Genomic DNA, 45,944 nt, shown 5'->3' on the forward strand with positions numbered 1-45,944 from the left:
AAACTTGGGTTCCGACCTGGAAGGGCGATGAATTCACTGATGACCTCTTTCTGCAAGCGGACTACCGAGTGGGTGAGTTCTTGAGGGAGGGCGCTCGCTCTCGACGCGAAATCGACTCCGAAGTCTTCAGCGTGCAAAGTGACTGGCTCGCTGGTCATGTCATTAGCGTTCTGGGCTGGAGAACGGATGAGATGACCGACACAACCCGGGTTCGCAGGGAGGACTACAACCTGATCAATCCGCAGACGAACAACTATCATTTCCAAGACGGCGTGATGGATGAGGGGTCATTGATCCTCAGTCAGAATCCTGACGATATTTCGACGCAATCTGGGGATACCTTCACTGCGAGCATTGTGGCTCACGTTCCTAAAGAGTGGCTCAAGCTACCTTACAGTTCGCAGCTGAGTCTCCACTACAACGAGTCGGAAAACTTCTCCGCTTCCGGTGTTCGCCGAAACGTTTTAGGGGAAATTATACCATCTCCTACCGGTACGACTGAAGAGTATGGATTTTCGGTTAGCGCCTTGGAGGATAGGCTGTCTGTAAAGTTCAACTGGTTCGAGACATCTAACAAGTATTCAGATGGACCGAGTACCGACACCCCCGGTTGGATCCAGCATAGTATGGACCGCTGGAGAGATGCTGAAACGCAGGGAATGAGTTTCGCGGATGCGATGGCGATGAATACTCAACTCACGGGAATCGACGTGAGCGACCAGTTCAGCGGATACCAGGACGTCTACGACGAAGCTCTAAGCATGCTTCCTTTGAAAATAAGAAACCGTTTCCAGGGTTGGAACGAGAATGGAGCAGGCAAGTATGGCGTTTGGACGCCCAATCCTGGGCAAAGTTCGTCGCAAGACTTCGTGTCGAAGGGCTTCGAGGTCGATGTTGCTGGGCAGCTGACGGACAACTGGACAATGGCCTTCAACTTGGCGAAGCAAGAAACGGTGATTTCGAATGTGGCCCCGGTTGGGGCGGCAGCGATCTTGTCGATTGCTGACAACTTGGCGGCGTCTCCGCTGGGGTCGATGATCGACTCGCCGAATTTGGCGGAAGACATGACTTGGACCGAACGTTGGACCTCCAATCGCGTGAACTCGATTCTCGCAGCCTTGGCGAGCGAAGGTAAAGTTTCGCCAGAGCAGCGTAAGTGGCGTGCGAACCTTGTGACCAACTACAGCTTCAGCGATGGTTTCCTCAAGGACTTCCAGGTTGGCGGCGCTCTCAGATGGCAGGACCGCATTGCCACGGGGTACAGGATCGCAGTCGAGGATGGTCGCGTTACGCCACTTCTCGATCAGCCATTTTACGGGGACGACGAGTTGAATGGCGATGTATGGGTGAAGTATGGCAAGCCAATCTTCAAAGACCGGATTGACTGGCATGTGCAGATTAACGTTCGCAACTTCTACAGGAGCAATTCGGACTTCATTCCGATGATCACGAACCCGGATGGGCGTGATGTGGTGTTCCGCAACCCGAACCCAACGGAAATGTTCCTGACGAACACCTTTCGCTTTTAGTAGTTGTAAACTGATTACGTCGACAGTGTAGGGCTGCTTCCTTTGCCTGTAAACTGTTTGGGTCCCGTCCCTCTCCGTGAGAGGGATGGGATTATTTTTTTTTAGCGGTAATAGCTCGAGGGAGGCTGTTAGTGGAGGAGATTGTTTAAGGGGGACTGTTTCTGTGCTCATGTTCTCATTGGTTGCGTGGACGGCAGCCAGTCGCGTCAGGCTCGCGAGCGAAGGCTTCCTGACAGTCAACTAGGGGGTCTATCGCTTTCCTGATGGGCGCTCAGTGTACTTTGCGAACGAATGCCACTGGAGGAGGGCTTTCGTCGATTCAAGATGGAAGACTCCTCGGGAAACCGCTTCGACCAACTGCCCCTTATTCGCCAAATTTAACATCCATGAAAACTCATTTCATCCTACTTTTGATTGGTGCTATTGTAGCCTGCTGCGCTTCCGCCCACGCGGTGCAAGATAACGATTCACTAGATCCTACCGCCTTGCGCTGCGAGTACCTCGAGGAGCCGGTGGGGGTAGACTCTCGATTGCCGCGATTCTCTTGGAGAGTCGAATCTCACCGTCGCGGAGCGTCTCAGAGCGCTTGGCAGGTTCGGGTTGCTCGCTCGAGCGAAGCATTGCGTAGCGGAAAGGCTGAGCTTTGGGATAGCGGCCGCACCGCGGGAAACGATACCAACCAAATCGAATACCAGGGAATGGCGCTGAAGTCTGGCATGGAGTGTTTTTGGCAGGTTCGGGTTTGGGATGAAAAGGGCAATGTTTCAAAGTGGAGCGAGCCTGCCCGTTGGGCGATGGGGTTGTTGAACGAACAGGATTGGAAAGCTCAGTGGATTTCCTGCGAAGATGATGCCTCCTATCACAAGGACCGATCGAAACTGCACCTGCCAGCTCCCCGCCACTATCGGAAAGACTTTACCACTAAGAGAGAGGTTAAGCGGGCAGTCGTTTATGCTTCGGCTCTTGGTGTATACGATTTGTATCTGAATGGCGAACGCGTGGGTGACGCGTATTTGCAGCCGGGCTGGTCGGACTACAAGAAGCGAGCCTACTACCGCACGCACGAGGTGACCGAATGGGTGCGATCCAAGGGGAAAAATGCCATTGGAGCCGTTGTGGCTGATGGATGGTATTCTGGATACGTGGGCTACGGGCTTCTAGTCGGATACGGTCCCGACAAGGTGGGGCGCTATTTCTATGGGAAAACTCCAGCGTTTCTAGCGCAATTGGAAATCGAATACACAGATGGTTCGCGAGAGCTCGTCGTGACAGACGAGTCTTGGCGAGTCACGGATGGGGGGCCGACACGAGAATCGGACATCATTATGGGCGAAGCCTATGATGCGCGCATGGAGTTGGGAGAGTGGGCGTTGCCGGGCTACAAGGCCAAGGATTGGGAGCGTGCGGTCTTGGCGTCGAGAAATCCGCGCATCGACACGGTGTATACGGATCGAGCAGGACGTAAGCCAGTGAATCTTGGTTTCGAAACCCCCCCGGTGATGCAGTCTTACATGGCACCGCCAATCGTGGCGACTGAGGAGCTCCCTGCTAGATCCGTTTCCGAGCCGGAGAAGGGCGTTTTTGTATTCGATCTCGGACAGAACTTTGCGGGAATCGTGCGCCTGAAGGTGAAGGGGGAGCGCGGAACCAGAATCCGTTTGCGCTTCGGCGAAATGCTCAAGGAGAACGGGATGGTCATGACTGAGAATTTGAGGCGTGCCCGAGTCACGGATTTCTACACGCTAAAGGGAGATCCCGAAGGTGAAGTGTGGTCTCCTCGCTTCACGTATCACGGATTCCAATACGTTGAGCTCACAGGACTGGACGTCAAACCTGAGCTCGATGCGATCACAGGCATTGTCTTGCACAACGATACTCCATTGACCGGCGAATTTGAGTGCAGCGATCCCGTGCTGACCCAGTTCGGGAAAAATGCCCAATGGACCCAGCGGGCTAATTTCTTGGAGGTTCCGACCGATTGTCCGCAGCGCGACGAGCGGCTGGGCTGGATGGGCGACGCTCAGGCCTATATTCGGACCGCGAGCTACAATGCGGATGTGGCGTCCTTTTTTACCAAATGGATCGACGATGTGGAGGAGTCGCAGTTGAGCTTCGGAGCGTATCCAGACTACGCTCCGTACCCGATGGCCCACGGTGGAAGCGGTAAGTCCTTTGGCTCGGGATGGACGGACGCGGGGATCATCTGCCCGTGGACGATATGGAAAGTCTATGGCGATACGCGCATGCTGGAGGAACATTGGGACTCCATGACGCGATTCATGGAGTGGCGCTACGCCTCCACTGCGGTGAACGGTCTCGGAACCAGCCTTGGAAATCCTTGGGGAGATTGGCTTAATGTAGGCGAGAAGACGCCAATCGAGTTCATCGACACCTGCTACCATGCGATGGTGCTGGATATGATGGAGGAGATGTCGCTGGCCCTTGGTCGCCGTTTGGAGGCCGAGACCTATCGTGAGCGCGGCGAGAAGGTGGCGAAGGCGTTTGAAGCTGCTTACCTTAACGAGGATGGAACGTTGAAAGTGGATACGCAAACTGCTTACGTGCTGGGCGTGTCGGTAGGCCTGATTCCGGAGGGCCTTCGTTCCGAGGCGGCAATGCACCTTGCGGGGAAAATCGAAAAGAACGGTTTCCGAATGGCGACCGGATTCTTAGGAACCCGCTCCCTGCTGCCTGCATTGAGCGAGCATGGGCAGCATGAGTTGGCGACTCGTCTCTTTCAAAGCCGGGAGTATCCGAGTTGGGGATACGAGGTGGTAAACGGAGCTACTTCCGTTTGGGAGCGCTGGGACAGCTACACCAAGGAATTTGGCTTTAACGGAGCCAATGGGAAACAAAACGCCGGGATGAACAGTTTCAGCCACTATGCCTTTGGCGCGGTGATGGAATGGGCCTATCGGACGTTGGCGGGCATCGATACCATCGGACCTGGCTACCGTCATATCTTGATCCATCCCCGTATTCCCGGCTCGGAGAGCAACCCCGACAACGAGGTTGTCGACTGGGTCAAGGCTCGCTATGATTCAATCAATGGGCCGATTCGAAGCGATTGGAAGGTGGAAGACGGCATGCTCAGGATGAACGTAGAAATTCCGGCGAATACGAAAGCCACGATCGTCCTTCCTTCGAAGGACGTGTCCCAAATAAAGGAAGGGGGGGCTCTGGTTCGCTTAGGTGAGCACTTTCACTCTATCGATTCCGAAGGCGACGTAACGCGCTTGCTCGTGGGAGCCGGAACGTACGTGTTCGAATTGCCTTTTACGCGCTAGTGAAAGTTCGTAACGACAGGGATTTCGGGTTTCTGTGATTCGCATCGATGAAGCTACTTTGTACATACTTGCTGATTTTCAGTGTTTGTTCCGTTGCCAAGGCGGATGAGGGTCTTGTCTATCCTCTGAAGGGCGGCACGCCGCCTTACACAGAGTTTCTCGACAAGGGATTTCCTTTCAAGGAGCTAACAATCGCTATTGGGGGACGGGGCGAGCCGGATCGTGAGATAGTGCCGCGCGCCCTTATCGTCCCCTTGGCGGAGGACGTCTACGTCGCTTACGATACGGAACTGATGCGGGTGGCGGCTATTTGGAAAGGGGCATTCAGCGAGCCTCTTGGCGTGTCTTTCGCTTCTTATGCCCTTCCGCTAAATAAAATAGAGGGAGGCTTCCGCAGGCTTCCGAGTCCAGCCGGGAAGATTGTCTCTCGCAGCGGAGTTTACCCAGGGTGGCAACGCTCTGGCGATGTCAGGTTGTTCGACTTCAGAGAGGCTTACATAGACGAGCGTGAACCTGGCCGGGGGCCGATGGATCCGGAGCTTGCGTCGTGGAAGGGGGTTCGGGTCACGGACGATGGCGCTTTGCTGAGCTACCTTTTGTTTGGGGCGAACGCGTTTGAGCGTTTTCAGGTCTTGGATTTGGATGGCGATATTGTCGTTGAAAGACGGATACGTGTAGAGAATTTGGACTCGAAGGCGACTTTGCTGCTTCCCGGTCCAGGGGACGATGTCCGAAGTATCGATATCGGCCCAACTTCGGAGACTAGCTGCGAATGGGTGGTACGTTATTCATTGGATGGCGATGTTTCTATTGAGGAGGTGAAAACCGATAAAGGGTTCAGCACCGCTAAGGCGCAGCTTTGGCCGGAGAAGGCTGTGACAAGCTTTTCTTTCGGAAAGGAAAATCGAGGGTACGTATTCGACCTCTTGGACTTGCCGTATCCGAATCCCTGGAAACGTCGTATTCGCCCGGTGGATATAAAGTTTAGGAAGGATGGCAGCGCGGTTTTGCTCACTTTTGACGGCGACCTTTATCGACTGACGGGATTTGAATCAGCGGATTCCAGAATCGTATGGCAGAGAATTGGGGCCGGCTTTAACGAACCTCAGACGCTTGCTCTAAGAGGAGACGATATTTTCGTGTATTCAAGAGGTGGGATCAGTAGGCTGTGGGACTTGGACGGAGACCATGAGATCGATCGTTACGAGATGTTCTGCAATCGCTTCGTGCAGAGTCCGGATACGAGAGACTTTCCGAGTAGCATTGTAGCGATGCGGGACGGTTCATTTTTAATTTCGAAGTGCGGACAGCAAGTTGCGTCAAGAAACCCGCACAGCGGCCGGGTTCTTAAGATCTCAGCGGATGGAGAGAAGGTCTCGGTCTATGCAAGCGGCTTAAGGAACGCGTTTCTTGCTTACGATCCGTCTCGGGATTTGGTGACGGCCAGCGATCAGCAGGGCGAATGGATTCCCTCTACGCCATTGTTGGAAATCGAGGAAGGCTTGTTCTACGGGTATGAGAAGTCACCGGCAGCAACGGAGATGCCGGTCTCGCCTCCGTTGCTTTGGTTTCCGCATCGCGTGGCTCCCTCGGGAGTTGGGCAGGTGCACGGCTTCGACGAACGCTCTATCTCGTTCCGAAATAGTGTCCTGTACCTGGAGTACCATCGGCCGTCGATCCACAGAGTAAGTTTTGCGGAAGGAAACCTACGTAAAGCAAGCGCCTCGCAGTTGCCTCTGAGTTTAGAGATCCCCTTGCTCAATGGTTCGGTGAACCCGACTGATGGCATGGCATACGTGGCAGGTTTCCAGATCTGGGATTCCTCTGCTCCGCGTTTGGAGGGGATTGGCAGGATCCGGGAAGTCGAGGGGGGAATTCGCTCTCTCGAATCGATGGAGCCGGTAGCGAATGGCGTCGTTCTCAGCTATCGCACCCCGGTGGAACCGAAGGTTGCCTTGGATCCGAATCGCTACCAGGTGAGCGCTTGGGATTACCGTCGCACGGCCCAGTATGGTTCCGCCCAATACAACCAGAAGGGAGAACCGGGAATCGACAGCTTGTATGTCCATTCCGTGCATTTGTCTCAGGATCGGTGCCGGGTGTATCTCGCGATTGAGGCGATGCGTCCGGCGATGCAGGTGGAGGTTATGGTCGAATCCGACGGGAAGTGGCTGCCTACCTACTTGACTGTTGATGGCAGTAACAACACGCCCCTTGAAGCCTTGGGCTTTGGGATGCTCGATCCAGAGCGTTTGTTCAAGCTGGAACCAGCGCCGCGAGCGGAGGCGGGCAAGCGAGCGGTCGTTTCCGCAGCGCGGGGCCAGGAGATCTATTCGAATTTCGGCTGTATTGGTTGTCACTCCACCGATGGTTCGACGGAAGGACGGAGCGGACCTAGCTTTTTGGATTTGTACAACAGTCGTCGACATTTGACCGATGGAAGCGTTGTGAAGGCGACAAGATCTTATTTGAAAGAGTCGATTCTTGCGCCCTCCGAAAAGAAGGCGAAGGGCTACGATGATGGCGATGTCGGCATGCCCTCCTATGCGGGAATACTTAAGGAGGATGAGATCGAATCGATTTTGTTGTTCTTGGAGTCGCTCTAATAGGTCGAATCGTCGACGCTAGGGAGTTACGACGTCCCAGATTTTTTCTAGACTGTCTTCGCCGGCCGGGCCTCGGACGCTTAGGCGCACCACCCATTGCCCGGGCCGCGTGTAGTGGTGGATTGGGGACGGCTCGTTGGAGCTGTTCCCATCGCCAAAATCCCAATGCCAGCTCTGGATCTCTCCGTGGGAGCGATCTTCGAATTTGAAAGATCGGCGGTCCGTACCGATGTTCGTAACGCTCCAATTAGCTTGGATTGCGGGCTGTAGTTCTGGCTCGATTGGCATGAGCTTGAAAAGGCAGAGGGAGGAAGCATCGCGTACCATCTCCGTGTCATGAGCCAGGTTCATGAACGCTTCGAAGGTGTTGCCTTCGTCGTCGTACTCTAGAATGCACCAGGAGAGTCCGATCAAGCCGTTCTCTCGAAAATCGGATTCGGTCGAGTAGGCGGGGCCTCGCAGGTCTGCGTGGTCGAAAGCGGTGATGTAAAATTCAAGCTGATAGCGTCCGCCTTCTCCGTGCTGGAAGGAGTAGGATTGTGCTGCGTTGGCGTGTGGAAAATCCTTAATCCAAGGAGCGTTGCCCCAAACCATTGCCCATTCCTTGCGTAAGGAAGGTGTGAATACGTGATAATTTTGAGCGTGCTCTCCATGGCCCATGAAGTGGAGGTCGCTTTTCTTAAAAGCGTCTTTATGGGGGTGGACAGTGTTGATGAAAGAGCCGCCCGAGAGGTTGCCATCGACGACGACCTCGAAAATGTCGTTTTTCAGGCCTGAGCGGGCGAAGTCCCAATCGTCGTCGCTTGCGTCATAGTAAAAGTAGAGGCGATTGAGTCCCTCGACCCAAGCGACTTTTACCGATAGGTCGAAATCGGCTGGATCGAGGTCTATACCGCGACCGCGTTCCGTATCCATTAGCTGGTCGAGTCCGATCGCGTATCGCTCCGGGACGAGATTCCAGTCTGCGAAGGAACCGTCGATACGTGGGATTTGGTCTTTCGGAAACTGGAAGACCTCGAATTGTTGATCCGGGCGGCTGGCGGCCTGAGTCGAGTGAGCGCAGCCGCAGCCTAGCAAAACGGCGAGGGCAAGGCGGGTGCTCGAGTCGCTCATTTGAATCAGTGGCTGGCGTCTGGCAGTTTTTGTTTCAGCCCTTGCACGACCGGAGCGGAGACGAGCCAAAGGAGCATTCCGATGGTCATACTGGTCTTCACGTTTTCCAGGGACAAGGAGTCTATGGCGAAAAGGATGGAGGGGATTAGGGTTAGGGCTAGGCCCAGGAGGGATACGAGTCGAAAGGCAGTGATCATGAGGGCCGAGGTTAGGCGGTTTTGGTTTGTTTTGAGAAGGCCTGGTAAAGCAGCCCGGTGATGAGCCAGCAAGGAAGCACGAAGTTGACTGCGGTGTAGCCCCGGTAGACGATCAGGTAGAAGGAAGGGGCGACAGGAATGAGCCAGGCGAGCAATACGGCGAGGTTGAACGAGCTTTCGGGTACCAGTGATTGGAAGGTGGTGGCGTCGCGTTTGCGGAAGTACCAGTCGAAAAAGATGACGCCGCCCATGGGGGCTAGGATGGTGCCGTAGAGTCCGACAAATCCGAGCAGTTGCCAGGCGAAAGCTGGAAAAGCGCCCGCTGCAGTAGCGATCAAGCCTGCGGCGAAGGTAGTCCAAAATCTGGATACATTAGGAAATACGGTTTGGACCATCGCTTGAAAGGCGAGTCCGGCCCGGTAGATGGTTGGATTTGCGGTGGTCCATCCGGCCACGATGACGCAGACGATGCCGGCCAATCCGGCTACGTTGCTGGCCATGGGGCCGGGGACAGGGTTTGCGTCCTGGTTGAGTTTTATTTGGGCGGCGAGCATGAAGGCGGCAGCGACCCAAGCCATGTAGTGGCCGACATACATGCCGGCGGTGGTGGCCCAGCCGGACGATGCCTTTCTCGCGAAACGAAAGACGGAAAGGTCAGCCATGCCGACGTGCATTGCCGCATTGCAGAACCAAGCGAAGATGAAAACGCTCCAGAATCCCATGGTAGATTGGTTTTCTCCTTCTTGGGCGAATAGGATCGATTCGCTCCAGATAGAATTGAGCTCCTCCCAGCTTCCCGCTCCGAGCTGTTTGAAGGCTACGATTCCGCACGCTAGAAATACTAGCACCATCCAAGGGGAGGCAATGTTGGCGAACTTTGCGACAGTGTCGTATCCAAGCGAGGCGACGAGCGCGATGACGAGACCAACGGCGATGACGATGATGACGAACAAGGCGCTGTTGGGAAAGAGGTCGCTGGTGGTCGGCATCGGCATGTCGAAGGGAATCCCGACGGCAGTTGCCGACACGGTGATCATGGCCCCGGCGAGGAAGCAAAAGAGGAGTCCGTTCGCCAGGTTGTAGACGAGCACGAGCCATTTCCCGGCGATTTTCTCGAGGTGCTGGTAAAGGGTGAAGCGGGCTTTAATGGCAATGGGAGCGCAGACGTAGCGCCAGCTCAGCACAGCCATGAGATTGCCGAAAAGGAGGCCGAAAAAAATGTTCTGTAGCGATACGCCTGCGAGCAGGAAGAGCGGTCCGATCATGAATTCGGTTCCCGCGGCATGCTCTCCAGCATACATGCCCCAGAACTTGCCGGGGCCTTTAAGCGCGCGTTGGGGGACGGGCTCGCGTTCGTATTCGTCGCTTGCGGGTCTATTTTTTGGGGGTGCGATGGCGGTTGCTTCCATGAGGGGCTGGATTGATATTTATTGTGTGGCGGTTCGCAGGAGCGAAGGCGATTGGACTAAAGACCAAGGAAGGGATCTAACGACAAACTCGCCCTAACGAGACTGTCAGGTAAATCGAGGAAGGGGAGGCTTATCCCTTGATGGAGCCTTTGGTAATCCCGTTTACGTAATACTTCATGCCAAAGGCGAACACGATGATGAGCGGAATTGAGCCGATGATATAGCTAGCGAATTCGGGGCCGTGTTCCTGGGCGTGTTCGGAACTGTATTGAGTTACACGGAGAGTGAAGGTTTGCAAGTTGGGGGCGTCGATGGTGATGAGTGGCCACATATAGTCGTTGTAGATTCCGACGAAGCTCAGGATGCTCACGGTTGCAATCACGGGGAGGCAGAGAGGGAGGGCTATGCTGCGGTAAATTTGCAGCTCGCTCGCTCCATCGATCCGAGCGGAGTCGAAAAGGGATTGGGGCAAGTTCTCGATATAGGTGCGGCAGAGGATTATCCCTAGGACTTGACCTCCTGCTATGTAGTGTACCAGCAGCACCCAGGGTGTATTGAGAAACCCATGACCACCTTGCCCAAGCCAATCGTTTCCGCCCACGAATGGGAATTGCTTGTACCACAGGAACATAGGTATCAGCGTTAAGATTCCGGGTACCATCATAAGGGCGAGTATGAGCAGGTAGATGAGTTCTTTCCCGGGGAACTGAATACGGGCGAAAACGTATCCGCTAAGACTGGACAGGAACGCTAGTAGGATGACGCTAACGCTAGCGGTAATGGCGCTGTTGAAAATCGAGTGCTGAATAAAACCGAGTGCTTGGGCGAAGAAGTCCCAGCGGATTTCCTCGGGCGGCGCCCAAAAGTCGTGGATCACCTCGTCCGAGCTTTTGACGGAAAGCAGGATTGTCATCAGGAAGGGCGCTATGGTTATCATGGCCATAGCGGAAAGGACAATGGCCGTTGCAGGTGAAATCCCCTTTTCCCTTGATGCTTTCATGAGTATCCCTCCGACTTTTTCAGGAATTTCAAGTTCAAGAGGGTGACGCAAAGAATAAAAAGGAACAGGACTGTTCCTATGGCTGCACCGTATCCGAAGTTTCCGTACAGGAAGGCCTCTTTGTACATTGAGTAGGCAGGGACGTGAGTGGAGAGCCCGGGGCCGCCTCCTGTCATCAACAAGATTGCTTGGATTTCTTGGATGGAGCCGATCACGGCTAGGATAATTAAGAGTCGTGTTTCGCTTCTGACCAGGGGAATGTCTATATTTCGGATTCGGGCGAGGGTGCTGTCCGATTCCAAGGCATAGGCATCCTTTATGTCGTCTGAAATATTCATCAAGGAGGCTAGGTAGATGAGTAGTCCGATCGCTCCGACCCATGGGAATCCCATGAAGATGATTGAGGCGAGCGCGAGCGAGTGTTCTCCTAGCCAGCTGCTGGCAAAAGTTTCTGCTCCGATGGCGACGAGCGTTTGGTTAATCAAGCCGCTGGTAGGATTGTAGAGGTTTTTCCAGATGAGCACGATGACGATGGCGGGAACGAGCGTGGGAAAGAGCAAGATCCCGCGGAAAATACGCTGAACCCTCGTGTTGGAAACGCATAGTAGCAGCTGGGCAGCAAAAAAGGGGAACACGGTTGCTTTGATCACGCTCGCGATCAGGAGTATTAGCATGTTCAGCAAGCCAAAAAGGAATTGGTCGTCCTGTAGCACTCGTGAAAAGTTTTTTAGTCCTATGAAGTTGGGATATCGCCAGCTGGACCAATCTGTAAGTGAAAAGTAGATACTGGAGATCGCCGGCCAGTAGTTGAATACGAGAAGGAGCAGGATTGTTGGGGTGAGGAGCATAAAGCCGATTGTGGCCTTGGGGCGATGTTCGGATTTTGCCTTAAGTATGTTGGCAAACGCGAATACGCAGTAGGCGGATAGGAGTATCGCAATCGCTAGCAGTCCATTGTCGAAGGGGTTCCATGCGTCGGTTTTCCGTTCCCTGACGGGTAAGAAGTCGCGAGTGGTGGGGTCGAGGTCGTATTGATAGTTCGCCCGCAGACGCAGTACTGCTTCTTTCATGGAACGATCGTAAGCTTCGAGGAAACGATCAAGGTCGGTGCGTCCTCCCAAGTAGTCCTGGAGGTGAACGACGAAGTCGCCCACGCTTTTTTGTTCGTCGAAGAGTCCGCGAAACTCCAGTTTTACAACGCCGTTTCCGCCGAAGGCTTGGTACTGTTCTTCGAGGCCAGGGAGCATCGTTACTCCTTTGATCGTGAGAGGTCCGCTTAGATTGTATCCGTTTTCTAAAGTCAGATCGTGAAGGAGTTGCCCGGACTCGGGAGTCGCGATGAACATTAGAAAGTCCATTACCCGTCTTTCGTGTTCAGGGTCTGGCTTCTTCGTTACCGAGAGTAGGGTGCCGCCATTGAAGAACCCGCGAATGGGCCCGCTTACCAGAGGGTCGTCTTGAATGGGGGGTAGCCACATGACTCCGGTTTTGAACCGGCGGTCCGGGGCCGAGTTTTTTTGGTACTGGTCGTGGGTGAAAATGAATTGGCTACCCGCTAGCATCATTGCTGCTTCCTGTCTCATGAAGGCGTTCTGAGCGGATGCGATGTCAGATCCGATGTACCCTTTCTGAAAGAATTGGGAGAGCTCTTGCAGTCTCAGGTAAATGCGGCGGAATGCTTCTGATCTAAAATCGATTTTACCGCTTTCTATCCCGTTGATCACTCTCTCGGCGTTGAGGGGAATTTGTCGGTCGAAGAAGGGATTGGCGGGGTCATAGGTAAAATCTGAATGAGCGATGGGATCGAAGTCCCAGTCCCCAGGCTGCGCTGCGAGTAGTGGAATCTTGTCCCGGAGGTAGGCGTCGTTCAAGGCCCTCACCAGCCATCCGATGTTTCCTGCCCAGATGGAGCTGAAATCGCCCGGCATCGAAAAGGGAGTGTATCCTGCTGCCTTGATGGCGCGGCAGGTATCCAGCAGTTCATTCCAGCTTTGCGGTTCGCGTAACTCCAGCTCTTCGAATATGTCCTTGTTGTAGTAGATCCCTACGGAGATGAGGTCCAAAGGGAGCATGTAGAGCTCGCCGCCGTAGTTATCGAATTCATACACGTTCAGCTCGCGAAAGGAATCGATGAACTTTTTCCCGGTGTAGGGATTGGTTTGCTCGAGGTAGGGAGTGAGGGCTACCCATTTTCCGAGGGCGTCGTAGCCCTTGGTCATGTTCCCATTGTAGATGTCCGGCATCAGCTCGAGGCCGGCGGCCTCGCGCGTGCGGACGTACGTTGCGAGCTGGTTGCCGGTGGTGAAGGTTAGTTCGATCTCAACGTTCGGATGGAGCGCTTCGTATCGTCGGGCTATCTCCTCGAACGCGGCTTTGTAGTTTGTACGGTCCGTGGCGAAGCGGATGGTCTCTTTTTTAGCGGGCAGAAGTGAGGCGCTTCGCCCTGCTAGCGTAGCGGGCAGCCAGCAGGCAAGCATCGTGAAGACGAGAACTACTCTTGATAGGGATAGCTGGAGTATGGAAACCATCGGGGTGCATTTTCTCAAGAACAGGGCCGAAGGTGGGGAGCCTCGATTGTATTTTCGAGGACAGTTTTGTCTTTATGCGTCCGCTATCAACTGGAAGGGAATTCGTATTTGGTCAGCAGTTCTTGTTTTGGGGTCCACAGCTCGATGGACTCGAATCGTACGCGGCCATTGCCCGGGGAGAGGTGCAGCGAGAGCTTCGAGAGAGCGGTCTCCACCGGAAGGTCTATCTCGCAATGCTGCCTGAGGCAGGGCGAGCTCAGTTCGATGGGCTGGAGCCTGACGCGCTCTTGCCCGTCGGTGAAGGAGACGGCGATGGAGATTTCTTCCGTAGTCTCGCAGGAGAAGCGCAGTATTCCCGGCTCGAAGAGGGAAGGGGTCACTCTGGTAGTGACGCTAGGATCCTCTCCGTTGTAGTCGACTTGCATACCGCCCTTTTGGGACTGGACTTTGGCGCTTTCACTGCCGATCCAAACTCCGGCGACGTTGCCTTTGTAGTCAGCGTTGGGGTGGGGCAGCAAGCATTGGCTGGCTTGTAGGTTTTGTTCGATTAAAGCGTCCAGCTCTTCCACGATGTCGTTACGTTGGCCGGACAAATCGTTTTGCTCCCCGATGTCCTCCGCGAGATTGTAGAGCTCGTAGCGATGCTTTTGGTCGCTTGTGTCGTGGTAGAATCGATACAGTTTCCAAGAACCTTTCCGGACGGAAGTGTTGGGGAGGTTCATAGTCGCGGGCACGAAGTGGGGGAAATGGGAGAAGAGCGGCCCTCGGTCGTGGGGTTGCGACCGCAAGGCGGGAACGAAGCTAACTCCGTCCAAGTGAGCTTCGGGCGCTGGCGCTTGCCCGAGCATTTCGAGAAATGTGGGATAGAAGTCGGTGGTAGAAACGACGGAATCGTTGACTGTAGGCCTTTCTGCTACGCCAGGCCAATGCACGATTAGCGGGATACGCACCCCGCCTTCGTAGTTGTTGCCTTTGCCCGAGCGCAGCGGGAAATTGCTGGTGGGGTAGGTGCCTTCGACCACGTCGTACATATTGCCTCCGTTGTCCGAGGTGAAGACGACTATGGTGTCCTCTTGCAGTCCGAGCCGTTCCAGGGCGTCCAGCACTTTGCCTACGTTTTGGTCGAGAATGTCGACCATTGCTCCCATGTTGGGGTTTCGTTGGCGTTCTGCGTCGTCCACTCTTTTCTCGTATTTGGCTTTGAGATCCGGCTTGGATTGAAAGGGGGCGTGAACGTCGTAGAGCCAGAGGCAGAGGAAGAACGGGTCGGAGCGCTTGTCCTCGATAAATTTGACTGCTTGGTCTCCGAGCACGTCGGTGATATGGGTCCCTTCTTCGACCTCGGGCAGGGTGTCGCAATCCCAGGGGGCGAAAAAGTTGCCTGGGGTAGGTGGCCCGGAATGGTGGCGCCCGCCGACTACGGTATCGAAGCCGAAATTTTCCGGAATATGGGGAGCGTGCCCAAGGTGCCACTTGCCCATAAGGGCATTGTGGTAGCCGGCCTTTTTGAGGTCTGCTCCGATGGTGCGGTAGTCGAGGCTGAGACGGTTGATGGGGGTGGGAGCGGCAGCGCGCTGGTCGGCCGGGGCGGTCTTGTGCTCTCGTCCTTCCAGAATCTCTGGAATCTCGTGCCCAGTGGGCATCGTGAAGTGCAGGCGTCCTGGATTGCGACCCGTAAGAATGCTGGCTCGGGTCGGAGAGCAGAGCGGACTGGCCGAGTAGGCGTCGGTGAACTTCATGCCCTTGGCGGCGATACGGTTGATGTTGGGCGTCTGGTAGAAAGTGCTGCCGTAAGGTTCGGTGTCCATCCAGCCGAGGTCGTCCGCGAGGATGAAGACCAGGTTTTTGGGGGTAGGGGCTTGCTTCATAGAGTACGAATGCCTCGAGGCACCGCAGAATTATTAATCGTAAGGTTGGCTCAATATTAGGCTCAGCTTCATGTCGGCGGCGACCTAAGGAGAGCTTGACTGTCAGGTCGCCTTGGGCTGGAGCTGGATCGCTACAATTTTCTAGGCTTTTCTAGGCTTTTTGATACCCCCGAACGATGCCCTCCAAAGTTACGATCAGAGATATTGCTAAAGTTTGCGGCGTGTCGCGAACAACGGTCTCCGCCGCTCTACGCAACGCCGCAGGCGTTTCGAAAGCTCAACGCGATAAGATCCAAGCGGCAGCCAAGGAGATGGGGTATGTGAGGGACATGAAGGTGGCCCAGGTCATGTCACACATCGCCAAGTCGGGAACGGATGGACATCTCAGGCGCATCGCCATGGTCAGCGCGCCGGAGGTCAACGGACCTCCGCCGTGGAAGGCGAACGGGCTCATGAATCGCTTCTACAATGGAGTGAAGTCCCAAGCCGAGAGCTTGGGTTGCGGCTTCGAAGCGTTTTGGATGGCGGAGCCGGGCATGTCGAGCCGGCGTCTAGCGGAAATCATCTACTCGAGAGGCATCGATGGTATCGTGCTGATGCTCGATTATGGCAAGGATCCTACGCGTATCGACTTCGACTTCAGTCAGTTCGCGGTATCGGTCATCGGCAAGTCGCTGGAGTGGCCGCATCTGTATTCGGCTGAGGGCGACTTGCACCAGGGAATGTTGATGGCTATGGATCAAGCTAGGAATTATGGATACAAACGCCCCGGGTTGATGCTGCGTGAATCCTCCTCAAAGCGCGCAGAGCACAGTTGGGAGGCGGCCTACTACCTTGCCCAAAGCCGCTTGGATCTCGCGGAGCGGATTCCAGTTTGCAAGTTTGGTTTCGAGGACACGGACGCAATTCGTGTCTGGTTCGATGAATACAAGCCAGATGTTATCATCGGCCATGAACCGCCTGGGTTGAAGTTGTTGAACAAATACAATATCAGTGTTCCGGATGACGTCGCATTCATCGCTTTGGAAATGCACGATCCAAACTCGGAGGTGGCAGGTGTGGATATCAAGCCGGAGGGGATCGCGGCGGCCGCTGTTGACCTGCTCTCGGAGCAATTCCGGAAAAACCAGCAAGGACTGCCGGATAACCCGGAAACAGTCATCGTCAAATGCGAATGGCATGACGGCAAGACCCTGCCGTTTATCGGTAGGGATTGAGAGTCACTGCCGGGGTGAGTCGCTAAGGCAGAGCTCTTGGTATTTCTTGAATGAGCGCTGGAGATGATCCGCGAATCTTCAGTTAGAGCTGTTTGTTAGCTCATATTCTTCGTTTTCGTATTTTTCTATCAATACGTCGAGACTCGCTGCTATTTCCGTTTCTGTGCCAAGGACAAGCCAGTAGCGATAATTGAAGTTGGACTTAGGACCGAGGTTTACGCGCACGACTGGCGCGACATGCATCGTGTAAGTTGAAGTTGGGTCTTCTATATTGTTAGGTCCGCCGCTGGAGCCGAAATTCCATGACTTGCCCGCGGTTGGGCTGAAGACCGCAATTCCTTGGCCGCTTTCTTCGAAGAAGGCCATCGCTTGCAGTGGGGGGCTTGCCTTGGTCCAGGGCAAGCCTGGAGGATCGGTTTCGAGCTGCCATTCGCCGTCGCCGAGGTAAGACTTGGCGATGTGAAAGTTTCGGGTGAAGTAGCAGGCGGGAACTTCTTGAGGATTGGCCACAGCTGGGCCCCAAGGGTCATTCTCATCACGATCGCACTGTAGTTCGCACTGCACTACGATAGTGTTGGGCAAACCTTCTTCGAATCGCGTCCATTGCTTCATGAGAGCCGCGGCGGGTTCGTTGGGCATGTCCCAAAGGTTTGGGATCGTCTCGCTGTAGAGAGTGTGTTCGTTCAGGCGCTCGAATGCCGTCACCTCGGCCCAGGAGCCGATGCCACCTCCTTGTATGGGATTCCAAGACCACGGGGACCAGTGTTTGCCTTGTCCCTCCTGCCGCCGGTCGCGACGAATGCCAGCGTAGTAGGACTGTTGGATCAGGCGCCCCGGGTCGCGGTAGTTGACGATGTTCCGCGAATACCCGGCCGATGAAATGTAGGTGATGGAGCCTCCTTTTTCGCGATCGATCCCGATTTTTACCTGCCCGTTCGCGATGGTGAGGAGATCCTCTTTCCGCTCGGGGATGGCGGGGAGCTTCGCCACTATCGTCAGCGCGATGGTAGCCAGTACCAGTCGCTTTAAGGGAATGAAATTCGTTTCGATTGAGGTTCTTCGAGTCATGGTTGATAGGCGGGCTGGGAAAGCTTCTTTCGGTTGACCAGGTTGATGTGGGAAATTCTCCAGCCGTATTCGGTGCGTTTGCACGTAAATTCGTATTGTCCGGTGAGAAGCGTATTCTTTTCCGGAGTACCATCCGAGTGGAAGTGGCGAGTGTTGAGAGTGGTGATAACGAATGCCTCGTCTCCGTCGATCCGAATGAATATTGGGACGCTTAGGTGCTGGGTTCCTTCGAAGGTTTCAAAGAAGGTTTCCAGCAATTCGATCCGACGATTTGCGGACGCGGATTTGAAAGTTCCGGATGAACCGTCGTGGTAATTGTCGAGAAAAAGGGATCGGTGCAGCTCCCAGTCTCGCAGGTCCACGCTGTATCCGTATGCCATGATCAGGTCTAACAATTCGCTACGATCGACGAGGTAGTTGATTTTTGTCTCCAAGTCGGCGGCGCGAATCGATTGGCGAATTTGCAAGCGCTCGCTTGCATCTATCCTGGAAGGGTGGGGATTGTCGAGCGGGCTCGCTGGACAGGGCACCGCGGAGACTGCAGGCAATAGCAAAGCAAGCAAATGGGATAACTTCATAGGGAGAAGCCTTCGGGCAGTTTGGTTCGGAGCATTTGAGCTCTCCAGATTTGGTCTAGAATTGGTTCTTTGCTAGGCGGTTAGCGCCTGACTGTCCTTATCCGAATTACATGACCTCGAATACCTTTGCTTGGCAGCCTGCTCGCCGCTCTCGGCGAGCTTCCCTTTGCTGAGCTCCTTCAAGTGTTCGACCAGTCGGAAGTCGATTGGTCCGCCGGGACTTTTATCGGCTTTGTCGCGTGGGTGGTTTGCCCAGCCGTCGTGCCCGATGAGGGTAGTAATGGGCCAACCGTATAGGATAAAAATCGGAGTCGCCTGAAGTCTTTTCGTACCGCTAATCGAGGACCTTCTCGTATTCGATTTTCCCTAGTCCCGAGCTGTTCTGGCAGGCAATCTCGAACCTTGTGAGAGGAATCTTAGCGGATGCGCACCTTATTATCGGTGTGCATGAAAGTCCGTAGAGATCCGGCCGCAAAAGCTCACGACTTCTGGAGGGCAACGGTTCCACGTCCACAATAACGAGTCTGCGGTCGAGCGACCTGAAAGAGACCTAAAGGGGGTTGAGAAGGTTCATCTCCAGGCAGGTGGGTCGGCGCCGGTCACCTTTGAACTGAATTAGAGAGGGTTTGCTTTCCGAGATGTATCTAGTGGATCTTGGCAGGTAGAGCCGGGTGATTTTTCGCTCCTTGTTGGTAACTCTTCGCTGAACTCCGAATTTGCTGAAAAGGTCTCTCAAAACTAGGTTTAGATTTGGGAGCGAGTCCGGCTTGGCTTTCCCTCCATTCCGTGGAGGCTGTCGTACCTTATCGGGTTTCATCCTTTTAGGCGACGGGGTTGTATATAAAAAAACCGCAACGTTTACGCTGCGGTTTTTCTACCATTTCCAAATAGTGGATGTGAAAGGATTTGAGTTAAATTGTAAGACTCGAAACGAGTATAGTTAATGTGTTTAGCCTGAACGAAGTATGTGCAACTATGCTTTCAATTAGAAAACAATACAGTTAGTTCTGGATGCGAATGATGGGTTCGACCCAGTGGGCCCAATCGTATTCGATGTCTGCACCGGGGTCAATGATGAGGCTGAGTTCGCGACTGCTGCCGGCTTTGCCTGTGAGGTCAACAAGGTGGGACGTATAGGTTCCGTCTGTCTTTTCCTGACGGTAAACTTCCCTGCCATCAAGTTGAACCGAGAAGGTTACTCCGTTTGAGCTTTCGTGGGCGATTCCGGTACCGAAGGTCAGGGCTAAGCTTTGATTTTCGTCGATTTCTGGGAGTTCAATCTGCCAGCTGATGGAGGCTGGGACTCCATCTTTCGGATGGACGAAGATAGAGGGCGCGAGCCAGCCGGCGGATTTGAGGAAGGAGGCGGATTTCGCGTCTAGCGCATTTGCCACATTTGCGTCCACGAAAAGTCGATACAGGTCGATGATGCCGCTTTCGTTGGAGTTAGGTTGAGCGAGGCCTACGCTTTCGGGGCCAGGGTAGAGCTTTTCCCAGGAATCGCGATCGAGGTAGTCGAGGGCGAACTGAGTTTCCTCTAACCAGTTCTTTTCGCCAAAGGCTTTGAAAACGCTGTAGGAGGGTTTCTTGGGGCCGATGTCCTCGGCTCCTTTGGGCCCGTGACGCCGCAGGCCGAGCATGAGACCGCCTTCGTGCGGATGGTCCACGTGGCGATGCAAGTGAAAGGCGGTTATTTCAGGAATCTGTTGAACGAGCTCGAGTGCGTAGGCGAGGGCGACGGCTTGCTTGAGTTCTGGCTCCGCTCCAGCGGGGCCGTGGAATCCTTGCTCGCTCAGAACGATTTCGCGGGTTTGGTGGCCGAAGCGGAGGTGTGGTTGCTTCAGGTAAGCGACGAGTACCTCCAAGTTCTTCATGGTGACGAGCGGACTGTCGAAGTAGGGCATTGCCGAAAAATTAAGCCAGAAGGCGGGCTCGAAGAGGTCTTCTGGGTACGGGTGCCAAGCGACTCCCCAGGGGAAGTCGCCGGACTTCTTGGAGAGTTTGCCAAAGGCGTCGATGAAGCCGCGGCCGCTAAAGCCGCGTTCGGGGGATCCGGGAGTTGCCATGGCATGCCAGTGGTGTGTTAGGGAAACGAAGACGCGCCAATCCGAGTGAGCCTGTTTGCCTGCGAGTTCGGCGATGCGTACGGCTCGGTGGTAGTTGTCGGTAACTTCCTCGATGGAGGCGGGGCCCATGTTGTACCAAACGGAGTGACTCTGCACTTCGTTTCCAACGATCATGCCGGCGAGAATTCCGAACTTGGCATCTTCGCGGGTGTAGCGCGATGCGAGGAACTCGAGTGCGGCCCGATAGTACAAGTAGCCCTCTTCGTTCGTTAGGTTGAAGGCTCCGATAAGGGCGTGGGGGTTGTTGATCTCGGAGCGTGGGTGGGTGAGAGGGCTGTCGTTGCGGGAGCCTTGCCATTTAATGGTTTTGAGAAGGATTCCCAAGGTGCGGATGCCGGCCTGATGAAAGGCTTTGAGCCGCGTATCCAAGTTTTCAACATAGGATGCTCGGAAGTGAACGGTCTTAGCGTCGACCGTGACTTGATAGGGACTGTTTTTCGATTCTAGGTCAATGAGTTGATCGATGGATATGTTTTCGACGATATGGCTGGCTCCTAGGGCAATCGGGTCTTCCAGCCCTACGGCGCTGTTGAGTCCTTTCTTGTTGCTGGGGTGGGGAATCGCAAAGGTCGCCGCCCCGAGTAGGGACGTGTCGGTCACCCAGCGATTTGCGTCCAGCGTTTCGCGACTATTAGCGACGACTATATTGAAGCGTCCGTAGTAAAGGTCGTATCCTTCTTGTATTCGATTGAATGTTACGGATGGAGACGCTTGTCCCTTCCAGACCGTGAACGTTTGTTCTTCTGTTTGGTAGGGCAGGCGAACGGTGACCTCGATGCCCTGTCCTTGCAGTTCCAACGGAAGGCTGATTTCGATTTGATCTGCTCTCGCGGAGATCACTGGGGAGGCGGCATTTGCGTGGAAGTGTGCGAAGATGGAGAGAAAAAGGTGGGCGCTGCGTAGGTAAGCTTTGAGCGGAATCATTGGGTGTGGGCGAGTTGTTTGTTAGTGTGACGTATCTTGAGCAGTTCGCGGTTTCGTTCCGCTTGTTTTCGGGTGAGTGGATAGTAGATCATTATGATAAGGGCGGCGAGCAGTCCGGCGCATTGGGTTCCAACGATCAGTAGTTTCATGTCGAATACGACATCTGGTGTGATGCCGTTTTCCTTAATGTCCTTTGCGTCGTAGCCGGAGATCTGGAGGATGCCTCCGCCCACTAGGGAGGTAATGGTGATGGCTAGTTTCAAGGTGAAGCCCTTGACAGCGCTAAACATGCCTTCGCGACGTCGACCGGTTATGAGCTCGTCCTCGTCGCAGATATCGGCGGTGATCGTGTCGACCATGAGCCAGCAACCTTGAAAGCCGAGGAATGCGATGATGGAGGTTATGTAGAGGGCCCAGGGCCACCTTGGATCGATGGCAGGCCAGAGCAGGGCTGTTCCCACTAAGGCGAAAGCGATGCCGACGCTCATGGCGATGCTCTTGCTCCATTTTCTCGAAATCCATCCGATGAGGAAAAGGCTGACGTACGACATACCGACCGATAGGAATCCTAGCACGAGCGAAAGGTCTCCCCAAGCCTTGTCGCTACCGTCGAGCACATATGGGATCATGAGCAAAGGCAGAACAGATCCGCCGGATATCGTGGCTACTACGATGATGACGTATGCGAAGAAGAGGATGAGAAAGTTCTTGTTTTTGAGAGCGGTGGCGAAGGCGGGACCGATTTTGATGGGGTCGGGAATCCTCACCTTTTGATTCTCCTTAACGAAAGCCACTGGAATCATCCCAGACGCGAGTACGATCACGCTTATTCCGATGCTGACCCAGAAGGCACCCTGTCCCTGATTGTTGAATACATCGAGGTTGATGAGCTTGTAGAGGGAGAACGAGCCCAAGCTCCCGGCCAGCCCGATGTACATGCGCCATGCCACGACCCGAGTGCGTTCGTCGTAGTTGGGCGTGAGCTCGAAGCCTAACGCTGTGTAGGGTACCACAAACAGGGTATAGAAAAAGGCGAGGGCGCTGCCTACGAGGGTGAGGTACCAGAAGGGAGCGTTGCTGTACCATGGATTGTCTATGGTCTCCAGGTAAGGAGGCGTCCAAAGAAAAGGCAGGATCAGGGCGCAAGAGATCACGCCCCAGAGCATGAAGGGGATCCGGCGCCCTTTGGGACTGCGGCAGTTGTCGGACCAGTTGCCGATAAGTGGATCGGTTATGGCGTCCATGAAGCGGGGCACCGCGAGCGCTACGCCGGCCAGAAGGTTTGGCATCTCGAAGAACTTCACGTAAATGAGTAAGCCGAGGGCGTTGAGGGTATTGAACATGAAGTTGTCGGCGAGGCCGCCAAAGCCCCAGAATATCTTGGTGCCGAGCGATACGCGTTCGTTCTTAGGTATTGAGGTATTGGGCACGAACGAAGGGGTTAGAGTTGCGACTTAAACTTGTAGACGCCGGCGGGGAGGGCGTAGATTCCGTGTTGTTTCTCGTATCGGTAGGGACGGGTATGGACACGATCCCAGGTTTCTTCCGACAGGTATTCGACGGCACTGTGATCGCGGGCCGGAATGTGTACTTCTCCAACCGAGTTTGGGGGAATTTCCACCTCCATCGCGAAATATCCTTCGCTTTGTTTCCACTCGCAACGGATCAGTCCGTAGGGAGACTTGAGCGAGGTCTTGGCCCAGTTTATTCCGTTGCCGGGGGTAGGGGTGAAGAGGATACGCTTGTAGGCGCTGCTACCGGATTCTTGGGATATGCCTCCTACTGTATTGTACAACCACTGGCCGATCGCCCCGTAGGCGTAGTGGTTGAATGAATTCATGCCGGTGTCTCCGAAACCTTTTTCGGGAGTCCAGCTGTCCCAGCGCTCCCACATAGTTGTCGCTCCGTTGCTGACAGGGAATAGCCAGCCGGGATAGGTTTTTTGCATCAGCACGCGGTAGGCCATGTCCGAGTGTCCGACCTTGCTGAGTGTGGGACAAAGAAGTGGCGTACCGAGGAATCCGGTTGAAAGGTGGTTGCCGCGTCGCTCAATGGTGTGTAGGAGACGCTCGATTGCGCGACTGCGTTGCTCCCCTTCGAGCAAGTCGAAGGCTAGGGCCATTAGGTAGGCGGTTTGGGTGTCGCCCACTAGCAGGCCCGACGGTGCCGTGAAAGCGTTGCGGAAAGCGAGCTTGATATTTTGGTGGAGCTTTTCGAAGCGGCTCTGGTCGTCGGGGCGTCCTAGGAGCTTCGCAACATCGATCATGATCTCTGTGGTGCGAGCGAAGTAGGCGGTTCCGATCAAATCGGAAGGTGTAGGAGCCCACTCGGGGCGAGGGGCATCTGGGGCGAGCCAGTCGCCGTAGACTGTGACCGGACGAATTAGCTCGTGCGAAGTCGATTCCTGGTAGTCTATCCAGGCGCTCATTGCGTCGTAGTTGTCTTCCAGTATCGATTTGTCACCAAAGGACAAATAGGTTTCCCATGGACAGATGACGCCGGCGTCAGCCCAGCCTGCGTTTCCGAAATGTTCTGAAACCAAGGGAATGGAAAAGGGGCGCTTGGTATTGCTGGCGAAAAGGTCTGGCGAGATGTCGGGGAAGGATCCGTCTGGGGCTTGGCTGTCGACGAGGGTGCGAATCCATTCGCGGAAAAAGGTTGAGGTGTCGAAGTTGAAGTTGGCGGTGGGGGCGAATACCTGGGCGTCGCCCGTCCAACCTAAGCGTTCATCGCGTTGTGGGCAGTCGGTGGGGAGTTCGAGGAAGTTTCCTTTTTGCCCCCAGACTATGTTGCTCTGCAGCTGGTTTATGTCTGGATGCGAGCATTGGAAAGATCCGGTGGCTTCCATGTCGCTGTGCAGGACCAGAGCCTGCAGGGATGCAGGTGTCGGCTTGGAGCTGACACCGGAGATTTCCATGTAGCGAAATCCGTGATACGTGAAGAGCGGCTCGTAGGTCTCGGTCCCTTCGCCTCGGCAAACGTAGTGGTCGGTCGCTTTGGCATAGCGAAGGTTTTCTCGGTAGAGAGAACCGTCGGGGTTGAGCATTTCGGCGAATTGAAGGGTAATCTTCTTCCCTTTGCCTTCCCTGACCTTTATGCGAGCCACGCCTGTAATCACTTGCCCGAAGTCGGCAATGTAGGAGTTGGGACCGCTGCGTTTGGTGCTCTGTGGTTTGAGCGTCTCCTGGACTCGCACCGGCGGTCCGATGCGCGGCTTGAGCGTTGCTTCGGGAGCTGGGTAACAGGTCGCTTTTTTCCATCCTGAAGCTTTGAAGCCGGGTGAGCTCCACCCTGGCATTTGTTTTCGGGCGTCGTAAGTCTCGCCATCGTAGATGTCAGCGGCGAGATAAGGGCCGGTGGCGCTTTTCCAGCTTTCATCGGTGACGACGGAATGCGTTTTTCCTTGGGCGTCGACGATCTCCAGTTGAGCAAGGGCGCTGAGCTGATCGCCGTAGTTGGCGCGGATTGTAGGGTGGAAGAGATTTCCTCGAAACCAGCCGTCGGCGAGTATGATGCCGATCGCATTCGCTCCTGTTTCCAAGAGCTCCGTCACATCGTAGGAGAATGTGTGCAAGGTCTTGTCGTACTCGGTCCATCCAGGGGCGAAGCGATCTGCGGTGACCGGTTTGCCGTTGACGAAAAGTTGGCAGACGCCTCTGGCGGAAACGTAGAGGCGGCCGCTAGCGATGGGGGTGTCTAAGCTGAATTCCTTGCGCAGGTGCGGGCAAGGGACGCTTTCTTTCGCTCCCTCGTCTTTCAGGCCGATCCACTTTGCTTTCCAATCTTCCGCGTGAAGCAGTCCCGTTTCGAAGGAGGCGACCTCGCTCCAAGGACCGACCTTTTTCCAGGCGTCCCAGATGCGGGTTCGCCAGAATACTTGTTGTCCGGACTGAAGGTTCGGCCCCCCGTAGGGAAGGTGCAATGACCGGTCGCTTTGGACGCGTCCGGTATCCCAGAGGAGGTCCGAAGCGTCCCATGCGTCCTTCCGAGAGCTGGCTTGGATCTGGTATGAACTTTGGGCGGCTCCATAGCGTTTGTCGGCAAGCTGCCAGGAAAGACGAGGCGTCGAGTCGTCCAAACCGATGGGGTTTATGCGGCTGTTGGCCTTGAGGTTTATGGGAAGGGCGATGCTTTGCGGGTCGGGCATGGTGTCTAGAAAAAAGGGTTTTTGGAAGTTGTATCAGTTAATTGGATAACGATGTTTAAGTGATTCGGGCATAGCGGCCGGCACGTACTCTTTCCCGCTTCCTCGATCTCCCTGAGGGTGATAGTGGGGAGTGCTTTGGCTGCTCGTAGGCACGTAGCCGGCTCCGTCGTGGTAATGTTTCCACCACTGCACCCAAAGTCGGTCTAGTTCTGCTACGATGTGGGGATTCTCTTCCGAGATGTCGTAAGCTTGATTCGGGTCCGTAATCAGGTTGTGAAGTTCCCAACCGTTTCCATCCACTTCGGAAAGTCGCCATGGGCCTTTGCGGATGCCTCGATTGTCTAGGAATTGGAAAAAGTGAACTCGCTCCGTTGACTCTTGCTCCGAGTGGAGGAGGGCGGAGAAACTATGTCCCGCCATGGGGGAGGGGACTGTTTCGCGAGGAATCTCTGCCAGCTCGAGCAAGGTCGGCATGAGATCGACCATGTGTGTATAGTTTCTTTCAATACGTCCTTGGGAGCGAATCATCGCTGGCCATCGAGCAATGAGTCCACTGGCGACGCCGCCTTCGTGTTGGCTGATCTTATAATGGCGAAGGGGAGTGTTGGCGGCCCAGGCCCAACCAAATCCCGGCTGGAAGTTACTGCCCTTGTCGCCAGGAAGCAGTCCTTGAGAGAGCAGCATCTCGTCGAGTAAGGCGAATGGATCGGCTCCATTGTCACTGGTGAAGAGCACCAGGGTATTGTCGTCGATGCCTAAGTGGTCGAGCGTTTGCAGGACGCGACCGATGTTTTGGTCCATGATGTCGATCATGGCGGCGTAGGTTGCCATGCGCAGGTCCTCCAAGTCCTTTTGGGCGTCGCTCAAATCGCTCCATTGAGGCAAATTGCTAGGGTAGGGAGGCAGCTCTTGATGGGGTGGGACTAAGCCAAGTTGCTTTTGTCTTTGGTGGCGTTGTTTGCGGATTGCCTCCCATCCTTCAAGGTAGCGGCCTCGGTACTTGGCGATAGCCTCGGGAGGAGCTTGGAGAGGATTATGGGGAGCGTTAAATGCGAGATAAGCGAAGAAGGGGGCGTTTGGTGTGGATTCCTGATGTAGAGTGATGAAGTTGATGGCGTAGTTAGCGAATACTTCGGTGGAGTAGAACCGGCCGTCGCTTTGCGGAATAGGGTCGTGATCTAGGCGGTAGTATGGGCTTGGAACGTAGTAGCTGGAGAAACCGTCGAGGAAACCGAAGAACCGATGGAAGCCACGATCGACGGGGTTTCCTTTCAAGTGCCATTTGCCTATGGCATAGTTGCGATAACCGCCCATTCGCAGGACTTCTGGAAGTGTCGTTCCTTTCTGAATACCGAGGCCGACGTCGGTGTACCAGCGTCCGCTCAGCAGGGAGGTGCGCGAGGCTACGCACATCCCACCGTTGTAGAATCGTTCGAAACGGATTCCTTCCTTGGCTAGTTTATCCAAGTTCGGCGTATCGATTTCCCCGCCGAAGCAACCTGCATCCGAGTAGCCCATGTCGTCGGCGACGATTAGCAAGACGTTTGGAGCTTCTGTTTTTGCTAGGGCTGTGGACGCTAGGGCTAGGCATGTGGATGCTAGCGCCAGTACCTGAGTCGCTCGAAAAACGGTTTTCATATCCGTTTCTAGTTCTGACTGCTAACCGATTTCCGCGGGAAAGGAAGGTAAGGGACCCCGTTCTTGTCGTCGCCGACGCGTAGTTCCTCGGGGGTGCGCCGCGGGCTGTAGGGCTCGTTGTTGTATTGGCCCCACCAAGCGTTCCATTCTTTCGCTAGCGATTTGGCCAAGGCGCGGTTGCTTGAGAAGAGGTTCTTACTCTCTGTGGGATCTTCAGCGAGATTATAGAGTTCCCAAGGCCCGGAATCGTGGGCGGAGAGTTTCCACTCTCCGAAGCGGAGAGCTCGATGGTCCATTAGTTGAAAGTAAATGTATTTGTGTGGTTGATACGGTGATTTTGAGAAGAGGGGAGCCATGCTCTTTCCGGGGCGCGAGTCCGACTCTTTCTGGCTGCCTGCGAGTTCGGTCAGGGTCGGCAGAATATCGACGATGTGGAGCGGGGTATCGTTGATGATCCGTTTCCCTTCGTTCATTTTTGGCCACCAAGCAATGAGTGGCGAGCGGATGCCTCCCTCGTGTTGATGCCGTTTGTACATCCGGAACGGAGTCACGCAGGCGTAGGCCCAACCGTTGCCTGGCTCCCAGTTGGAATCTCGGTCGCCTGGGCTTTTTCCCATATTTAACATCGCGGCGTCGGTTCGCGAAAAGGGATTTGCCCCGTTGTCGCTGTGGAAGAGCAGCAGGGTGTTCTCGAGTTGTCCGCTCTCTGAAAGGTAGTTTACCAGTCGACCGACGTTGTGGTCGATGCGTTCCACCATGGATGCGTAGATGGCCATGCGTTGATCTTCCAAGTCCTTTTGCTCATCGCTTAGATCTTCCCAATTCGGAAGGTTGAGCGGTCGCTCAGGCAGAGCCGCGTGTGGCGGGACAATGCCTAGCTGTTTTTGCTTTTTGAATCGTGATTCTCTGATGGAGTCCCATCCTGCAAGGTAGCGACCCCGGTACTTTTCGAAGTCTTCCTCGGGGACTTGAAGTGGATTGTGGGGAGCGTTGTAGGCGAGGTAGACGTAGAAGGGCTTTTCTGGTTCCTCTTGTCTTCCTTCTTCGATAAACTCGATGGTGTAGTCGGTGTTTGCATCGGTCGCGTAGAATTCTTCTGAGAAAGCGGTGAAGGGAGAATGGTCGAGACGCCAGGTTTTGTTGCCGACGAAGTAGTCGGATGCTCCGCTGAGGTGTCCGAAGAAGCGGTCGAAACCGCGATCGACGGGATTACCATCCAGATGCCATTTTCCGACCGCGTAGGTGCGGTAGTCTGCGGCTTGGAGCTCTTGGCCGATGGTAGGACCTTTCTTGACTCCAATACCTGTATCCATCCACCAACGACCGCTCATCAAGGAGGCTCTGGTCACCTCGCATTTGCCGGCGTTGTAGAAGTGGGTGAAGAGGATGCCCTCGTTGGCAAGGCGGTCTAGGTGCGGAGTTCGGATTTCGGAACCTGTGCAGCCGAGATCGCTATAGCCCATGTCGTCAACGATGATATGAATAATGTTGGGTCGGGGGGCGGTATAGGCGTGGGCTGCTAAGGTAAGGACGCAGGCGTTGAAGGCAATGAAGCGGGAGAGTGACATTGTATGTTATTTTGGGATACGAAAAGTGAAGGGGATTAGGTGTGGAGTTCGATCAGTAGTACCAGCGAAGTTTTTTACCTATTTGCTGACGGATATTTGGATCTTCGAGCGCTTGTTCCCAAGTTACACCCAGCCGTTCGACCTCAGCGGCGATTTGCTTGTATTGGTCAGGCCAATACTTTTTGTATTTTTTCCAGTCGATTCCTGGGGCGTTGGTTTGAGGCCGCGGTCCGTAGGGGTTGTAGTGCTGCGGATAGGTGTCCGGGTTTTCGGTCTGCCACTGGTCGAAGCGTTCGCTCCAGAATTGGAGTTCACTCGCCCAAAGGGGATCGTTCGCGAGGTTGTTAATCTCCCAAGGATCTGCTTCCAAGTGGTAGAGCTCTTCCGAGATGGGATATTCGTCGGTCCAGCGAACGTAGTTTTCAGTCAAGCTTCGGACCCCCATGAAGCGGGCTACCGGGCGAGGAACGCCGACGGGCGAAGTTTGATGTTCGTAGAAAAAGTGGTCGCGCCATGCGGTAGCCTCACCGCGCGCTAACGGGACCAGGCTCAGTCCGTCCATTTCTTCTGGAGGCGTTAAGCCTGCGAGATGCAGGACTGTGGGAGCGATGTCGATGTTGAGAGCGATCTGAGGGAGGCGTGCCGCCTTGAGGGCTCCGGGTCTTGGATCGTAGAGAAAGAAAGGGACGCGCAGGCTTTGCTCATAGGGGGTCCATTTCCCGCCCAACTGTTTTTCGCCAAAGTGCGTTCCATGGTCTGATATGAAGAGTATGACGGTGTTGTCGTCCAAGCCGCGTTGTTGGAGCTCTTGACGAATCTTTCCGATGGAACGATCGACGCTGGCTATTTTCTCCAGCACTTCCCGCCTGTAGCGTTGGTAGTTTTTCTCGGGACGTATTGTATCGTGGAATACAAGGGCACCGAGAGCGGATTTGACTGAAGGAGGGAGGGGGGCGAAATATTCGGGACGTTGCGTGGGGACGCGTTCGAAGGTGTGATGGGCGAGCTTGCCTTCATCCTCTGGGGCTACCTTGGATGAGGGATGGGGCGCTTTGTAGTTCACTTGCAGACAGAAGGGCTGGTCGGCGGGCACGCTTGCTAGGAAGTCTCGTGTCTCTAGGGTCAGCCATTCGGAGTCGTGTACCTTCTTGCCCCGGTAGGTGTTGAAAGCGGGACCTTGATCGACGTCCGCGTGAAAGACATCGAAAGTCGCGATTTGCTCGTCGGTGGCACCGACTCCGTACTTGCCGAGTTGTCCGAGGTAGTAGCCCGCTTCCTTCAGCAGGGCGGGGTAGCTCGATTTGAAAACCGGCTCGGACATCGGAATGAGAAATTCATGAATGTCGTTGTTGCGGGAATATTTTCCGCTGAGTATGCTTGCTCTGGATACGGCACAAATCGGGGTGGTTACGAAGCCGTTGTGGAAGTTGATTCCTTCCTCGGCGAGACGGTCGATATTGGGAGTGGACAGCGCGACCTCGGGGTTGTTTACGCTGACGGTATCCCAGCGTTGGTCATCGGTAACGAAGATTAGGATGTTGGGGTTCTCCGCTGCAGCGAGAGCGCTGGTGGCGAGGGCGGATAGTGCAAGAGCTGACAATATTTTCTTCATCGATTGAGAATGACTGAAGTGGAAGAGTGGATGGTTTTGTTAATTCCCGTGGGAGTGTTGGATGAGCTCGATGTTCGAAACGAAGATGCGACCAGGCTGTTCGAGCTTGAAGCTGAGGATTACAGATTCCGTCGGTCGAAAGGTGGTAAATGGGATCGTGATTTGCTGCTCCTCCCAGTTCGGGCGAATTTTTATTGGGGAGCCGTAGAGGTTCTCGGCGGCTGCCAAGACTTGGGTGGCGCAGTTGGTCCGTACGGTAAGGCGCAGACCTTCGGCTGTTTCTAAGCCTTGTGGAGGCGAATAGGATGCGACTAGGCTGGAGGCTTTTGCGGTGATGCGATGTTGTGGGTCTTTCGGGCCGCCGATTGGATATCCGCCGCTGAGCACCTTGAAGCCGTTGACCGAGAAATCAGGGTCGAAGCTTTCGTTTGGACGCGCTAGCAAAGCACCAGAGTCTTGCAGGTAGGCGTCGAGCTGTTCGGCTAGGCGTTGTGCCGTTTCGGGCTGTGAAGAGGCGAGGTTGGTGGTCTCTCCGATGTCTGAGGTGAGATTGTAGAGTTCGAAATAATCGCTTTGGTCTGGAGTCGCGTTGAAGAAACGGAGGAGCTTCCAATCGCCGTCACGTATCCAAGCGTTGGCAATGTTGCCAGTGGCGAGCACGGTGTGAGCGAAAAGGCTGTATATGGGAGGGCGTTGCAATTCTAGGCCTTCCAAGAAGGATGAGGAAAGGTCGACCCCGTCTAAGTGGTGGTCCTCGGGGTTGCTTAGGCCGAGCAGTGATGTAAGGGTTGGGAATATGTCGTAGCTGATGGCGATCGTATCGTTTGTAGTTGAAGGGGCGATACGCGTCGGCCACGAGGCGATGAAAGGGACTCGCGAGCCACCTTCATAATTGTTGCCTTTGCCACCCTGGAGGGGGTGGTTGCTGGTCGGATTTACTCCTTCGGGCCGGTCGTACATGTTGCCGCCATTATCGGAGGTAAAGATGACTAGCGTGTTTTCGTGGAGATTGAGGGCTTCGAGTTGGGCGATGACTTTACCTACGTTGTCGTCGACGGTCTCGATCATGCCACCCATGATTGCGGACTTTTGGAACTCGGTTTTTTGCGCGAGCGGCCGGTACTTTTCGATGAGTTCGGTTTTGGCCTGGAAAGGGGCGTGCACTCCGAAAAACCAAAGGGCGAGGAAGAAGGGGGTCTCCTTGTTCTCGCTTATAAAGCGGACCGCTTCATCTCCGAGAACGTCGTCGGCGTGAGCGTTTCCGTCTACCAGTGGCATGTTGGTTTTTTCGGTGTCCCAGGGACCAAAAAAACCGGGAGGCGGCGGTCCAGGGAAGCCGCGTCCGCAGACGACTTCGTCGAATCCGAAATTTTCAGGGATGTAAGGTTCGAAGCCCAGGTGCCATTTTCCCATGAAGGCGTTCTTGTAGCCGGCTTGCTCAAGAATGCGGGCGATGGTTGGAGTGTCGAGGGGAAGGCGGCTTCGCGTTTGCGGGGTTGCGGCAGGAAGCCCAGGTGGGGCCGTGGTGTTTTCCTGAGGGTCGAGTATGACCTGGGGTAGGTGGCCGACCGGAGTGGTGAAGCGTAGCCGTGCGGGCGTTTGCCCTGTGAGCAGGGATGCTCGAGTGGGGCTGCAGAGCGGACTGGCCGCATAGGCGTTCGAAAACCTCATCCCCGAGGCGGCGAGTTCGTCGATGTGCGGCGTTTGGTAGAGCTCGCTGCCGTAAGTCCCAAGGTCACGCCAGCCGAGATCGTCGGCAACGATTAGAATGACATTCGGCTTGTTGGCTTCCTTGGCGTGGGAAATCAAGCCGCATGCGACAGCGATCATGGTGATGCAAATGTACTGGGGGAATTTCATAGGTATCGGGGGTGGGCTCCGTGGGTACGAACTTCGTCGACGTTTCTGCCGCGTGCCTCAGGGAACCAGAATCGAGCCTATCCTATCTTGTACCGGTTCGACGCGCAATATGCTCAATTTGGGATATCTACAACTCCGCTACTTTGTGTAGACTGTGATCGTTTCCCAGTTAGGTTCACCGCATGCCCCACTCTCCATCCAGTACGATTGGCCTCGCTCCTGCCGCTTTTTGGGCTTTGCTCATCTGGAGCTTTATTGGCCTAACTCCCTTGGCGAAGGGGCAAGTGGAGCTCGAGGGCACAACTTGGGCCCAGCGCTTGTTGCGAAGTTTTTCCAGCGATTGGAACGAATTGAGTTCGGAACGGGAAAGTTTGCCCGGTGAGCTGGTCGGTCTGCCTGAAGTACCGACTGCCTATCAGGGCGGATCTGGAGGAATGTTTGGTATGTGGTACGTGGATACTGAGAACAAACCTTTGAAGTCTCTCAGTATTCGAGTCATGTGGGACGAGGCTGAATGGGTCGATTTTGTCTCGCTGGTGCCCGCCCGAAGCGCAGCCTCGCAAGGGGGTGAATGGGAGTATGGGGTTCCCGAGTCCTTCGAAATCGAGTTGCTGGACCGAAATGGGGACGCGATTGCAACGATCGCGCAGGAAGAAGGCGCGAATCGCAGGCTAGTGCGGCGCGGATTCCCTTTCACCTATTCACTGGACGCGCCTGTGAAAGCCCATGGAGCATTGGTTCGCAGTCGGGGTATTTCAAGGCGAATGGTAGCCGGTGAAACCCGATTCTATCTAGCCTGGGCGGAGCTGTTTGCTTTTGCGGGAGAATATAATGTTGCTGAAGGGGCAACGGTTGAGTTGGTTGAGGATCGTCCCACCTACGAGACATGGTATTGGAATGATCAATACTTGGTCGACAGTCAGACTCCATTGGGGTTGCCGGAGATCCCATCGAAGAATCTGCGGCATGTGGGGTGGCTCTCTCAGGCTCGCCACAGCGAGGACGACTCGATATTCGTAACTCTGGAGCTGCCGGAGGCGAAGCAAGTGAATGGGCTTAGGCTTTTTCCGGCGCGTCGCCCTGCGGGGGAGGTGATTCCCGGGTTTGCGTTGCCCCAGCGCTTTTATTTGTCGGCGATAGACGAGAATGGAAAGGAAGTTCGGGTTTTGGATCGCACGAGCACGGATGCCTCCAACCCTGGGCAAAACCCGGTGACCTATCGTTTCCCGTCGGTGCGCGCTTCGAAATTTCGCTTGGAGTGTGTCAAGATTTGGAAGCGATACCCGCACTATCCAGCCTTTATTGCTTTCAGCGAAGTGCAGTTGCTGGAGGGAGAGACCTGTCTGAGCAAGGGAGCGAAGGTTCGAACCTCGGATGGAGAGACGGAACTCGCTTCGGTTGGCAATTTGTTCTGGAGTCCGAGGGGACTGACCAATGGGGCCGGCCCGAGCGGTGCTTTAGTCGCTCGTCGAGAATGGCTGGAGCTTTTGCAACGACGCAACGAAGTGGAAACCCGCATGCGTTACTTGGAACTGCGGATGGGCGCCATGGAGCATCGGTGGGAAGCTGTTGTCCTGTATTCAGTTAGTGGGTTCGGCGTTATTGCTCTCGTTTTTCTTATTGTGCTGCCTATTCGCTATCGTCGTATCCAAAAAACGATGCTTAGCGATCTCCGCCACCGGATTGCGAACGATTTGCACGACGAAGTGGGGGCGAACTTGAGCAGCATTGCAGGTACCTCCGAGCTTTTGGAGGAAATGACTGGAGACTCGTCTCCCAAGCAACGGGAGTTGATGGCCGACATTCGGCGCACGGCCCGAAAGACGGCGCAGGAAACGCGACGATTGATAGGCTTTCTCGAAAGGCGAGAACTGGAAGGCAGTGTCGAGGAGCACTTGCGGCAGGCTGCCCGGACGATGCTCAAGGGAATCGACTACCGATTCGAGGAGGGAGAATGGGAGGCATTCGAATCTTGGCCGCAGCGGCGCAAGTGGGACCTGCTGTTGTTCTTCAAGGAAGTGCTGCATAACATCGTCAAGCACTCCGCGGCGCGATCGGTAAGTATTGAAATCAAAGACCTCGGCAAGGCCGGCTTGCTCTTGAGGGTGGTGGACGACGGAAAAGGAATTTCCGGAGGGCGAATGCCGCGTCATCTGAAGGAGCGCTCCAAACGCTTGCGGGCGCTGCTTTCTATTTCCAGCCGAAAGGGTGGGGGGACGGAAGTGCGATTGACGATTCCGAGGAAGAAGCAATTTTTATGGATACTGAAATAAGCATTGTCGTTATAGAGGACAACGAGGCGTACAGTAAAACCCTGCTCGACACTATTGAATTGAGTGAAGGCATGGTATGCATCGGAAATTACAATACGGCCGAGTCCTGCTTGAGGGAACTCGAAAAGGATAAAGGCCAGAAACCGAGCATCCTGTTGCTGGATCTGAACCTTCCGGGGCAAAACGGATTGACCATGCTTCCTCAGCTTCTCATGGCTTCCCCAGATACGGAAGTGATCATTCTGACGCAGAATGACGACTATCACCTCGTTTTGGAAGCGATTCGCCTCGGAGCCAGCGGCTATCTGCTGAAAGGCGGAACCATCGCGGGAATACGCAATACGATTCGTGAGGTCGCGGCAGGAGCCAGCGTGATAGACGCTCAGCTCTCGCGCATTGTCTTGAACAGCCTTAGTTCCGGCGAGAAATCGGAAGACAATCCGCTCAGTCCGAGGGAGATGGAGGTGCTTGCCCTCTTGGCCCAAGGATACGCGAAGAAGGAGGTCGCGGATTCGCTAGGTCTGAGCTACCATGCGGTTGCCCTTTACGTGCGCAACATCTTCAAAAAGCTCGGTACGCCCAACATTGCCGCAGCTATAGCGACCGCGATCCGGCGTAATTTTATCTGAGTCACAGCGATGCAGTTTTCGGCAAAGCGAGGGATTGCTCCGGTCTATACTCATTTTGGCATATTGTTAGAAAGGGGGAATTGGATGTAGAGTGTTGGCGTTCGAGAGCGATTTCTTTGATGCTCTACCACCCCAACCCCCCATCACTCACTATGATAAGCCCTACAAACTTGCGCGGACTTGTGAACGTCCCCAGCGCGACGGACCGTCGCCAATCAAAGCTGCCTGCTGTAATGAAGCTGGCTTGTGCGAGCTCCGTCTTCGCTTTTTCCCCCAGCCTTTTCTCTCAATCGGAGAATACAGGGGGAAGCGAAGAGACAGAAGTATTCGAGCTATCCCCCTTCGTAATCGACGCTAAGAACGATTCCGGCTACTACGCCGAGAACACGCTTTCCGGTACTCGCTTGAGCAGTTCGGTGAATGACTTGGCCTCGGCTCAGTCCGTGCTGACCAAAGAGTTCTTGGACGATATCGCTGCCACCAGTTTCGAGGACGCCATGAAGTTCGCGCCCAACACTGGTTCTGATACAGGAGGTATCTCGGACGATCCGTTAGGAAACCGTGGCCTTTTCTTCAACTCGTATCGAGTTCGTGGATTCAGACTCGACGAAGGATTGACCACGGATTTTCTGTTTTCGGCGATTCCAGGTGACGTCTATAACGTGCAGCGCATTTCTATGTCGCGCGGTCCAAACTCCATTCTATTCGGGCTTGGAAGCCCTGGCGGCAATTCGAACCAAGTGAGCAAGCGTGCGATGTTCGACGACCGCTCTTCCATCCAAGTTCGTTTCGACAGTGACAACAGCCGTCGAGGCGTGCTTGACGTGAACCGCGTGCTCATTGACAAGAAGCTTGCCATTCGTGCAGCCACGGTCGTGGAGGAATCTTTCACCCATCGCAAACCAAGTGGGCGAGAGCAGTATCGCTACTACTTGAACGCAGTCTACAAGCCCTTCGAGAAGACGACGATGCGTGCCTTGTGGGAGACCGGTGAGATTGACCAGATGAATGTGCGTCCATGGACCACTACCGACTACTTCTCGCTTTGGGAAGAGGCTGGCCAGCCTTCGGTGACTGAACCTGCGTCTGTGGCGACTCCCAATCCCGAGCCTGGACTAGACCGTTTGTCGAACGGCAATTATGCGCTCGTCATAGACGGCATCGATCCGATGAACTGGCGTCGCATGGGGCGCAGCCAATTGCCAGATCGTGAGTTCCGTAATGCGCAAGGGCTCGCTTCTATCACATCTGACAGTGAGCTGCCTCTTTATATCAATCCTGTTGGAGGAGGCCAGTCGGTGGATATCGACTTCAGCAATACAGCTTTCTTCTTCGAGCAGAAGCTCGCCCAAAACTGGCACCTTGAGCTCGTTTATAACAAGCAGAACGTAACGCGTAATGTATGGAACACGTTGGGAGCGAACTTCGATAAAGTCTTCGTCGATCCGAATGAAGTGCTGCCGAACGGAGATCCGAATCCGAACTTCGGCGATAAATATGTAGAGGCGGTTGCATCGACCCGGTTCCTAGTGGATTGGGGTGTGGAGACCATGCGCGCTACGACCTCTTACGAGTTCGATCTGTCCGAACAGTTTGGTAACTTCGGCGAGCGTTTCCTTGGCAAGACGCGTATGGCTGGCTTGTGGGAGGAACGCGAAACGCAAGGCTACCGTCCGATCTTCCGATTACACGATACGAGCGGTACCTTTAACGCGGACCCGTTCGCCGGATTTAATCGCGTGAAGCATCGCTTCTACATTGATCCAGAAAATGGCGTCTACGGCGCTCCCAAATTTGCGGATAACTATCCTATCGTGTGGGGCGCGGAAGACATGGCCTCGAACTATCCGACTCCAGCTGAAAACGGCCTCGGGCTCGCTTGGATGCCCGCTCAAGATTTGCCTCAGCTGCACACCAACGAGCGACTCACTTCCAACATGATCGCCATGCAGAGCTATTTCTGGAAAGATCGTTTGATCGGGATCTTCGGCTGGCGTGATGACACGCTCCGTCTGTGGGACGGACCAGCTAGCGAATATGAACGCGTCAACAAGTTCTTCGCAGACATAAGTACCTTCGATCCAAAGGAACGTTGGTCCGAATTCGCTGCTGATATTGACGGCAGCACTCGTACTCGAGGCCTCGTCTTCCGTCCGCATCGCGACGTGTCATTGTATTTCAACGACTCTAGCAGCTTCCGTCCGGTCACGGCAGGATTCGTCGATATTCGTGGAAACCGTTTGGAGAATGAATCCGGTAAAGGTCAGGACTACGGTGTGCGTTGGACCATGCTCGACGGCAAGGCTCACCTGAACATCAACTGGTTCGAGACCGAGCTAGAGGGAGAGCGTACCGGACAGGTGAGCGGCGCCACTGGCATTGGAATACGTGGTCGAGTGGACTCTCTATGGACAATCCTGGCCGAGCAGGTTGCGGGACCGAACGATCCAGACTATCTAGCAGCTCCTTACCGCTCGCAAGGAAACTGGGCCGACTACGCGGATACCGCATCCGAAGGCGTGGAGATAAGCTTCACCGCGAATCCAACTAAAGAGTGGAGACTGCACTTCAATCTCAGCCGTCAAGAGAATTACCGATCTGTATTCGGAACTCAAGCACAGGCCTACCTCGACGAGTTTATCCCATTTTGGGATAGTAACGATGATTGGAAGGAGCTCGTCCGTGATCCGGATGCAGCTGATACCACGACCCAATCCACCTTCGGCGAAATGCTTCAAGAGCTTAAGGACGCTCGTTCCCGTCTCGACTCCTTGGAAGGTGCTCAGGATGGACGTCGCCCCGAGTGGTCCTTCAACATGTCCACTGCGTATCGATTCACGGATGGACGCCTGAAAGGCTTCACGCTAGGAGGTAACGCTCGCTGGCGTGACGCGGCGGTGATCGGTTATCCAGTCGGTGACTTCGGTCAATTCCTAGTGGAGCAGCCTTTTATGGGCGAGGACAGCACCAACGTGGGCGTTTTCGGCCGCTATGCGACGAAGGTGTTCAACGACAAGGCAAGTTGGGTGATCCAGCTGAACATCAACAACGTGCTTGATGATGACGACTTGATCCCGTTCGAAGCGGTGGACAATGGCAATGGCGAGTTTATTTCGCGTTGGTCGCTCCCGCGTGGCAGAACCTTTATCCTGTCAAACACCCTGACTTTCTAAGGACTGGTCGCGACCGTAAGTGTCCTCCTTTGATTCTCTAACTTAGCAGCAGCGTCAACGTAGTCGAAAGACGCTGCTGCTTTCTATTACTCACGCACCCCGCAGGGGCTGCGTACCTCTCTGTGCACGGAGCCAGGGCGCTCCGCCTTTTATTTTATCCCCAAAGATTCTTATGTACCTCTATTCAAGAAAATTGCTAACAACCCTGCTTCCATTACTGTGTGTACTAACTACGCTAGGAGCAGCTCAGACCTATCCGGTCCAGTTGAACCCAAGCGGAAATCAATTGTCGATAGCTGCGAATCCGGATGGCAGCTACGATATTCAGACCGAAGGACTCGACCCATGGATCGGCTCGCGCGATCTTGATGCTATTTATGATCCCGGAGTCGTTTTCGTTCTAGAATTTGAATACATTTGCGTGACGGGGCTAGATGATCTTCAGATCTTCTACAAGACAGCGAATACGGGATTCTCTCCTGCGCGACGAGCGCTTCTTGGCCCGCTTCCGGCTTCCAGCGAGTTTCGGAAGTACGCGGTGGAAATGGATGTGCAGGCACCGGTATGGGATGCTGTGTACAACAAGTTTCGCTTCGATTTTGGGCGCTTGCCCGGGCGATCGATTACGGTCAGGAACATTGTGCTTCGCTCCTTGACACCAGAAGAGCAAGCGGCTCGACTGCCGAAGGAGACGGTGGCGATTGAGTTGAATGCTGGTTCCACAAGCGGGGGACTCACTGCATCCGTTCTCGCCGACGGTAGCTATCGATTGGATACAGAAGGAAGCGACCCTTGGGTCGGTAGCGTACCTGTTTCGGACAGCTATGATCCGGAAGTTAGCTATATCATCGAGTTTGAGTACAAGACAGATTTCGCCTACAACCAGCTCGAAGTTTTCTACGGGCCGGTTAACCCTGCACGCCGCTTCGACGCGCCTGGATTTGAACCGAGCTTCGAATGGACGTCCTATGCAATCAACACGCGATTGTTCACGGATGGGTTCGCTGAAAACGATTGGAGGAGCTTTCGCTTCGATTTTGGAAAACAGGAAGGTGATGATGGCGCGAAAACCGTATTTGTAAGGAACATCCGAATACGAAAACCTACCGAAGAAGAGAAGCAGATAGAGCTTTCGAGCGACAAGATTCGCAGTCGCGAGCTCAACCAAGCGCTGCTCGACTTCGTGGGAAATACCTTCGAGAACGCGATTGACTCCGTATCAGTGGACTCTGATTCGGTCAGGATCGAAGGCGTTGTTCCGAATAACGGTGGAGATCTGAAGCTGGTAGAAGTGCCCGTCGAGAGCTCGTTCTACGACGGCGGATTATTTGATGTAGTCGCCACTATCGAGCCAGGCGACAGCATGTTCGACATATCCTTACCGCGGTTTGTTGCTGCTGAGGATCGGTATCTCGATCGTATCTACTCCCGTTGGGCGATCGCTTCCGGTGACCCGGAGGAAGGGTTAACAATCGTCTCTGATCCGTTTTGGGCTAGCGACGTTTCTGCAGCGGCTCAATGGAATTTGGAAGAGGAGAAAGCGATCAGTCTGAAAGGCATGGATGGCTTGACATCCGCTACCTTCGGCAACTTCGGAGATCTGACGGAGCTGGGGGCGCATAGCATGAAAATCAACGTGCTGTTAAACGGAGTGCTTAGTTTAGCTCCGACAGATCTCGTACACGAGTTCAATGGGAAGGAGTATTACATGAAGCGCGGGTCCGTGGAAAATTTGGATCGAAGTGTCCGTGCCTGTTATGAAAGCGATCAGACAGTCGGTTTCGTTCTGTTGGTACCGTTGGGGATTGGAGACGAAGAGCTGCGAGAAGTGTTGGTGCACCCTGATGCGTCGCTCGGTTTGTACTCTATGGCAAACATGGCGACCGAGGACGGGGTAGAGCATTATGCGGCGATCATCGACTTTCTTGCTCAACGTTACTTGAGGCCGGATGCGGCGAATGGACGAGTCGCGTATTGGATTGTTCACAATGAGGTCAATGCCCACAGCTCTTGGACTCACGCTGGTCTGAAGCCGGCTGCGCTATATACCGATATATACCAAAAGTCGATGCGGATGGTTTACTACACGGCTCGCAAATATGATCCCACCGCAAAGGTTTTTGCGACTTTCACGAACGATTGGAACGAGAAGCCAGGGAATGGAAAGGAGAGCGAATTCCTCTCCACTGAAATCCTAGCTTTCCTAAACCTGTTCAGCGATCGGCAAGGAGATTTCGAATGGGGGATCGCGTGGCATTCCTATCCAGTCGGCTTGGCCAATCCCAAGGTCTGGAATGACGCGACTGCCAAGACGCCGCTTAGTTTCGAGGCTCCGGTTATTAGCCCGAGGAATTTGGAAGTGATCGATGCCTATGTTCGGCAGGAGTCCGTCCTCTACAACGGGAAGAAAGTGCGTACCGTAATCTTGTCGGAGAACGGAATGAGCTCCAACACCGACAAGAATCCTAACGCCAACGAAACAACACAGGCGGCGGGGGTCGCCTACTTTTGGAAAAAGGCGAACCGGCGGCTTCCGGCGATCGAGACGATTCATTATCACCGTTGGGTGGACAGCCCGAGCGAGGGAGGGTTGTCGTTTGGCCTCTGGACTACGGGTGACTCTGGACCGCAGAGTTTCGGGGAAAAGAAGGAAGCTTGGTATGTTTGGAAAGCGGCCGGTACTGAAGATGAGGATACGGTTTTCGATCCGTATTTGGACCTGATAGGAATCGAGGACTGGAGCGAAGTGCATTTCGATATGCCAACTGAGGTGACTCCCTATCAAGTCGATTTCAAGTTGAGTGGATGCCCGACGGATCTGGACCGCGTTTGGGTTCGCTTTAACGGTGAGCGTAAGCGACCGCAGCCTGACGGTAGTTTGGTCTTTTTCAACGTAGCCTCTCACATCGAACAACCCTACGAAATCGAAGTGAATGGAGTCGTCGTACATTCGGATTCCCTAGCGATCGACTCTTACCGGTCTCTAGAGTTCGATTTGCAAGCGCCTTACGGACTTGTCGTTGAGGGCACTGGGATAGGTACGAACGAGTTGTTTTGGGTCGATGCCAGCGACTTCGAGGATGGATACGTGGTTGAAACGCTCGGCGATTCTGGCGAGTTCGAAGTTCTTGCCGTCTTGCCAGCTGACACTGAGGAGTTTGTTCACGAAGGTGTGGAGCCGGGAAGGGAGTACTCTTATCGTGTCGCTCCAACGGCTGGTGGTCTTGTGGCTTGCCGTTCCGAGATCGCGGGGGCGGTTGCTTCCTTCATCGTAGCTGAAAGCGGAAACGACGACAGAGGTCGCTTTAGTTTAACCAATAACAGGATACGGACTAAGTTCGTTCTCACCAACTTCGCCGATTTCGACATTCCGCTTGAGGAGCTTAGCTTGCGTTATTGGTTCAGCCCCGAAGGGGCCATCATCGACTCTATGAAGAGCTTTGGCCTCGCCCGCCGCATTTCCAGCGAGAAGATCCTCACCTCTGTCGTGGAACTAGATGCCGATCGGGAAGGCTCTAGCCACTACTTGGAGATCGGTTTCGGGGAGTGTGTCGGAATAGTGCCTGCCAATGGTGGGAGCTCCCCTGAAATCTACACCAAGGTGCTGAACTTGAGCGGTCGCTCGTTGGACGAACGAAACGACTACTCTTGGCGTCCTTCGTCCACCTTGGAGCTCAATGCAAATCTTGGCGTATATTGGAATGGCGTGCTGGTATGGGGGTATGAGCCTCTTTAGCTGTCATTCAGTGAATAATACGGGAGGCGCTTCGTTTTGAAGCGCCTTCTACTTTCTAAATCGCATCGGCGATGCTTATGTGGCCGACGATCCAGAGGAATCAAAACATGAATCCATTGAAAACCACGAACTCAATGAAGGGTAGCTTGTTCCTGTTATGTGTTTGGGATAACGGGTATAATTTAAGGCGATTGCTTCGCTGAGAGAGCTCTTGGGGCTTGTGAACCAAATACTGTGTTGATCTAAGTTGAGCCGTATTGCTCCAGGGGGAGCGGAGTGGGTAAACAACATGCATTGTTCGCCTCATGGGTGGATTGTTTCTCGCCATGGCTCCAAACCATTTAGCGGTCTTTTGAAAAAGGGCGGGGCTGTGTGGTGCATTTAAAATGCTTTTGGGTATCAATTAAGCCTCAAGTCTGTGGCTTGAGGTTCTCTGTCCGCTTGTGGATAGACGGGGTGAAAGGATCCGAACCTAATATCCCGAGGCTAGGGAACCTGAGATATCTCGATTGCGACGAAGCTGTGACTGGGTAGCGGTGGGGTGCCGATTGATCGACTGCCGGCTTTTGGCGGCGGTCGAGCAATCCTTGACTCCTCCAATCCGAATCTAAGGGAAACTGGAGAACGGGTTGTAGCCAGAACGCAAATACGTTTGGCAGGCCCCTCTTCGGTTGCCTGCCTTTCCTTTATCCTGAACGAGAAGGACAATAGTCCGCAGGAGAACCATCAGACAAGATGTGCTACGAAACGAATGAATAACCACCCGCGTGTCTCCGACTCGAACCGACTAAAAACTGCTCATAGCCTTTTTGCTTCAGGACTAGCGGAGGAGGCTTTGTCGATGCTCAATCTCGTCGAAGGGGAATCCTACCGAAACTGCGAAGAATTCCAGATCCGCCAATGCTGAATCCGCCAGGTCCAAGTCGACTTTGGCATACTGGAAGTCCGCTGTTCGGCAGCGAGAGTACCGACACAAGGGAGAGCTGCTTCGCGAGCCTTCGTACCGATACAAGGGAGGGATCGACGCTCAAGCTTTGCTTGGGAAGGCCAATTCGGAGCTGAGGGAAGCGAACGTGGAAGCTTACAAGATCCTCCTGCTGACTTTGGTTTGCGGTCTCAGGCGGACGGAGGCGGACTTGCTCCTGTGGAGCTCGTTCGATTTTAGCAATAGATGTATCCATGTTGTCGCGACAGAGTACTATGGCTTGAAGTCGAAATCGTCGGAAGGCGTTACCTACTTTTCGGAGGATGTCTGTGACTTCTTTCGTGACTGCTACGAAAGGCGGGCTGGGGATTTCGTATTGGAGTCGAGCAAGCCGCCCCTCAGGCACCAGGTAACCTACCAGTACCATCGCGCGGAGAAAGCTCAAAGGGAATTAATCGCTTGGCTGCGAGAAAATGGAGTAAAGGCTCGCAGCCCTATCCATTCGCTTCGCAAGGAGTTTGGTAGCTTGATTAACCAAGTTTATGGCATCCATACCGCATCGTCGGCCTTGCGGCATAGCACCGTAACTGTAACGGAAAGTCATTACATCTGCCAGAAGGTGAAACCGGTCATTGCGTTAGGATTGAAGTGCGAGAGTGGACGTTCGTTTTGAAGCGGCTGCACTCTGAATTGCGCTTATTCCGATTGTTCACTGTGCCCGGAGTGGGGTAACGCCCTTCTTGAGGATGATGTTTCCGTATTTGGCGGTCTCGCCGGTCATGACTACAGCGTAGGCTTTCTTGGCGCGTTCGTAGAAGGCGAAGCGCTCGATGCGTTCGCTGGCTTGGGTCTTGGGCCAGGTCTTGCGGATGGCGGCGAGGTAGCCTGCCTCAACTGTGGGATCGAGCTCGTCGCCGGGGACCGCGGCCATCATGGCGAGCGGGTTCTCGACGTAGGGGTCGAGGATGAAGAGCGGCGAGATGGCTGTTAGCAGGTCCGCTATCTTGAGCCCGTCAACTCGGATCACGTTGGCGTTGAATGATTCTCCGGGGAAATGGGCGTCGGCGAGGACAATTTCATCGCCGTGGCCCATGCGGTAAAGAGCATTGAGCAGTTCTGGACTGAGGAGGGGAGATATTCCGATGAGCATTGTTTTGCTTCCTGGGTGTTTTTTTAGGCGGTCTTTGACTCGTGGAGTTGGTAGGTACGATAGCCGAAAAGGGCGATTAGCACGAAGCAGGCTGCGGGTAGCCAGAAAGAGGTGCGTACTCCGTAGCTTTCGATTAGTCCGCCTTGCAGCTTGGTGAGCACTGCTCCGCCAACGATGGCCATGATGAGGTAGGCGGAGCCCAGCTTGGTTTCTTCCTCCTTCAGATCTTTTAGGGCGATGCCGTAGATAGTCGGAAACATAAGGGACATGCAGGCCGAGATGAGGACGAGGCAGGTCAGGCCAGTGTATCCAGGAAGATAGATAGCACCGATCGTAAAGCCCAATCCGGCGAGGGAAAAGATGAATAGCAGCTTGCCGGGGCTGATGAAGCGGAGCAGGAACGTGCAGATGAAGCGGCTGCAGAGGAAGATGATCATAGCCGCTATATTCCACTTTTGAGCGGTGGCTAGGTCGAGGCCTACTTGCTCCATTCCGTAGTGTATGATGAAGGTCCAGCACATGATCTGAGCTCCTACATAGAAGCCTTGGGCGAGCACGCCTTCGCGAAAATGCGCTTTTTTGAGAAGATGCCCTGTCACGGTGAAAAAGGGAGCGTCCTGCTCTTCCCGCTTGAATAGTGGAAGTTTGGATACGGAGAAAATGATCAGGAAAGTGAATACGACGCCGGCGATCACCATGTAAGGGGTGCGGACGAAGCCGAGGTCGGCTTGCTGTAGGGCTGCGAATTTATCGGGTTCGGTGAAGCGGAGTGTTTTGAGGGCGTCGGGGACGGCTCCGTCGAGTGCTCCGGGGAGTTCGTCAGCGAAGGTGGGGACGCCGTTCTTGTAGAAGGTTACGGTGTTGCCGTCGGCGAGGGAAACGGTCTCGCCTGTAAGCGTAGCTCCTTCGGGGAGTTTGCTTGAATCCGATATTAGGTACTGCGTGTAGGCCGGGTTGTTTTGGCCAAGCTCGGCGCGAAACTCGCCGACTTGCAGGGCGGGCGCTAGCAGGAAGGTGGCCACTGCCATACCGGTCAGGGAGCCGATGGGGTTGAAGGCCTGGGCGAGGTTGAGACGTTGGGTTGCGGTCTCGGGAGGTCCCATAGCGAGGATGTATGGATTGCAGGAGGTCTCCAGGAAGGCTAGGCCGTAGGTGATGACGTAGGAGGCGAGGCAAAATACCCAGAAGGTTGCGGTGAGGCTAGCTGGGATGGTGATCAAGGCGCCAACGCCGTAGAGGGTGAGCCCGAGGATGATGGCTGCTTTGTAGCTGTACTTTCGGATGAAAAGCGCTGCGGGGATGGCCATGCAGAAGTAGCCGGTGTAGAATGCGAACTGCAGCCAGGAGGCTTGGGAAGTGCCGATGATAAAGACTTGCTCGAATACCTTTACGAGGGGGTTGGTGAAGTCGTTGGCGAATCCCCAGAGCGAAAAGCAGCAGGTGGTTACGATGAACGGGAGGAGGTATTGTTTAGGGACTACGGGCACAGGTGGTCGGTTTTGCATATTGGGATTTTTGATTGATCGGCAGGGCCGTCGGCTGGGATGTGTAAAGTGGAGGCGCTCGTGGAATAGCGTAAGCCCATCTCCGGGGTCGTGGAGATGGGCTGGGGATGGCTTTTAAATAGGTGCAGTTAGGCTTGGAGCTCCTCGTCGAAGCAGACGGCGACTTTGCCGCACTTGCCGGAAGCCATGAGCGAGTAGGCGTCGGAGACGTTTTCGAGGGCGAAGCGGTGGGTGACGAGGTCGGAGGGCTTGACGCCCCAGCGCACGAGGCGCTCGAG

General features: G+C 54.6%; 26 protein-coding genes and 1 pseudogene (1 of these 27 running past the window's edge). 9 read left to right on the plus strand and 18 right to left on the minus strand.

Going from position 1 to position 45,944, the window contains the following annotated elements; all coding sequences use genetic code 11:
- From QEH57_RS10735 to QEH57_RS10745, 3 genes are all read left to right on the plus strand, one after another.
- Positions 1-1,529: the 3' portion of a hypothetical protein gene (locus tag QEH57_RS10735; RefSeq protein WP_309006734.1), read on the plus strand. It extends 1,048 nt beyond the left edge of the window; the window shows 1,529 of its 2,577 coding nt (coding positions 1,049-2,577); its start codon lies beyond the left edge, outside the window; the stop codon is at positions 1,527-1,529.
- A gap of 386 nt (positions 1,530-1,915) precedes the next feature.
- Complete coding sequence (locus tag QEH57_RS10740) at positions 1,916-4,816, plus strand: glycoside hydrolase family 78 protein (RefSeq protein WP_309006735.1); 2,901 nt, start codon at positions 1,916-1,918, stop codon at positions 4,814-4,816.
- Positions 4,817-4,863: 47 nt separating this feature from the next.
- On the plus strand, positions 4,864-7,422 hold the full coding sequence (locus QEH57_RS10745; protein WP_309006736.1) for a DUF6797 domain-containing protein: 2,559 nt from the start codon (positions 4,864-4,866) through the stop codon (positions 7,420-7,422).
- Between the two features lie 18 nt (positions 7,423-7,440).
- Here the strand turns inward: QEH57_RS10745 and QEH57_RS10750 are convergent, their stop codons facing one another.
- The 6 genes from QEH57_RS10750 to QEH57_RS10775 all read right to left on the minus strand — a co-directional run bounded on the left by QEH57_RS10750 (position 7,441) and on the right by QEH57_RS10775 (position 15,537).
- The gene (locus QEH57_RS10750) at positions 7,441-8,535 is read right to left on the minus strand and encodes a PKD domain-containing protein (RefSeq protein ID WP_191618707.1); all 1,095 of its coding nucleotides are present in this window, start codon (positions 8,533-8,535) and stop codon (positions 7,441-7,443) included.
- Between the two features lie 5 nt (positions 8,536-8,540).
- Positions 8,541-8,732, minus strand: coding sequence for a hypothetical protein (locus tag QEH57_RS10755; protein WP_191618708.1), 192 nt, complete (start codon positions 8,730-8,732; stop codon positions 8,541-8,543).
- Between the two features lie 11 nt (positions 8,733-8,743).
- Positions 8,744-10,141: a hypothetical protein gene (locus QEH57_RS10760; RefSeq protein WP_309006737.1), complete on the minus strand. Its 1,398-nt coding sequence runs from the start codon at positions 10,139-10,141 to the stop codon at positions 8,744-8,746.
- Between the two features lie 130 nt (positions 10,142-10,271).
- Positions 10,272-11,078 carry a carbohydrate ABC transporter permease gene (locus QEH57_RS10765; RefSeq protein ID WP_191618710.1) on the minus strand — a complete coding sequence of 269 codons (807 nt, stop codon included), beginning with the start codon at positions 11,076-11,078 and terminating at the stop codon, positions 10,272-10,274.
- Positions 11,079-11,137: 59 nt separating this feature from the next.
- Entirely contained in the window at positions 11,138-13,669 is a 2,532-nt protein-coding gene (locus QEH57_RS10770; protein ID WP_309006738.1) for an extracellular solute-binding protein, read from the minus strand.
- An 86-nt stretch (positions 13,670-13,755) separates the two neighbouring features.
- Entirely contained in the window at positions 13,756-15,537 is a 1,782-nt protein-coding gene (locus QEH57_RS10775) for a sulfatase (RefSeq protein WP_191618712.1), read from the minus strand.
- Between the two features lie 176 nt (positions 15,538-15,713).
- Here QEH57_RS10775 and QEH57_RS10780 point away from each other — a divergent pair, with 176 nt between their 5' ends.
- On the plus strand, positions 15,714-16,754 hold the full coding sequence (locus QEH57_RS10780) for a LacI family DNA-binding transcriptional regulator (RefSeq protein WP_191618713.1): 1,041 nt from the start codon (positions 15,714-15,716) through the stop codon (positions 16,752-16,754).
- 78 nt (positions 16,755-16,832) lie between these two features.
- Here the strand turns inward: QEH57_RS10780 and QEH57_RS10785 are convergent, their stop codons facing one another.
- From QEH57_RS10785 to QEH57_RS10825, 9 genes are all read right to left on the minus strand, one after another.
- Entirely contained in the window at positions 16,833-17,822 is a 990-nt protein-coding gene (locus tag QEH57_RS10785; protein ID WP_224772742.1) for a hypothetical protein, read from the minus strand.
- Positions 17,819-18,400: a nuclear transport factor 2 family protein gene (locus QEH57_RS10790; RefSeq protein WP_191618714.1), complete on the minus strand. Its 582-nt coding sequence runs from the start codon at positions 18,398-18,400 to the stop codon at positions 17,819-17,821. The genes QEH57_RS10785 and QEH57_RS10790 overlap by 4 nt, the downstream gene beginning before the upstream one ends.
- A 1,001-nt stretch (positions 18,401-19,401) precedes the next feature.
- Positions 19,402-21,450, minus strand: coding sequence for a DUF5722 domain-containing protein (locus QEH57_RS10795; protein ID WP_309006739.1), 2,049 nt, complete (start codon positions 21,448-21,450; stop codon positions 19,402-19,404).
- Positions 21,447-22,880 (minus strand): MFS transporter, encoded by a 1,434-nt coding sequence (locus tag QEH57_RS10800; protein ID WP_309006740.1) that lies wholly within the window; start codon positions 22,878-22,880, stop codon positions 21,447-21,449. The genes QEH57_RS10795 and QEH57_RS10800 overlap by 4 nt, the downstream gene beginning before the upstream one ends.
- 11 nt (positions 22,881-22,891) lie before the next feature.
- Positions 22,892-25,597, minus strand: a complete 2,706-nt coding sequence (locus QEH57_RS10805) for an alpha-L-rhamnosidase (RefSeq protein ID WP_191618717.1) — start codon at positions 25,595-25,597, stop codon at positions 22,892-22,894.
- Positions 25,598-25,630: 33 nt separating this feature from the next.
- Positions 25,631-27,136, minus strand: a complete 1,506-nt coding sequence (locus QEH57_RS10810) for an arylsulfatase (RefSeq protein ID WP_309006741.1) — start codon at positions 27,134-27,136, stop codon at positions 25,631-25,633.
- A gap of 107 nt (positions 27,137-27,243) precedes the next feature.
- The gene (locus QEH57_RS10815) at positions 27,244-28,803 is read right to left on the minus strand and encodes an arylsulfatase (protein WP_309006742.1); all 1,560 of its coding nucleotides are present in this window, start codon (positions 28,801-28,803) and stop codon (positions 27,244-27,246) included.
- A 52-nt stretch (positions 28,804-28,855) separates the two neighbouring features.
- Positions 28,856-30,415 (minus strand): sulfatase-like hydrolase/transferase, encoded by a 1,560-nt coding sequence (locus QEH57_RS10820; protein ID WP_309006743.1) that lies wholly within the window; start codon positions 30,413-30,415, stop codon positions 28,856-28,858.
- Between the two features lie 39 nt (positions 30,416-30,454).
- A complete protein-coding gene (locus QEH57_RS10825; RefSeq protein WP_309006744.1) occupies positions 30,455-32,275 on the minus strand; it encodes a sulfatase in 1,821 nt (606 codons plus the stop codon).
- Positions 32,276-32,457: 182 nt separating this feature from the next.
- Here QEH57_RS10825 and QEH57_RS10830 point away from each other — a divergent pair, with 182 nt between their 5' ends.
- The 5 genes from QEH57_RS10830 to QEH57_RS10850 all read left to right on the plus strand — a co-directional run bounded on the left by QEH57_RS10830 (position 32,458) and on the right by QEH57_RS10850 (position 43,684).
- Positions 32,458-34,548, plus strand: coding sequence for a histidine kinase (locus QEH57_RS10830; RefSeq protein WP_309006745.1), 2,091 nt, complete (start codon positions 32,458-32,460; stop codon positions 34,546-34,548).
- On the plus strand, positions 34,533-35,177 hold the full coding sequence (locus QEH57_RS10835) for a response regulator transcription factor (RefSeq protein WP_191618723.1): 645 nt from the start codon (positions 34,533-34,535) through the stop codon (positions 35,175-35,177). The genes QEH57_RS10830 and QEH57_RS10835 overlap by 16 nt, the downstream gene beginning before the upstream one ends.
- A 233-nt stretch (positions 35,178-35,410) precedes the next feature.
- Positions 35,411-38,350 (plus strand): TonB-dependent receptor plug domain-containing protein, encoded by a 2,940-nt coding sequence (locus QEH57_RS10840; RefSeq protein ID WP_309006746.1) that lies wholly within the window; start codon positions 35,411-35,413, stop codon positions 38,348-38,350.
- A gap of 286 nt (positions 38,351-38,636) precedes the next feature.
- Entirely contained in the window at positions 38,637-42,086 is a 3,450-nt protein-coding gene (locus tag QEH57_RS10845; RefSeq protein ID WP_309006747.1) for a DUF5722 domain-containing protein, read from the plus strand.
- Positions 42,087-43,015: 929 nt separating this feature from the next.
- Positions 43,016-43,684: a tyrosine-type recombinase/integrase gene (locus QEH57_RS10850; protein WP_309006748.1), complete on the plus strand. Its 669-nt coding sequence runs from the start codon at positions 43,016-43,018 to the stop codon at positions 43,682-43,684.
- Positions 43,685-43,720: 36 nt separating this feature from the next.
- On the opposite strand, the gene fucU is transcribed toward QEH57_RS10850, so the two are convergent.
- The 3 genes and pseudogenes from fucU to QEH57_RS24970 all read right to left on the minus strand — a co-directional run.
- Positions 43,721-44,161, minus strand: coding sequence for an L-fucose mutarotase (gene fucU, locus QEH57_RS10855; protein WP_309006749.1), 441 nt, complete (start codon positions 44,159-44,161; stop codon positions 43,721-43,723).
- 23 nt (positions 44,162-44,184) lie between these two features.
- On the minus strand, positions 44,185-45,648 hold the full coding sequence (locus tag QEH57_RS10860) for a sugar MFS transporter (protein ID WP_309006750.1): 1,464 nt from the start codon (positions 45,646-45,648) through the stop codon (positions 44,185-44,187).
- Between the two features lie 146 nt (positions 45,649-45,794).
- Positions 45,795-45,944 (minus strand): annotated as a pseudogene (locus QEH57_RS24970) (alcohol dehydrogenase); the annotation flags it as partial.

It is taken from the genome of Pelagicoccus sp. SDUM812005 (assembly GCF_031127875.1).
GTDB lineage: Bacteria > Verrucomicrobiota > Verrucomicrobiia > Opitutales > Opitutaceae > Pelagicoccus.

Bases quoted from the DNA above. Each gene is read 5' to 3' on its own strand.
- QEH57_RS10830 (WP_309006745.1), top strand. From the start codon at position 32,458: ATGCCCCACTCTCCATCCAGTACGATTGGCCTCGCTCCTGCCGCTTTT.
- QEH57_RS10840 (WP_309006746.1), top strand. From the start codon at position 35,411: ATGAAGCTGGCTTGTGCGAGCTCCGTCTTCGCTTTTTCCCCCAGCCTT.
- QEH57_RS10815 (WP_309006742.1), bottom strand. From the start codon at position 28,803: ATGTCACTCTCCCGCTTCATTGCCTTCAACGCCTGCGTCCTTACCTTA.
- QEH57_RS10805 (WP_191618717.1), bottom strand. From the start codon at position 25,597: ATGCCCGACCCGCAAAGCATCGCCCTTCCCATAAACCTCAAGGCCAAC.
- fucU (WP_309006749.1), bottom strand. From the start codon at position 44,161: ATGCTCATCGGAATATCTCCCCTCCTCAGTCCAGAACTGCTCAATGCT.
- QEH57_RS10790 (WP_191618714.1), bottom strand. From the start codon at position 18,400: ATGAAGTTATCCCATTTGCTTGCTTTGCTATTGCCTGCAGTCTCCGCG.
- QEH57_RS10775 (WP_191618712.1), bottom strand. From the start codon at position 15,537: ATGAAGCAAGCCCCTACCCCCAAAAACCTGGTCTTCATCCTCGCGGAC.
- QEH57_RS10760 (WP_309006737.1), bottom strand. From the start codon at position 10,141: ATGGAAGCAACCGCCATCGCACCCCCAAAAAATAGACCCGCAAGCGAC.
- QEH57_RS10825 (WP_309006744.1), bottom strand. From the start codon at position 32,275: ATGAAATTCCCCCAGTACATTTGCATCACCATGATCGCTGTCGCATGC.
- QEH57_RS10795 (WP_309006739.1), bottom strand. From the start codon at position 21,450: ATGATTCCGCTCAAAGCTTACCTACGCAGCGCCCACCTTTTTCTCTCC.
- QEH57_RS10780 (WP_191618713.1), top strand. From the start codon at position 15,714: ATGCCCTCCAAAGTTACGATCAGAGATATTGCTAAAGTTTGCGGCGTG.
- QEH57_RS10755 (WP_191618708.1), bottom strand. From the start codon at position 8,732: ATGATCACTGCCTTTCGACTCGTATCCCTCCTGGGCCTAGCCCTAACC.
- QEH57_RS10785 (WP_224772742.1), bottom strand. From the start codon at position 17,822: ATGACTCGAAGAACCTCAATCGAAACGAATTTCATTCCCTTAAAGCGA.
- QEH57_RS10740 (WP_309006735.1), top strand. From the start codon at position 1,916: ATGAAAACTCATTTCATCCTACTTTTGATTGGTGCTATTGTAGCCTGC.
- QEH57_RS10820 (WP_309006743.1), bottom strand. From the start codon at position 30,415: ATGAAGAAAATATTGTCAGCTCTTGCACTATCCGCCCTCGCCACCAGC.
- QEH57_RS10835 (WP_191618723.1), top strand. From the start codon at position 34,533: ATGGATACTGAAATAAGCATTGTCGTTATAGAGGACAACGAGGCGTAC.
- QEH57_RS10745 (WP_309006736.1), top strand. From the start codon at position 4,864: ATGAAGCTACTTTGTACATACTTGCTGATTTTCAGTGTTTGTTCCGTT.
- QEH57_RS10770 (WP_309006738.1), bottom strand. From the start codon at position 13,669: ATGGTTTCCATACTCCAGCTATCCCTATCAAGAGTAGTTCTCGTCTTC.
- QEH57_RS10765 (WP_191618710.1), bottom strand. From the start codon at position 11,078: ATGATAACCATAGCGCCCTTCCTGATGACAATCCTGCTTTCCGTCAAA.
- QEH57_RS10750 (WP_191618707.1), bottom strand. From the start codon at position 8,535: ATGAGCGACTCGAGCACCCGCCTTGCCCTCGCCGTTTTGCTAGGCTGC.